The sequence below is a fragment of the Microcoleus sp. BROC3 genome, from assembly GCF_036702515.1.
Lineage (GTDB): Bacteria > Cyanobacteriota > Cyanobacteriia > Cyanobacteriales > Microcoleaceae > Microcoleus.
Genome location: NZ_JAUBTQ010000055.1, coordinates 1 through 45452 on the forward strand (window position 1 = coordinate 1; position 45452 = coordinate 45452).

Consider the following 45452-nt stretch of genomic DNA (forward strand, 5'->3'; position numbering starts at 1 on the left):
GTGAGCCAAAAAGTTTTGACTGTTGATAGAATTAGCGCAAAAGTTTTATGGCACTTTCTATAGCAGGACTTACGCCCAGCCTCTGAATAAGCCTGAAATAGCGGGCAATCCCCCCGTTTGTGGTGGTGGCGTTGCGTCCAGGACGGTCTGGGAAATAATAACCCGTGCATTTGTTATTAACCAGATGCACGGATTATTGTATAAGTAATCTAAGACTTAACTTGGACGCGGTAGCCGCAATTTTCAAGGCATAGTTTTACTCCCTGCCAAGTTAAACCTGTTTCTGGTTCAAGCGGTACAGTTAAAGCATTGGTTGTGTAGCCGCGCTCTCCCTCCTGCCTGATAACGCTATATTCAGCTTGGTGCAGCATGGCAATAGCGCATTTTGATAACTTACCAACGATATTTGCGGCTTGGTTACTAACAGTGAGAATTACATTCATTATGTTTTGAAATCAACTGTTCACTTGCACCTCAACAATCGTTGTTTAGGGGTGGGAGGTTGGGCGCGGAATTATGCGGTGACTGTTAGGGGAATGGGGAGTGGTCAGGAAGTGGAATTTTCACAGCAATGCCTGGGGTGCGGTTTCTCCCCTCCCCACTCCCAATCTTTCCCCGTTAATCTCTTACCCCCCCCAACTTTCCATCACCTTAATTTCTACCTCGCAAGGAATCGGAGAGAGAAATTTATTCCCGGCTCTCACCATACATTTTTTAAGCAAGGCTTTAACTGCCGTCACTTGTTCAAGAGGACACTCTATTAAAATTTCATCGTGAACGACACAAATCAGTTTAGCACCAGTGCGGCTCAGAGGCATAAAAAGTAAAGCAAGAGCGAGTTTAGTAATGTCAGCGCTCATTCCTTGAATTGGGTTATTTAGCATCTCATTAAGCAGCGGTTTAGTATCTTTTGACCATAATCTCCTTCTGCCTAAGACTGTGCGACTTTCTCGGATACCTCGGCTCCAGGCCTTCCGAACTTTGGCGTGAAATTGTTTGATACCTGTATAGGATTCAAAGAACTTCTTACGAAAGTGTGAAGCTTGTTGCAGCGTTAAAGTGACTCCATGCTCTGCTTGAGCCATATTCTTAAATTTTGTAACTCCCATGCCATAAATTAAACCGAAGTTAATAATTTTGCCGAGCTGTCTGTCTTCGAGAGTTATTTCAGATAAGGGTTTTGCTAGCACCAAAGAAGCTGTGAGAGAGTGCAAATCTTCCCCTTTGGAGTAAGCTTTCACCATCGTGCGATCGCCCGAAACCTTCGCCATGATCCGCAGTTCAATCTGGCTGTAATCGGCTTTGAGCAGGACGTAACCGGGTGCAGCTTTAAAACACTGTCGGGTTTCCTTATCTCTGGGGATATTCGTTAAATTTGGCTCTCGACAACTAAACCGTCCTGATCTAGCACCAATCTGAAACCAATTGGGATGAATGCGCCCTGTAATCGGGTGAATGCGTTCAGGTAAAACCAAAGCAAAAGTATCGATACGAGCTGATAAACTGCGGTATTCTAACAGTGCTTGAATAACGGGATACTCGCCTTGCAAAGGAATTAAATGTTGAGAGCTAGTGGAAGTAACAGGAATACCTTTTTCTTGCAAAGCGGCTAAGACTTGCTTGGGAGAGCGAGGATTAATTGTATCCATAAATTCGGGCAGCAGAGAGATTTGTTGGTGAGGGTTAGGTCGATGGAGTTGTGAATTAATTTGTTTTAAAAGAGAGTCGCGTTGATGACAGAGCTTGACTCCCAAAACTTTCCACTGTTCTCTATCTAAAAGCATTCCGTTGAGTTCCATAGAAGCCACCGCAGGCAGACAAGCAAACTCTAGTAAAGCAGTTTTCCAAAGCTTAGAAGCTTTCAGTTTTTGTTGCAGAGCAGCAGCCAGCGGGAGTAAGATTGCAGCATCGGTAGCAGCATATTGCAGTTGAGCGAGTGTTAAGTTTCCCGACCAATCGCTAACTTGCTGCGTTTTGTCTAGCTTTACTTTCAACAAATTCTCATTGACAGACTCTAGGGACAGGTGGCGTTTTAGTCCAGCCGTCAGCACTCGGTAAGCCAAATAGGTATCGAAAAAGGGTTTGGATGGTTCCAGTCCGGCAAAAGCGAGCATTTGCCATTCAAATTTGAGGTTGTGACCTACCTTCAGTGCAGGACTGGCTAGAAGCAAGCGTAATGGTTCGAGGGAACTCGGTTCAATTGCCCATAAATCTACAATGATTACTGGATGGTCAGGAATGGCAAGTTGTAACAATCTAATTTTGGCTTGGTAGGGGTCAAGCCCTGTTGTTTCGCAGTCTATACCGATGATTTTTGCTTGTTGGAATGGTTGAAGGGCTGTTTCAAGATTGAAAGCAGTATCGATCAGTTGGTAAGGAGTTTTAAGTGTAGCTTGCAACTGAGGTTTTTGATTTTTATCGGTAAAAATAGTTGAAATAGCTGTTAATATTTCAGGCTTAAGGGGCGGATTAGCTCTCATCATTACTTTCGTTTCCAAAGGAGAGTAAAAGGAGCCGGGGCTGTCAATACCTGTCCGGTGTTTTGAGTAACGCTTGAGGATGTCTTGTGGAGTTAGCGGTTTCATTGCACGATCGCCAAAAATTTTCAAAGCTGCGATCGCGATCGCGGTTTAAAAAATAAACTCGATCGAGTTGAAGCAGCGCAATCTTGACCAAATAATGAGTAACAGGAGTAATTGGGGTAAACCCGAGATCCGCGCCGTCAATCGAACTGACAATTATCGCAATCTTAACAATCCTGAAATCGGAACAGATGCGGCAGCAAACGACAGCAGCAAAAACTCTCCAACTGCACGTAAAAAAACCTTTTTTATGTTATATTCAAGATAAAATTTTTCAGAGAACCCCTATAAGCAATGGCACTTTACAAATCCCGCTAGCAAGCATAGAAACGATTACTTTGGAGAAAATTCAATGACTGTAATTAGCAATCATTTTGACCTACTCTATTTCACAAATTGTAATTTAGATCGACCTTTGATCCGCGATTCAAAAATTGTCATTCCCACCCGTCAACTCGGCTTGCTACCAAATCATCCACTTAATCCCCAAAATGAAATAACTTTTCTGCCAAAATCTTACCTAATTTTCGATGGAGTCAAAACATCGGTACGCCAATTAACCGGATATGTAGAAGAGCCTCCCGGCTCCCATGATTTCAAGCCTCTCGAAAAAACCTCTAGAACAGTTATAGATGATGATTTTCCAAATGTTGGTAAAACTGTCAGCTTATTTGGACTAGAAGGTGTTTGTGAAAACCCATTAGAATGGGTGGATGGGGAGATAGAAAGTGCATCATTTTATTGGATAGAATATTTAGCATATGACAGTAATTTACCGAGTTGTGGATAAATATAACTAAGTTTATTCTACAATGATACTTATCAAGCATCAATTTGATGTTCCTAAATCCAGGGGGAAATGTTGTATTGTTTGGCAAGCAATTGCTTTTGAGGCAAGCACAGTTAACGTAACTTAAAAAGTAGTTTATCGAAAGCGCAGACAAAGATGATTAATCTGATACAAGAGCGTGCTACCAAAGAGCAACTTGAAGAAATGTTGGAAATCCTGAGCAGTTATATTAAACTGGCAGTGGATATCGAACGGGGAATTTTAGCTGGTGGTGGAGAGCTTCACGCTGACTGCGAAGCTGTATTGCTGGAAAATGGGAGCAAGCAAGTAGATATTTGGGGAGCAGATTGGTATCCGCTGACACAAGAAGTAGGTTATGAATCTCTCATCAATATCCGCCCCCGCCAAAACAATCGTTCGATGGAAATTCAAGATCCGATGATTCGAGATCGAGTTGCTCAGATCGTTCAACGGCTATTAGGAGAGTTATGAGAGATTGGAATGCTTTAAAGTCACGCTATTTGCGAGACGAACTGCCGGTTCGTCTGGGAAATTTAGCATCAAATTTAGCGCGAATCAAATCCCGCTGTCAAAATACAGCTCATGGCGAAATAATTGAAGATTTACTGCAAGAAAGCAAGCTGTTTATTGAATGGACTGCTGCCGATACAGAGATAGAAATAGCTGCTGAGTTAGTTGAGTTGCAGGTTCAGTTAGCTTGCTGGCAGTATTCTTGGGCTGAGATTCGATCGAACGTTCAGCAACGAATAAAAGTTAGCGAACAGGTAAAAATCTGGTCAGAAAAAGTGCTGAATATGTCGGGTTTGTTGGCTGCGAATTAGACAAGTGCGCGATCGCTCTTGATGCGCGATGTGCTATTTTCTCCATAAGAGCGATCGCGTTACGTAGTTGCAAATTCCGTAAACTGACGCAAACGCGGTGGATGAAAGGCGAGGACAATATCTTCACAAGACACCCCCGCTTGCAGTAAATCGGTTGCGATGCCGTCCTCAGTCCAGTCTTCTTCAATCCAGATTTTTCCATCTTTCAGGCGAACGTGGATGACATTGCTTTTGATGCGATTATCTTGATACCAACCCATTTTCATTAGAAGATAATGCTCGCGAATTGGGTCTAGCAGCAAGAACGCCTTACCTTGTCTAGCTTCTAACGGGGTTGTCACCCCCCCAGCTTTCATAGAGCTGCCCCCTCCAAATGGAGGGGGTAATTTTTACTGAACGAAATCGCTCACAGGGATGAAGTTGCCAAAACTAGATGCGATTTAAGTTAAAACTATTCACCACATAAACTAAGAAAAACCATGCACAATTCATCGATCGAACCTAATTCCGGCTATAACAACTCCGGTTACGAATCGCAACCCGATTTGACTGTCAGTTACTCATCACCTAGGGAAGTTCGTCAAGGTAATTTTGACGACGCTTACCAAGAAAATGTTTATGATTTGTCCAACTTAGCAGATACTCCTTGGACAGATTCAGCAGTCCGGCCGAATCCACAGTTGGAACTGGAGCTTGATTAAAGAAAAAAGCGAAGATCGAGAAATGCAGTCCTGGACGCATCAACTCAGAAAAAATAGAGCAGCTTTCTTTTTCGCGATTTTAGTTAACATCAAGAGGATTTCCATGAACAGTCCCAAGCCGTTAAAAAAATCAAGCCAGATAGGCTCTGCCTTAATAGCTGCCAGTACACTCTGCCTAATTTGTGCTGCGATATGCATTACTTTCTTCAGCTTTCCATCAATTGCTAGCGCTAGTTCCTTACCTACTAAAATTTGGGAAAAAGAGCAATCTAGAGTTTTGCTGCCAGATTGGAGCCAAATTACCTTTAGTTCTCTGCCCGCCGTTGCTAGTTCTGGAAGTTCTGGCGGCCGAAGCTGGCAAGCTGGCACTTCTGTTGACAACATCTTGAAGCTGGGGGACATCAACGATGTAAAACCTGAAATTCTGTCTTTGCAAGCAATTGAACAATTGGCATTAGGGGATATCAATTTAGAGAAGATCAGCTTGTCAGCATTTCCCTTAGCTGGGAAGCAAACTGTCGGTCACTTGGCTGAAATTGTTCCGAATCTTAGCCAATTTCAATTGAGCGATGTTCCTCCAATTGCTTCTTTATCTTCTCAAATAGCCGGAGTGAACCCTAACATCAACCAATTACCAATTGGTCAAGCTGTAAAACAAGTACCGCAACTAGCGCAGGCAAAACTTAACCAAATTGACCTATCTGAGTTTGCGATCGCCCAAATCCCTAACCTTAATAGCGTAAATTTAGAACAGTTCTCTGGCTGGTCAGAGGAACTCATCAGCAATATTCCGCTGCTGAGTCAAGTCCCACTTTCTAGTTTTCCTGTTCCTATTGCGTCTATTGGCAGCACAATCATGCGAATTGACACGATCTACAGTAGGTATGAAAGCAAACGGTCTAATACAATTTCCGGTTCCGATGTAGAAGGATTTGCGGTAGCGTGCGAGAAAGATTGCGCTTATATCGAACTCGACGACATGGAAAACGCCGGTCGCCGCGCCACAGGACCGCTAGAAGGCAAGCAGTGGATTAGCGGCAAATACCAGGAAGTGCGAGGCGGTTCTGGCTGTTTGAGCGGTTGGGAACCGACGGGCCGGCATCCTTTTGGGGAAGTGTTTAAAGTAGTGGTAATGGAACCGTCAGAAACCAGCGATACTGTTGACACGGCTCTGTACTTCAGGTTTAGTTTGCCCTGCGGCAAATCGCCTTACATAATTGGCCCAGTTCCGTTTCTCAGTTACAGCGTTAATTCGCCTATGTTTGTCGGTCAATTGGAAGGCGGTTCTTCTAACAGTATTTCTCGCTCAAAAGGCGTCGCATCCGAAACAAAATCTTCAAAGCCGCTGAGTTCAAATCAAGCTAAAGAAAACACTTTACCAACTCAGCCTCTACCTGAATCAAAGCGAGAGTGCGCGCGCCCAGCGACTTACGTTAGCGGTGTGGATGTAGCTTCATTAGGGGAGGCGTTAGCGAAGCTTTCTGAAGGAATCGCCAAATTGGAAAGTGCAGCCAGTGCCGACTACGAAGCCATTGGGGAGATGGTTTGTACTGAAGGAGCTCGCAACTGCGGGCGGGCGATCGGTCGCTATCAGTTGATGAGTTACCGGGAAGACGTGCAGCGTGCTGTCAGCTCAATTCCAGGGGGGGCTAACTTTATCCTGAACGTCAACAGAGGGCAAAAACCTACAAGAGAGGAACTCTTCCAATATTTTCCTCCTGCTGTTCAGGATAAAGTCTTGCAAAATTCTCTAGCTGAGAACGTAGTCAGCAGCCAACAGGAAATTGACCCTAAAACTGGGCAGGTGTTCAAGGGCGATCGCTTAATTGAGCGAGTAGCGCAGAAACACTTTGGGGGTTCTGGCAGTAAAATTGATGCCAGCTATTCCAACATTTTAGGCGGCTACTCTCTCAAACAGTACGGGGAAAAAGTTCGAGAGCTTTATAACCACAATACCAGCGACAATTGCCAAGCTAATTCTGGTGACAGCAACGGCATCAGCAACTCGGTCGGCTCCGGCATTACTTTAAATGCTAGTTGGAATATTAAGGTTGCGCCGTTCCTCAGCTCTTGTTTGATGGGAATGTGGTTTTTTATTCGACTTTTTCACAAGCGAAAGCAGCAAACTTTTCTGATACTAATCGGTTTGGGGATAGCAGTTACTCTTGGCACGGCTGCGCTCTCCCATTGAACCAGGGGAAAGAGGAGGTGGAAAAGCAAGGTATCAACAACTCTAACAACCTTCTCCGCAACCAGGACGTTTTTAATTGCTGAAACCATTGATTTTTTTATAGCACTGATATCACTTCTGGTTGTATCGGAATGATTGGGAGCGCCTCATATTGGTAAAAACACTTCTTCTGACTCCTTCCTTCTGACTCTTTCCTCCTGACTCCTGACTCCTGGCTCCTAACTCCAATTTTGGGTTTGGCTGCTTTCATTAAGATGCTCCCGAATGATTAAACCACAGAGGGCACAGAGGACACAGAGAAAGAGAAGAGACAGATAATAATTCCGATGTCAACGGATTAGATATGACTTCTAAGCTGTGCAGGATATAAATTGTAGAGTCGTTTTGTATTCCCCGAAGTCAGTCATAAAATTTGACTGTAAAATTTAGACAGACAACAGCTTACTTCAACCAAAAAATCTCTCTCTTATTGTCTTTTTTTTCTGCTTATTGTCCTTTTTTTTCTTTTATCTTGTAGGATGGGAGTAACAAATGGTTAAACAAAATAGAGTTAAGCAACAAACAGCAGGCACCCAAAAGATTGTCAACCCCCCGGTTTGGTTAAATCAAATTGGTTACTGGTTTCGCATTGGTTTGACAGTTTTTACCGCCCTGTCGCTATTATTGGGGACAGTTGCTTGCACGAATTCTAGTTCAGCAACAACCGCACCAGCTTCTTGGCAACAAGCTTTGCGAGTCACTCCAAAAGAAACTTTAACCCTAATTGTAAAGGAACACAGCAGCCTTCCAGAACTCAAAGTAGCGGCTGGGCAAAGTGCTGCGGCGGAAGCGATTAAGAGAATGCGAGTGTGGCAAGTTAATGGCTCGGTAGGACGGCTGAACCTTTATGATTTCAATAATTCCACTCTGTGCGGCACAAAAGGCTGCCTTTATGTTGGCTACTTAATTCCTAATGATTCAAGTCAAATGCCAACAGAAGTATTTGCAGCTTATCTCGACCCCCATAAACCGCCGAAAACTCCTTTGTTTAAGGCTGACAGTTCCTCACACGAGGGTTTGCCTTGTCTAGAAGTGAATCAGCTTTCCAAACAAGGCCGCCGCCAGCTTCAATTTTGCTACGACGGCCTTACCTATCAACTTGCTGACAGCCAGCTTTTCAGTAGTTAGTGTTTAGTAGTCTGCGGGTTCATCGAAGTCAAAATCTTCTTCTGAATCAACCTCAACTTCAACCTCAACCTCAGCAGCCTCGGAAAATTCATCTAACTCCTCTAATTCTGAGTCTGTTCCTCCTTCAACTTGTGCAATTTTGCGAGGGGGCGACAATTTACCTCGATTTTTGCGGTTAGTTACACTTTCTGGCAACGCCTGGACTTCAGGTTCGGCACCAGCGGCTATAGCTGGCAACCCGGCATCGCTAGCGTCTATGAAACCAGCAATGCTATTGTGCAGTCCCCAAATCAATTTCTTTTGTGGTTTTTGACCGAGAAATAGCTTGTGAAAATTAGCATCAGTTGGCTGAGTAATGCTATGAGTTTTGCAGCAAAACGATTTATTTTTACCTTCCCCTTCTTTGAGAGCTCTAAACTCGACATTCAACACTCCCAAAGAGCGCCACTTGTCATTTTTACCGCTGTAATCTCTCCCAAAGCAATCAGCAAATGCCCGTTCCAAATTGCGGTAAAATTCTTCTCTAGCGCTCTTAAAGCTCCAGAGGGCTACATTCTTGAAGCGGACGACAATCGGTACCTGATGCAGGGGTTGGTTTTTGGGATTTAGAAAGATGAGAGCGTGTTCGGAACACACTTCCTGCGTCTTTTTATCGAGGGAATCGCGATATTCGTCGTAAAGCCCAATAAAACTACCTGCTAATTCTCCATTTTCTTCAATATCTTTGTAGCGGATGTACTCAGGCACAAAAGCTAATACCAACATTCTCGCTTTTGGGAGCAGTAAGCCTGTCACTTCTTCGCTTAGTTCGACCGTTGTCAATTCCTCAACATTAGGCATTACGTGCCATTCCGCTTTGACAAGCTGGTCGTTCGGGAGCAAAATACCTGCTGGGTTATCGTTAATCACGATTCCATAGGGCAAAGAGGGCTTGCGAGTTTGGTTGTAATCACTGTTGAATAGCTCCGGATCTATCTCGTAATAATCAGCACTCTTGTTCTTTTGCGTGTTGGACTTTCCACTAGAATTCTGTACTGTCTTACTGGGAGATTTCGCGTTATTGCTTCTTACCATTGTTTACCTATTTTTGTCATTTTTTCCCCCTTGAGGCGATAGCCGCTAGCTGAAACATTTAGTTTTTTTAAGAGCTAAAAAAAATGAACAATTTGCAATTTCTGCCTAAAATTAACAAAGCTACCTTGATACCAATGGCAGTTCAAGCTCCTAAACGTTCGTTAACTAGCATAGATTTTGGGGGGTTGTTGGGCCAGTTTATGAAGCCAGAGGGACTGGCAATGTTAGGGCTAATGGCAGGCTTACTTATTGTTTCCAAATTAGTTGGAAACGGAAAGGGTAAAATTACCTCCGGGCGGCTCTGCGGGACGGCTGAAAAATTGGCAGCCACAGGCTCTGCCCTCAAGCAAATGAAAGAAAAAAAACGGCAGCCCGTCACTTTGTGGAGCGGTACGCCGACTTATTGGTTTAAAGGTTGTCAGGGATTGAGCGCTAGATTGCAAACGCTATTAGGTGCATCTCCTACAGTTTGGTTTCCCCACGCAGAACGCGGCACTTTAGTCATTGGTGCTCCGGGTTCTGGCAAAACATTCAGCGTCATTGACCGGATGGTTGAAAGTGCATTCCAGCAAGGTTTTCCTGCCATTATTTACGACAAAAAAGGAGACCAAATGAAACTGCTTGCACCCCTTGCAGTGCGCTACGGCTACGACGTGCAAGTGTTTGCGCCAGGGGAAGCTTACAGCGGCACTATCAATCCTCTGGATTTTATGAGAGATGCACAAGATGCAGTAATGGCAGCAGAAATTGGACAAGTTATTGCTCGAAATGCTAGTCCGGGGGAGAGTAAAGGCAATGAGTTTTTTGAGAAAGCAGGCGAGTTGATGGCGAAGGGTTTAGTGCAGTTGGCAAAAAGCAGTCCTTACCCGGATTTAGCTTTTGTGTACGCAATTATTCAACTGCCAGATTTGGTCAAGCGCATCGACCACGCCGTTCATCGGCCCGACGGTCATCCCCTCAAAATGGACAGGTGGATTGCCTCTAGTTTTTCGCAGTTATTAAGTTCAAAAGATGCTGAAAAAACAGTGGCGGGCATTAAGGCAACCGCAGAGGCAACCTACTCCAGTTTCATTCAAAAAGATTTGCTGCGGGCATTTATTGGTCGCAGCACCATTCCGATTGCTTTAGAAGGCAAAAAGTGCATTATTTTCAAATTAGATGACCAAAGACGCACTGTAGTGGGGCCGCTGTTAGCTGCTGCTATTCATTTATGTGTGGTGTCTAATTTGAGTCGGGTACGTTCTGACCCATTTTTGTACTGCTTAGACGAGTTTCCGTCTCTCAAGTTTGACAGAATGGATCAGTGGGCTAACGAATATCGTTCTGCTGGCGGCGTACCGATTGTTGGCATTCAATCACTCAATCAACTCTATAATCTCTATGGGGATAAAAAAGGGGCTGCGATCGCCAGTGCTCTGTCAACTCATGTCCTCTTTAACCCCGGCGATTTTGAGACAGCCGAAAAATATTCTAAGCGGTACGGGGAAGTGGAAGTGCTGGTAAAAAATCGATCGACCGGCAGCTCGACGGGGCAGCAAACGAGCCGTTCTGTCAACTGGAGCGAACAGTTGCAAAAGAAACCGCTGATTAGTCCTGACGAAATTCTGAGGTTTCCTCAAGGCAAGTGCGTCATCACTTCACCGGCCTACGCAACGGGGACGGAAGCTTTATTTCCCTACCCTCTCAAGATTCCGGTGCGGCCCGGCGACATAAAGCGAGCTAAAGATTCTGAACAACTGTGGGACAGCAGCATCAGACCGCAGCTTGAAAGGCGGGCGAAAGCTTTGTCAGTAGAGCAGCAGACGGGTAAACTGCTCAATATAGATGAAGAGCTGGATCAGCGGATTCGATTCGCTTACCAATTGCTGCCACATCCGAACGATCCAGAAGAACCCGTGACTGTGGCTGATGTTAAGTCGCCTGTTAATGCTGCTGGTGCGAACAGCGCGGCTGGGAAAATAGCGGTTGGCAATATTCGCAAAAAACTCAAAACTCTGTCCTTTGGTGGCGATAGATGATGGAGCAAACTAAACAATTTTTGGCTGACATTTTGATTGTTGACGATATTCCCGCTAACATTCAACTACTCTCTCAACTGCTAATTGAAAACGGTTACAAAGTCAGGAAGCTGATTAGTGGAGAGCGAGCTTTAAAAGCAGTAGAATTGCAAGCACCCGACTTGATTTTGCTAGACATAAAAATGCCCGGTATGGATGGCTATGAAGTCTGCCGTCAACTTAAAGCATCTGAAGCTACTTGTGATATCCCTATAATTTTTATCAGCGCTTTAGATGACGTATTTGACAAAGTAAAAGGGTTTGAGGCGGGCGGTGCTGACTACATTATAAAACCTTTTGAGCCTGTTGAAGTGTTGGCGCGGGTATCTGCCCAACTTAAAATGCAGCGCTTGCAGCAGCAACTTCGCTGTGCTAACGTGCAATTGGCTGCACAAAATGTTCAGCTCAGCCAGGAAATTCAAGAAAGACAGCAAGCAGAAGCCAATTTAAGAATGCTGTTGCACGCTGTTTCGCACGATTTGCGCTCGCCTTTATCAGGAATGTCGCTACTGCTGCGGAGTCGCCTCAATGATGCTGCCAGTAACATTGTTATTGATAGGCGGACTGTGGAGGTTATGGTGCAAAGTTGTTCGCGCCAACTCCAGTTGATTGAGTCACTAACAGCAACACAACAGTTTGATGTGAAAAGTGCTTCTTTAGCCATGAAGCCGCTGTCGCTGCCCGCTTTAGTCCAAAATATTCTTATTGAAAGATTACCAATTCTCAACCAGCATCGAGTCAAGGTTAAGCAGCGTTTTGCAGCAGATTTGCCTTTAGTCAATGCTGATGCCCAGCAGCTATGGCGGGTGTTTGGCAATCTGATCGACAATGCTGTTAAATACAATCAGTCGGGGTTTATTTTGACTGTAGAAGCTAAACGGGAAGGTGAGATGGTTCGCTGTACGGTTGCAGACAATGGGGCAGGAATTTCTCCTCAGCAATGTGCAAGATTATTCGAGCCTTATACGAGGGGAGTTGGAGTTAGTTTAAGGCAAGGGTTGGGATTGGGACTTTACATTTGCAGGCAAATTGTTGAGGCTCACGGCGGAGAGATTGGCGTTGATAGCGAATTGGGAAAAGGAGCGAAGTTTTGGTTGACATTGCCAAAGTTTGAAGATTGACAAGCTGTTATAATTTGCTACGCGATAGCTACGCCTCAAAAACCACTTTTTTTAGAACAATTAGAAGCTGCATTCCAACGGCTAAACCAGCCCCAAACGCAGTGCTTTAACGGCAGCCTGGGTGCGATCGCTCGCTTCAAATTTAGCTATAATCATCTCTACATGACCTTTGGCGGTGTGGACGCTCATTCCTAGTTGAGCAGCGATTTGTTTATTGCTTTTACCCTCAACTAGCTGCTGCAAAACCTGCATTTCCCGTTCAGTCAGCTTAATGTCGTCCTTCGCATAGCTATCGGGCAGCGGCGTTTTGAGATTTTGCAGTACGCAGTCGGCAATTTTAGGGTCTAAGTAGCTGCCACCTTCTTGCACAGCCGTAATTGCTGCTAGAAGTTGTTCTGCGTTAGTGCCTTTAACGCAGTAACCGTGAGCGCCGCTGGACAAAGCCGCCATAACCTGAGTTGGATTGCTGTGGTGGGTGAGCATCAGGATACGAGTATGTAGCAGGGCGGCTCTGATTTGCTGCGCGGCTGCAATACCGTCGATTCCGGGTAAGTCAATGTCCATCAGCACGATGTCTGGTTGGTGTTGCAGTGCAGCACTGACGGCTTCGTTGCCGTTAACAGCTTGTGCGACAACTGTTAAATGGGGTTGGTTATTGAGGATATGCTGTAGACCGAGCTGCATCATCGGGTCATCTTCAACTATCAGGATGGTTTTTAGTTGGCTTGTTTTTGGTTGGGTGGCGGTAGTTGCAGTCACGGCTAAGATTCCTACTACATTTTATCCATAGTCTATTGTTTTTCCTCATATTAAAGAGTGTCATCCTCCTATGGAGAGAAGAAAAGTATTGATTTTTGGGCAATTTCGTCGGAAGGTGGATGTCTCTCGATAGGAGGATGGTAATAAAGTCGATTCTCCCGAGTTTTAGGTGATCAGAAAAATTCTAGTGATGCGGCCCGAAAAGCCCGCGCGAGAGGCTCACACTACCGTTCCCACCACAAATCCAGAAGAGCTATACACAGTCTGAACAGATTATATCGACACTTCGTTGACTTCATCCAAATTGATTTCATCCAAATTGATTTCATCCAAATTGACTTCATCCAAATTGATAGCTGTTGCTACTTCCTTCGGTTGAGGTGTTAGATGACCATTGAGCTTGATAACTGTTTGTTTTCTCTCTCGTTCAATGGTAGTCAAAAGCCAATTTTGAGTGTGTCGGTGTTGCTTGCTGTCCCAGGCAAACAGAACTTTTTCTGCAGGTTGACTCGGGTGCAGTGCCAAAATAATCAGTTGTAGCTTGTGAGGCTCGATCTCGAAGAATTCGGCAGCTACCCATAACTTAACTCGGTCTTGCCAAGTCAGTACAGGATGGCGAATCGCCCACTCAAATAGTCTGGGTGTTCCTTTGACTAAACCCACATTTGTACGGACTTGTATCACTTTAAATGGAGGAGAAGGGGAAGAATTTTCTTCTGTCACTCCCCTTTTTGTTCGGTCTAGTTTTGTTTGAAGTGGAATGTCAACAAACAGTTTTCGCTGCGGTAAAAACAGTGATGGCGATAGTTCTTTGAGCTGGAAAACCCACTGCTGGAACTGGGGGTGACTGTTGAGAATTGGCTCGACAGGTAATCCCATTAAAATTTGCTTGACAAGCAGTTGCAAGCGTTCTTGCAGATAGGAAGGAACAAGAGGCGGCTCTTGTACTGGGCTAGTATGAATAGTTTGATTGAGGTCTGATAGAGTAAGAAGGTACATTGCTCAGAGCATAAAAGACTGAGCAATAGCGGCGATCGCCAGAAGTCAGGGGGGGAGTGGGGAATGAGACAGTGATTTTTCCGGCTTCTCAACTGAAAACCGTAAGGGTGCAGGCTGCTTGTTACCAACTATACAAGTTTGGCTAAAAATGCTACTGAGGAAGAAATGATATCGGCAATATCATCTGGATCGAGGGAATAAATCTTTGCTAAAACTTCTTTTTTAATTTTTTCAGAGCCTATCCTCTTGCTGCCACTCACCTGACCGATCGCCACCTCATCCAAACCGCGTTGATAAACTGATAGGGATATTTCTCCATCCAAATAAAGTTGCAGAGTCTTGGTACTGCCACCGCTTAACTTTGCCAGTTGCCGAAAGTTCTTAGAATCGGATTCGGGTATCGTTTTCCCTTTTAACCACCGATATACGGTTGAAAAATCTACTCCGATAGCGGACGCTAAAGCGCTTTGAGTCCAGCCTTCTTTCAGCAGCAGCTCGATCAACTGAGTCAGCCGCTTTTGGCGATCGAGTATAAGAGAAGATACAGAGCTAACAGTCACAATTTCTTACCGAAAATTTAGGTTTAAAGTCCTGGGGCACACGGGAACTAACGCCCTTGCGAGACACCGACAAGAGTTTGGCTGAGGATACTCCTCCGAGTGTAAGCCGAGTAGTGGAAAGAGGAAGCCCAAAGAGTGGTCTTGGGAATCCCCGCGCGCGAACGCACCCGGAGGATGTCAACTAACGCTTTTACCGTACACTATTTTACTTTCTGCTGCGTTGAAGCCGATACTTTTTCGCTATTTTACGCCCTTTCTACAAAATTTGAGCCATCAAAGCCTTAATCGATTACGCAACTACCCTTGCATTATGCAATACTTAATGTTGCACCGCGCAAGACCGACGGAACATCAATGTCAACCTCCAAAACAGTTCGCGGTTCTGATGCACATAACTTCTCTGTTGTTCCCAGCGCTGAACTCCCTGCGAGAGTTGCACAGGACTGCCACCTAAACAAAGCCGACGCTAAAGATTTGTCTGCTCAGAGCAGTACGCTCACTGATGCTGAAGCATTAGAATTAAGCAGCTTGGAAGCTACAGTCGAACGGAGCTTGAAAGCTTTCTGGGAAATAGGGCAAGCTTTGCGCCAAATCCGGGATCGCCGCCTCTACCGACAAGACTTCTCGACGTTTGAAGACTATTGCACTAATCGGTGGGAAATGTCTCGTCGCTGGGCTTACCAATTGATCGAGGCGGCAACCGTCTATGAAAATGTGCGCCATGGCGCACAAATCCTTCCCGCCAATGAGCGCCAAGTTCGCCCTCTAACAGCACTACCCTCCCAAGAGCAGCCTAGGGCTTGGGCCCAAGCCGTTTCTACTGCTCCGAACGGCAAACTTACGGCTTTTCACGTTGCCCAAGTTGTTGAAGAACACCAGAAAAAAATTTCGAGGAATAAGTCTAACAACGAGAGCAGTTCCAAAAACCAACGAACTCAAACAGCCAATCATCCGTCAAACCGTGAAATTTCAGCATCCACTCAAAAGAATGCTGGGGAATTGGGAGCAACATCCAGTCAGAAAGAAACTCCATGCCGAAGCTGCTGGAATTGCTATCATTGCAGTTTTGAGCCTGTTCAAGACGACCCTCACAGTTTTTATTGTCAAAAGCTAGGCAAACTAAGCTTTATTGAGAAAGATGGTAACGAACGAGGATCTAAATGTAAATTGTGGCTCGATCGATGGATCGAGCCAGAGTTAGTCAAAAAGGCAAGACGAGCCCAACGAGATACTTTTACCTTAACTCTACAGCTCCCGACGCACCTGCAAGCCCAGATGCAAGATGCGGCTAAAACTCAAGGGCTGGCTGTAGCAGATTGGGCAGAACAAGTCCTCAAAGCAGCAGTTTCTACAATCAGTTTTGCTTCATTAGTCCAGCCTACTCATAACATTACGCCCGCCGCCACAAGTGAGAATTAGGTACGTATAGGGCTAGAATTCGTCTAAATTAAACAGCGTAAATTGGTGAGGAGATGTTGTCGTCTTTCTGGGTCGGCGTTTGCCCTTAACAACTTCTTGAACTACTGGATTTGAGTGAATTGATGTCTTCTCATTCAAGTCAATAACTTCTGAGCTTTGTCCTGAACTTATTTCATGTTCGACAGGACAATCAGTATGATTTTTAGCCTGGGACTCGACTGGCTCAAACCACTCATTATACCAGTAAGCAGCGTTTATTGATTGGGGTCGCTCGCTACTTAAAGTATTGCCAAGGAGCAAATCAGTTTGACCCAACCACCAAATCGGAACAGCCAGCCAAGGTGAAAACATATAAAACTGAAACAAAGCGCATTTTAACAGAGTAGGGTCTATATCTTGACCGATACCGCTCAGACAGTAATTCGACTGTGTTAACATTAAAGCACCCGTACCGCACGCAGGTTCATTGAAGCTGGAAATTCGCTCTGTCTTATCGCCACTGACTAACTTAGATATGAACTGACACAAAGCTAAGGGTGTCGGATAAAACCCTGAACTTTTTTGAGCAGTCTTTCCGCAAATTTGGGGTAGCAGCCGGCCCATGTAATCTTCAGGATACAGCATGAGAATTGACAGGTCAAACATCTGATAAAGACGCATTGATGCACCTTCACAGCCGGCAGGTTCTTGGGGTAAAATCTTGTAAGCTGGATGTCCGAATGCGAACAAAACCCAGTCCAAGAAAAACTCCAAATAGTCCCAAGCTGACCAAGTTTTCCATTCTCCATGTTGAGGAATGCAATTGAGGCTATTATCTAACATGGCTTCTGCGGCAGGAGAATGCTGCCATTCAATTTGGGGAATCGGTTCTGCTGGCAAAGTTTCCTCAATTACAAATTTGGGTAAGCTTTCGGGTTTTCTGTTTTCCAGAAGGGCTAGCATTGGCTCCATCTTCCACCGCATCCAGGCATGAGCGGGGACAGCTTGACACAAAGCCCAATAATCCCACCTTCCCCATAAACATCGGTCTATTTCTGCGAGAATTGTTAAAAGCCAGCCCTGCTTTAAATCTCGTGTGAGGTTGGGGATTAAAGCTTGCTTTTTCTTTTGTTTATAGGGTTGATTTCTGAAATGTAACAGCGTTGACTCTCTAATTTGGGAGTCAATGATTGGCAAGACAAGCTTGTTTTTCATGAGTACAAGTCTGAAAAATGCACCCCTAAAAACCGCAGTAGCGGTTCGCACAATTCTATGTTGATGCAAGCAGCGTCTTGTTTAATAAAAACAGTAAAAACAAATTGGGAATAGAGCGTAGCTTTTTTGTTTGAAAAAAGCTACACTCTATTCCCCACTCCCATTTTCCCTATTTCTCTCTCCCCATTCCCATTTCTCAGCCGTCTATTCCACCAATTATTTTGATATTTGAGGAGTAGAAAATGCTTCGCACAGCAGCAGCCCCACCTGCTTGAGTAAAGCTTTGTTACCATCAGGGCATCCCGACTGAATCAAACATTTAGGACAGCCAGAACTGCAAGAACAACTGCGGGCTAACTCAGCAGCCGCATGAGCTAATTGAGGGAGAGAACGAAAAATAGCTTCCGAGGTTCCCGAACCTCCTTCTGCTAAATCGTAAAAGAGTCCTGCATAGTCATTTGCACCTCTCTTCTCTACCAGAAAATTCACATCATTAGGTGAAGCCAAAATAGTCAGAGGTAAAGCTGCTAAAATTTGATGGCCGAAACTGTGAATAGCCAACAAATTCGCGGGGTACTCCCACAACTGCTGATATCCGGGTTCCATCTCCTGTTGACATTGAAGCAATTCCTGGCGAGTAGCTGTTACTACCTGTTGCAGATAACATTCAACCGGGGAATTAAAACTAATTTGCAGTACAGGAGTCGCAAATTTTATTTCGTAAGGTTGCTCAAAGTTTACCTCATTAAGAACCGATGTTAGCTCAGCAGAGCGAGTTCTCTTGCCACAAACAGGACAGGCAGTACATTTTGGTAAATGCTCTTTGTAATTGACACACTTTCTATTGAGACAAGTTAACTCGTAATTGCGAGTTAATAATTGATAACCAGTGACGAGTTGGCTAATTTCTCCCCAAACCAGTTCCAGAATAGCTTGAGCTGGAATTGCCTTACTATCCGTTGAATTGGTTTGAACATTTCCTTCAACTTCTGGAATGACCAACGGGATTTGTTGAGGCAAACTCAAATTCTGCTTGAGGCTGGTATGAGTGTGGCTAATCGCTACAGTAAACAGTCGAGTTTCAGGGGTGTTTTGCAAAATAGCTTTGCCATTCAAGAGCGAGCGCGAAGTATAAGTCACCAAACAGCCGTCTGAGTTTTGCGTGCGGTAAATAGCACCAGGAAATACCTCTCGATAAGCAATCTCCGCACTGAGGAGTTCAATCTCTTCTTGAGTCTCCGCATCCACCAGTTGTATCGTGCTAGAACCCGTTCCCCCTCGAAAGTTTACATCTTTATGGGGAAAGCCCTTAGCCCATAATTTATCCCGGCTTCTGTGAAGAACACCTTGCTCAATTAAAGCCGTTGCAATTATATGAGCGCTCTTGCCAAAGTAGTGCTTGAGCTTATTGGCAGGAATGCCTGTTTCGACAGCCGCGCACATTAAATGTTTGGCAATATCTATGGGATAATTGGCATTAAAGCTCACCAATTCAGATTCGGCCGACAGCAACAATTCAGGGCGCTCGGCAAAATAGTTATCCAAAGGTGATTGTGCAATAGGAATGAAGACAATTAAACCGGAGTTTGCGCGACCAGCCCTGCCAGCCCTCTGCCTAAAAGCTTGCAAGCTTCCCGGCCATCCCCTAATAATAGCAAAGTCAAGTTGAGGCAAATCAATTCCTGCTTCGAGAGCGCTAGTGCTGAGGATACACTTAACTGTTCCTGACTGCAAAGAGTTAATAATTTCCATGCGGCGCTCGCTTGTTAAACTGCCGTAGAAAATTGCTACTTGCGACTCAATTCCCGAGTTAGTTTGAGTTACAGCTTCTTGCTTAAAAGTTGCCCACAAGTTCTTAATTGCTTGTCTGCCGTTACCGAAGCAAATTCCGCTTTGCCCTTGCTGCAACAAAAACATAATGATGCGAGCAACATCGGAATTAGCATCATGAGTCGGTTTAGTAACAATTAATTGCCGTTCTGGGACAGCAGCTCCGCTAGAGTTAATCCAAACTAACCGCTCGGGTTTATTGATATTTCGCTTTCGACTTCTCCCAGATAGTAACTTCGCTAATTTAACGGGATTGCCAACGGTAGCACTCAATATCAGGAATTGCAGTTTTTGAGAAGAACCTCCGCGCTCGTCTACTGCCAATTTTAAGCGGCGAATTAAGCTAGCCATGTTAGCTCCGTAAACTCCGTTAAAAGTGTGAGCTTCATCTAGGACAATATAGCGGAGGCGACTTAAAAAATGCTGCCAAGGCTGACTCCAGTGAACGCCTTTCAGCGCATAGTGAATTAATTCTGGTGTTGCGCTGATTATGCTAGGGTTTGCAGCTAATAATTGTTCTCGGGTTTTGGGAGGAGTATCGCCAGTTAGAAGGGCAAGGCGCGGGCGGGCAGGCTCAGGAATCAGTTGGAGCAAATCGGCAAGTTTTTGACTTTGGTCGGCTGTTAAAGCTTTCAAGCCATAAATAGAGAGTGCAGTAAATTGATGTTGGAGAATGCCCTCTAAAATAGGCAAGTACGCACTTAAAGATTTGCCAGAAGCTGTTGCTGTGCTGAGGATGACATCTTTGCCCTGGCGCACGGCTTTGAGTGTTTTAATTTGGTGCGAATAAAGCTGTTGAATGCCTTGGCGGTGCAAAGCAGAAATTATTGAAGGCGGCAAGTCTTGAGGAATTTTGTAGAGCTTAGGAGTTGTAGCAGTCGCGATTGTCTGATAAATAACCTCTTCGCCTAAAAACTCACACAAATCGGCTGTTGCAGTTGGCTGCAAGTGGCTTGCTTCTGGGAAGTTATTTTGGTGAAAATCATGTCTGGCTATTAGTTGGGAAAGAAGGTTGATATAATTGGGAGGCATTGGTCACTCTAAGAATGAATCTTTTCTCTTTTACTACCGATAGGTAGGAAAAAGAACGAGAGAGGAAATTCCAAAAAAACCAACTGGGAGTCGGACTGAATTTGGTGGCAATTATGGGTTTGGGTTCAGGAACTAGGGAAACGGTAGGTCTCTGGCTCACTGCGCGATTACCCTGCCCCGTGAGACACTATAGTGAGTCTTGCAGGAGTCGTGAAACTCTCTTCTCTTTCCGACCTTCGCGTGCTTCGCGTCTTCGCGGTTCGTTTAAAACTTGTTTTTTTCACAACTTATTTAGACTGGCTATATAATTAGTACAGTACACTTTACCAATTACCAGACTTACCTCATTCAACCCCGAAGTGTTATAGTATCCGATTAAGAATAATAAACCTATGCCTTACAGTAAATTTACTCTCAGCAAAGCTGTAGATGATTTCCATCTCACAATCATTGAAGGCTCGCGTTTCTTACCAGAAATTTCCCCTGTCACTCCTAGCCCTTTACTACAGGATATTCTTAAAGAAACGATTCCCTGGGCGATTGCGGTGAGTAGCGAAAAAGCTCGTTCGGAGGGGATTATCAATCCTGTGTTACTAGAAGTAAAACGCCAACTTCAAGGACAGATTAGCGTTTTTTCAGGCGAAGAATTCAATGTAGAACCGGAGGCTGAACTCACAGGGTATGTTGACTTTCTTCTTAGTCGTTCCCCGGAGCAACTATTTATCAAAGCCCCTGCGGTTATATTGGTGTCAGCCAAAAAAGAAGACCTTAAACCGGCTCTTGGGCAATGCCTTGCAGAAATGGTTGCAGCTCAAGGCTTTAACCAACAAAAGCGACAGCCGATCTCGACGATTTACGGAACGGTAACTAGCGGTACTGTCTGGCGGTTTCTTAAACTAGAAGAGCAATGCGCGTCCATTGACCTTACAGATTACCCACTACCTCCTGTTGAGCAAATCTTGGGCTTTCTCGTTTGGATGATGCAGGAAAGATGAGCTGTTATTAAACAACAATAGCGACCTAGTGCGATAAATAAACTCAAAAACTTCTTTGATAAATTAATGAGAAAAACAACTTCTTTATCACTACAGTTAATTAAGACTTACGCATAAACTCTATCTGTAGGGTACGCCGCGCACCTTATTGCTACCAATAGTGTTGCCAAGCAGTTTTTGCCTCCAAGATTGTTAATGAAAGACTGCCGAATTAACTCGGCAGCGCTTTCCTGTTATTTAAGGTGAGTGAGTTGAGTGATGCTGAGCAAAGCAGGCAACATCGAGTCAGGCTTATCTCCTGTTTTGAGAGCAATTTCTAAATCAAACAAAATGGAGAGCGAGCGACTTAAGAAGTTCGCAGATACTTCCTTAACCTCCTGCTTAAGGAAATACAGCCGTTTGGGGTTACTAATTCCGCACATACTAGCAATTTCGCTATCAGAACGTTGTTGGTCGGAATTGATAGTAGCTTTTACCCACAGCCAAGTTTTAAACTGAGTTTGGAGAGTGGCAATAATTGCTAAAGGAAACTCTGCCCGAGATAGCAATTCATCAAGCACCTTAATTGCCGCCACTGCTTGACCTTTTAAAAGAGCTTCGGCAAGTTGAAAACAGTTGGCTGTGGTAGCTGGAACGAGGATTTTAGCAGCTTCTTTCGTAATGCGAGCGCCTGCTGCATAAATGGCTAATTTCTCTAGTTCACTGACTCTTCTAGCAGAATCGTTGCCAATTGCTACTGCTAGATAGCTGACAGCATCTCTGGCAATTGAGAGATTCTTTTGTTTAGCAGTAGTAGCGATCGCACTTTCAATCAAATCGGTACGCCAAGGAGGAATGAGAGTAAACTCCTTGAGGTTACCAAACTGCAACAAATGCTTAACTACCTTGAGCCGTTTGTCGATAACAGCAGCAGTGAAGACTAAGTGCGTTGTAACAGGTAATTGGGGCAAAATTTGCAGCAATTCTAGCCCCATTTCTCCAAATTGCTTGAAATCGCAATTTTCAACGACAATAAGTTTGTTTCCACCGCCGAAAGGAACTGAAGCAGCAGCAGAGAGGGCTGCATCCAGGGAAGAAGCATTTCTGCGGTGGATGTTGAAATCTCGCCAGAGAGGATGAGTTTGAGTCTTAAAATTTTCAACTTCTCGTTCAATTGCGTAGGTATCATTCCCAATTAGGATGCTAATCATGCTGCTAACTCTTCCTGTTGTTTGACAGTTACAGTAACAGAGCGGCCTAAAGCTTTAGTAACGATCCGCTGCACGGATTCAAGGTGACTCTGAAACTTGTTCGCGTATTTTCTTTCTACTGCTAACACACATGAATCAGCCGAAAGTTCGGCAATTTGAGCGCGGTTTAAGAGGCTACGATTGCCTGGTTTCGCTGCTGCTACTACTTGCGCCCAAGTTGTCTCAAAGTCAGGAGAATCTGCCTCTATTTTTTGAGGGGTTTTATCAAATTTGTCAGGCTGATTAGATGGGAAAGTTGCCGGCAATCGCGTTTCGGGGGCAGCGGGTTTGCTTGACAGCATCAAGTTCAGCAGACAGACTTCTAACCAAGTAGCAGCATTGGTGCTAGTTCTCAATTGAAATTCTGATTTTTGCAATTGTGTACAAGCCGCATCAATTGTTTCAAAATCGAGATGAAGAGCGAGCGAGCGCAGTTGTGAGTAGCCTACTGGCCCTGCAATTAAATTCTGGCAGTGGCGCGTTGATTTGACAATGAGCAAATCTCTCATTGCTGCTAGCAAGCTGCTGAGAATCAGTTTGGGGGTTTTGCCGCTGTCAATGAGCGTTCTCGAAGATTGCAGTACGCTTAAGGTATCGCCAGAATGAATGGCTTTGAGAAGGGCGATCGACTCTTGCTCGCTGATACTGCCAGATACTTCTGCAACTTGAGTTAGGGTAATCTCTGAGTTTAGCAGTGAAAGCTGAGAAAGTAATTGCAGGGCATCTCTTAACCCCCCGTCACAGGTGCGAGCGAGATCCCGCATGGCCTCACTTGCGATCGCAATAGATTCAGCGGAGCTAATTTTGTGCAATTGTCCGACAATAGCATCAACTGACAAGGCTCGGAAGTTAAAAGTTTGGCAGCGGGAGATAATTGTCGGCAGGACTTTATGTGCTTCAGTCGTACAGAGAATAAACACCACATGAGCCGGAGGTTCTTCAAGGCATTTGAGGAGAGCATTTTGAGCGCTGGTACTGAGTTGGTGGCACTCGTCTAAAATCCAGATGCGGTAAGGGCTCATCGCTGGCGCAAAGTTGCTGTGTTGTATTAATTCTCTGGCATCATCCACGCCATTATGTGAAGCAGCATCGATTTCAGTTACGTCTAAGCTTGAACAGGAGTCAATGGTTTTGCAGCTTGAACATTCTCCGCAAGGAGTGGCGGTTTGCTTTTTGCTATTCAAACAATTGAGGGATTTAGCAAGGATGCGAGCGGTTGAGGTTTTGCCTGTTCCTCTGGGGCCAGTAAACAGGTAAGCTTGAGCAATTTTGTCGGAGGTGATGGCATTGGTCAAGGTTGTTTTGATGGTGTCTTGACCCACTAATTCTTGGAGGTTTTTTGGTCGGTATTTGAGGTGCAGTGGTTGGTACATTTTGAGTCGTTAGAATACTTCTGGTAACTATTCCCCGATAGGGGAGGCATGCCTGAAGTTATGCCATTTCTCAAAAATCTTGCTACAGAATTGTTAGCTTTGTTTGTGGGCTCTGTTTGTCAGGTGCGGATCTGTGAGATTGTTTGTCTAAATTAGGAATTTTTAATGGCGACACACCCTACGGCTACTATTGCATGAGTCTTGATAATTAGTATTAATATAAGTTGTTGGTGCGAGAGTATTGAACACACTTGTAGATAATTTTTATGTTAAAATAGGAATTTAAATTATCCTAATTTATACAGTAATAGGCTCCGAATTGGGGCAGGAGAGGGCATCAAATTTAGATGCCGCTCCCCACCTTTTATTCTTGCGGAGCGATAATGTATTCGCACTCCTTAGCCTCTGTACCCGACGCTGGTATTCCAAACGGTGCAATCAGTATGGGAGCCGTAGGAGTTGCCATTAACATCCGCAAATCCGAACTAGAAACAGCTTTAACTGTATCAATTAAATAGCGGATGTCGCACTTGATCCGAAAGTCACAACCGAATAGTTTGGCATCAACTATCTCAGTACCAGAACTGAGAGTATTATTTAGTGAAATTCGCACTTGTTGACTATCTAAATCGAATTCAAAAATTGCTGTAACATGGGACTTATCGCTGTGAGAAGCTAACCGCTCTAAGGCTTTTAAAAAGCTGAGCTTCTCTACCACAATTTGATGGCTAAGTTCATGCCGATAAGGAGCAATAATCTGGTCGCAATTCGGGTATTTTCCTTCTAATAACTGCGCTGTCAGCCGCCAATTGTTCCACTCAAAAGCAACAAAGTTATTGCTATTGTCAGGCTCAGTCTCATAGTAAATAGCTACTCTGTCAGTGGGATTCAAAGTCCGCTCTAATACCCGGAGTACCTTAGTGGGTACTGTAAATTGCACGTTTCGAGTGTTCAAAATATCGGAATCACTGCTTTCACTGAATCCTACAACCATTGCTATCCGATGTCCGTCTGTTGTCCAAACTCTCAATTGAGAAAGTCCCCTTTCTGCGTCGTGGCTTAGTTGAAAGTTAGCTCCAGTTAAGATACGTTTGGTTTCTTCAGAACTTACAGCAAATAAGCTGGCTTTGAGGACAGCAATTAACACGCTAGCAGGAATGGTCACAAGTTTTTGTTCAAGGCTCTTGATAGCAGGGAATTCGTCCGCAGTTAGCCCACGAATGACGTGCTTGCTCCTTGATGCAGTCAGAGTGGCACTGACTGATGGAACGTCACTTCCTTTGATAATTTCCCAAGAACTCTTTAAGGTAACGCGACTTTTCGGAAATTTTCCGAGAATGTCTGCGAGTATGGTTGCAGGGAGAGTGAGCTTTCCAGATTGATTGATATTAGCTTCAAAACTCGCTTGTATCCCAAATTCCAGGTTATAAGCAGTTAAATGCAATTGTCTAGTTGCGGCATCTGCTTCTATGAGAATATTGGATAAAATGACATGGTTGTTATTGCTATAAATGCTGCTTTTGAGAGTTTGGATGTAATCATTTAATTCTCTGGCATCACAGGCAAATTCAACGATTGAAGGGGAAGGGGAAGGAGAAGGCTCCGGCAATGTCTCATCGTTTGATTTAGCTCCTAAATCAGAAGCATCTGTGGCTGAAACTGGTGTATATTCTGTGGATTTTTCAGAGGGTTCTACTTGTTCTGAAAGTGCTGTTTCCGGTTCAGAAGTTGAAGAACCTTTTGTGATTTTTGTAACAGATTTTTCAGCCTTAGCGGAATTAGTCGCTGTTTCAGGAGAGCGTTTTTTCTTGGTTGCTCTCTGTACTACTTTTTGCTGAGGGGGTGTTTCTGTAAGTCTAGATTTTGCCATAATTAGTTGTGTGTCAGAAGTTCGATTTGCCGCTGCGGTAGCAGCACTCGCGAGCGGTGGCTGAAAAAAGAGAGTCGAAGTGTGGAAAGAGTGGAACCAATATGGTTGAGAGCAGGTGGATTATTGTAATTATTCTTTAACAATTAAAGGTAATAATCAACCTTTATTTTAGGATGATAAATTTGAGCTTGTTGATTAATAAAATCGTAATCTAAGTAGCAGTTTTTGGGAGTGCATCTTGTCGAAAAAAAGAGAGCGAAGCATTCCGGCATATAAGTTATTGGTGAACGTCTTATATTTACGGAGGTCATGCTTCGCCCTACTGATATATTATTCTAAGTGAGATGTCGCCTTTTTCACAAACCGATTAATTGCTATTTTCTCCCTACTTTCTACTGCCTATCATCAAAAGTTACTTGAACCAGATTTAGTTAAGTATCCTAATGCAAGTTGAACTCTGGATGAAATTGGAGGAACAAATAGTATCCGTTGGCGGCAGCGACTCGTTCCGACATACAAGAGGCGGTGGTATTCTTTAAGTTTCTGTTTGCTGCTCATTTCTTTTCCCACCAATAGCCGAGTCAAAATGTCATTAATGTCCAAACCCACTTCATCAAAAGTGCTGCCTTGAGAATTGTGAATAGTCAGGGCAAAGCAATTGTCAATTTCGGCAAATATGTCGTCCTTAAACCAATAATACTTGCGCCATAAAAATCCGCTGCGCTTGGCACTCTTGAGTTTTTCCTTAAGTTCAGCCTGGTAGCGTTTATTTTCGGATTCATGCAGCACAAAGATTTGCCGAAATAAACCGTCATCGGTCACAATCTTTAAAAGCCATACTCGATAGCCGTAGTGTTGGCTCGTTTCAACTTCTTTAATGGTAAATTCAGTTGAAGTGGGCAAAATAACGGTCTTACCATCAGGGGCCATGACTGGTTTCTTAGTAATCAGCCTTTCTCCCGGTATGAATCTGGGGGCTGTTTGACCGTAAACTTGTTCTCGGAGGGCCTGATTGTAATAGTTGACTTGCTTGTTTGTCCAGCACAGAATCCGAAAGCAGTCAGGGTTGGAAGTGAATTCGCGCTTGATGGTTTTGAGGGCGTATTGCAGGAGTGTTTCTGGCTTAACTTTGAATGCACCGTTAGATTTGTTCCCTTGAGTGTAGGTAGAATGTGGCAAGAACATATCGGTTTTATTCTTGACACAAGAACGGCATTCGGTGATGAAGTCGAGGACGGGACTTTCTCCAGCTTGCCTGACAACTTCGGTTAGCATAGTTTTATTGGTAATGCTGAAGACAGGCGAGCGTTTTTCTCCGACGGGGTTAAGCTGAGCTGGGTCGCCCATGAGAATTAATTTGCGGTGGTTGAACAGGGTACGTTCAAATCTACGCTCAATCCAAGACCATAATTGAGTTCCAACCATCGAACATTCGTCAAGAAAAATGATATCGTAGAGGTGGAGGTAACAACAGCTTGTCTGTTCTAAGACTTTCTCTTGTTCTTTGCGAACTATGCCTAAGCCTAAAAGTTGGTGTATTGTCAGAAAGTCTACTCCGAAAATACCTTGAGAGGCTGCCATTTTTCTGAGAATACCAACGGCTTTGTTAGTAGGTGCAGTGAGGACAATGCGCTTGCTTTGAGCCAAGAGTTCTTTGATTAGAAGAAAAATAAGTGTGCTTTTTCCTGTGCCTGCATAACCGCAGAGCAAAAAGAATGACTCAGTGCTGCTTGCAAATGTTCTCAATTTGTCGAGTGTTTGCTGCTGTTGTGGTTTGAGAGTGAAGGGAATTTGTTTAAATTCCTGCGGTCGTTCTAGTAAGGTTTGAATCATTATTAGTGCTAGATAATAACTCTATCGCCTCCCTAATAAGCGTTAGCTTGAGTGCAAGACTGTTTCACGAAGTAGGTTAAATCAACAAAAAAAAGGCGATAGCGCTCTGGTACACTAGAGGGCGATCGCTGATTTATTTGTTGATTAATAATATGAACAGTGGTTGTTGGTTTTTAAACAATAACAACTTTGGTCTTCTTAACTCGCTTGATATTAGCTGCTGTTCCTTTGCTTTGTCCGTCCCAGATGGCTAGTCCGTAATCACAATGCGAACACATTTGGATGTCGCGAGCGCTATAGTTTCCGGGAATGCCAATGGTGGGATAACCAAAAGTATTCCTAGGTTTGCCATTGCCGCTAAATAAGGCATAGTAAACCAAGACTTTCTGGTAATTCTTAGACTGCAAATACTGCTGAACTAAGCTATCAATACCAGAAGCATCACCGACTATAACTTCAAATCCTAGTTCAATGATGCGATTGAGAGATGGGATTGCTCCTAAAGGCAATTCATTAATGGAACGACTACCGGAAATCATTACTGTTTTGTTCATGCGATCCTGGAATTGTAGGGTCAAGGGTGAATTGAATAGCACTCAAACTCAAAGATTGTTCCTTGAGTTGATATTTACGACTAGAAAAAATCAACATTTTCTGCCATTAGGCCATTTATATTTTGGATTAGTAACAGAGTTGTTTATCGCATTTACACTGTCATAAACTAGCCAATTATATTTGATTTGCCATTTATTCCATCATCTTGGCATCTTTTCTAAATCAAATTCAGCAACTTTTCGGAGAGTTTCTAAGCGCTTACTTAAAGTTTTATGCCGGGGACATTCTACAGCGTATTCGTATTTAGAGCCTGTATGTTGAATATCTGGAACTTGGCAATCAATTAAGTTGCTAAGGTAGCCGACTAGCTTTTTGACAGGTATTAGCCAAGCCTTAGCTAACGCTTTAGTACGGAACCCAATCCAAGCTCTAAAGTAGGAGCCGTCTTCGCTAATCTGATAAGCCACATTGGGGGATAATTTAACAATAGATTCGATACGAGCTATACCCAAACCTTTGAGTTCGGTCAAACTGTAATTTTGGATTTCTCCGCTGTTCCACTCGATTTGGAATGGACGTAGATTTTCAACGTTCAAGCGTTGGACTGTCCCCCTTTGTTGAACTCCTTCTCGGCATTTTAAAATGTAATCTCCCTCTTTAAATCCGTATAATCCTTGTTTCTTGGCTAGGTTTTCTAGGTGCTGCTTCCAGGTTTCTTCCCAAGCTATGTTAAATTCTAGAAGTTCGTAATTTTCTTCGCTCAATTGTCGAGCCAGTTTTTCTTTGAATTGCTGTTTTTGAATTGGCATAGCGAATTCTAAGAAGTTGTCGGGTATTTCGAGAGCTAAATACGTCTTAGCTCGGATTTTGAGGTCAGCAACAGACAAACTGCGAGCGACTTTTAACTGCTGAGGTGCAGGAATATCTATGGTACAACTTGTCGGGAAGCCTGGAAACAAGTTAATGGGAAAGAGATAAGATTGGTCGAGAGTCGAGATGAAAATGTGGTGTTCAGTCAGCGATTCTACTTGGAAAATAGTTGTGTTACTGAATTGTACCTGTTGCGAATTAGCAAGTACGATGGTTGTGCAAGCTGGAAGTTCTCCAGTAGTTTTTTGAGGAATAAACTGAGGCACAAGGGAGATTTTGAGGACACGAATTTCATCAAGTGTATAATTCCAAGAAAAGCTGTCTTCGCTGTTACTAGCATCCCAGGTAATTCTTACAGATCGATCGGTTTGATTTAGAGAAGTGACAGTACCGTAATGCTTACCAGTTTTGATGATATCGCCTACTTTAAAGGGAAGTTGATCGGAAGGATGCGGAGTGAGAAAAGGGAAAATTACCGCTACCACTTCTTTAACTTCACTGGGGGGAGTGTTGTCAGATTTAGAGCAAATATTTGAGAGACCGATTAAAGCGGTGTTAGAGTCCATAACCTTTGAGAAGTTAATTTTTTTTCAACTTCTCCCGTTAGGGGGTATCTTCTCGAACAGAAGCCTAAAACTTTCTAGTTTTCGCTAGCATCTTTGGTGCATATAAAGCAAATTTAGGCTTTATTTAGGCTTTAAATTTGTTTAAGTCCCGCTAGATATATCGCCATGCTGTCAAGATCACGATATGGAAAACTAAGCGAGCAAAGATGCCCACTTCTGAAAAAATTGCTGCCGCCATAGAGACGATAGACCACTTGGTAGCTTGGCTACAAGATACCGGACTGAGTGCGTCCGCGATCGCCCAGTTTAAATTCAACTCGCTGGCCTCTATGTACCCAGAACTCAAAGGGGTAGCAGAGACGGCAAAACAACTGATTGGTGCAGCTTCCCCTTTGACAGAAGTTGGGATGACAGTAACGGAACTAGCAGCAATACTCACAGATAACTTAGAGTGCAAAATCAAGCCAGATTTAGTCAACAAAGCTCTAGTTTCATTGGGGTATCAAGAGCGTAATGAAGCCAAGCGAATTTGGATACTGACACAAGCCGGCTCAGCTCATGGTATTTCCTTGCTGGCTACTTCAACAACAAACAAATGGAGTGGTTCTCAAATAAAGTGGTATCGCTCTCTAATTCCCATCTTAGAAGAATACTTAACAAATACAGGAATTTTAGAGAATGGCAGCAGTAGCGATCTCACTGCAATACAAGATACAGAACACTCTGAAATTTCCGAAAAAAGCCTTGCATCAATTACTCAAAATGGTAACTCTCCTAGTATTGACTACTCTCAGGGCTGAAGCACCTGAGTTTCCCGCGTATCGTGAGGCTCTATGAAAAGAAAGCAACTTGGACAGTGCCTGAGCGAGTCAAGGTCTGGGAAATTACAGTCAATCCTAGTCAGATTGAGCTGATTCAATCCTTTGCCGACGATGCCTACACGAAACGCTACAACTCAACACAGTATTAAACCAAAAAAAAATCTTAATAAAGTTAGCAAAATAAAGGGAAGGGGAAGGGGAGGGTAAAGGTGTATTGTTCAACCTTTACCCTCCCCTCTACTCTCTCAGATTTTTCAGATGGGTATGAGGGCTATGTCCTTGATTTTATCAAGCTTTTGACGGGGTTGTTATCCCGTTAGGTGTAGCTAACCAGGATTTGTATCAAGTAAACTAAACTTTATGAGAGATGAACAACTGATAAATTCTGAGCGCATAGAACCAGATTTAAGGTTAAGGAAAGTGGCAAAATTACGCAAGTCCTTTGTCAAACTGAGGCGGAATAGATAGTCAGTAACGACTGAGGCAATTGTTTGATTAATTGTGAGACTCTGAGCGTTAAGATTAGCCAACTCAGCACAAGATAAATGGGTATTTCTCAATTCTTCAGGTCGCAATTCTATCAAATTGGGGCATTGTAAAACAGGAGAGGGAAGCGCTCCCATAATGCCTGTTTTCTTGAACTTATCCAGGTGCGGAGTTAGCTCTTCAAGGCTATTATGGCTGCCCAGTAGAATTTGACCGCTATCAAAGTTATTGCCAGCATCAAGATACCAGATTCTCGGAATCTCAGCGTGGCGGTTATTCTCTAGCGTTTTGCCCAAGGAACGGCGAGCAGCACTATTGTCAACGCAGCCAATGATAATTACCAAATCATTCCAGTATGATTTTACCAATTTGGGGTCAAAATAGTCAGGAATTGCACTAATTTCTAGCCCCCAGGTAAGATTGTAACGCAAGGCAAGAGTAGTGGCTTTATTCAGTCCAAGTTCAGATTGACAAAATCTCTGCCTCCCCAAATTTTTCCCTTCCACAATATCGGGATCTACAAAGGTAATATTGACATTTTTCCCAACTTGTTTGAAAACGTAAGCTAATCGTGCTAAACTTTCAGCTACATAAGAGCCAGTGCCGCCACAGCCAACGAGCCATAAGTGAAGGTGAGAGTAATCTTTGAGAAGGAGAGGTGTGGAATTTGCGTACTCAAAGTCGAGGTTTAAGGGAGTTTTGGTAAGCATCAGTGATAAAATGTGGCTCTTCAAATACAGAATTAGCTTTAATTAAGCTATAGTGTCCGAAAATTCCGATTCTCACTAAAATCTCAGGAGTCAAGGTATTAACTTTACCCAAGACTGCATAGAGGCGAAAACCCCGCTCGTCAGCATCATCTGTGCTGCTAAAGAAAGCAGGCAATTCTGCGTGAGAGTGGCACTCAATTAAAGCAGTTGAGTAGGATGAATTGTCAAAAGGCTGGCAGCTCGTTCGTGTAGTCAATTGGACTGGAATTGTCAGTTGCCATTGATTACTACTGTCAAGGGATAGGTGAAATAAAATCTCTGTGAGATTGCCACTGCTATCTTTGGTGAATACAGCTTTTGTCAATATAGAAAGTAGCAGTTCTGATGGTACTAAACGAGTCTCAAGGTGCAAGTATGGTTCTATAGGTGGCAACCCTTTGATAGTATTGGGCGTTGAATTTGCAACAGGAATCATGGCCTCTAGTCCGGGGCGAACTGAACGCACAAACACGCCGTTAGAGGCTGTAACGTATTCGCAGAATACCCCAGTAGCAATGGGAGGCAAGGGGATAGAGGCATGAATGTGGTTAAAAAGTTTTAGCATTAACTTAAACTTTGTGTTGAACAATAAATATTGAGTGCAGTCCCTACATAGAAGTTTTGATTTAGGTAGGGTTAGCAATCAATAGGAGGTGTTGCACTAAAGAGTCAATTGAAGGACTGTACCTCATTTCAACTAAATCTTTAACAGGATAGGTACGCCTTTTTCTCAAGGCTAAACTTTTCAGATGTTCTCTGACATCTTGGGGAAACTTTCGGCTTTTTTGGCTGGATAAGTCAGCATTGAAAGGAGTGGTTATGAAGCTCTGCCAAGCAATATCAATGGTTTGAGTTGAAGCAACAGGTGGAGTATTTTTACCCCAGCAAATTAAACCGTTTGGATGGATGTTTGGTAAAGGAGTGTGGTAAGCTTTCGACTCTGGGTTGAAAGTAGCAAAATCAGTTGCAAATACCCAATATTGAGTGTTTTGTCCTACAAATACCAAGGCAGTTAGTGGAATAGTAATGGGTTTACTCTCATCAAATTGGAGGTTATATTGGGCAGGAGATATGAATTTTACTACCCAATTTCCTTGAGAGTTAGTTCCCCACCTTATGACTCCTGGGGGCATCCAATCCGTATCAATCGGCTCGTGAGAAAATGCAGTTCTCAAACTGACAGAGGAGAGTAGTTTGTAGTGTTCCTTTGTTCCTTCTCGATAATGGAACAGATATTGTTCTTTGATGAACAGTAATTCAGCATCAATTTCTGCTAGCTGTCGGGGAGCTGTTTGCAGAATTTCACGAAAGACTTCTCCTGACAAATGTTGCATAATAACTTGAAATCGATAGAGGTTATGGAGCTAACCCGATAGGTAAGGTTAGCTCATGCTTGAAAATTAATATTCGTTCGACTGCATTAGGGTAGCAACTCTCCAAGTTTTGTCGGGGTCTTCTGGACATTGTGAACTAACTTCCTGATTTTCCCGCCATGCTTTCCTGTCAAAATAATCAATTTTGAAAAAATAGCTTTTACTGTCAAGTTGAATGCTAAGAAAATCTCGTTCTCCGTAGGGGTTGTTGCCAGCTTCAAAGGTGTTAAAATCTCTTAGTAATTGCAGTAACTTTTGTTGCTGTTCGGGAAGAAGAGCTTTTACAGCTTGAGTAATCCGAATTTCACCAATTTTGGTATCTCCTTGACGTAATTGGTCATTAAGACGTGCAATTCTTTCGGCTGTTGTTAGAGTTTCAGTCATAATTAAGGCCTCAATTTCCAACAACTACAACCGCACTAGCGGTTGCTGGTTCACTCGTAATTATTCGGATTCAGGGGTAATTCAAATTGACAAGGTGCTTTTGTTCCAGAGTTCAAGAATTTGCTGAAAATGTCGATGGCGGTCAGTAGCAAGCCAGTCAATGACCTGTTGAGCCTGGGTTATTAATTCTTTAGCACTTTGCCATTGTTCTGATAAAACTATCAAGTTTTCGACTGTCCATTCTCCAAATTGATACTCGTGTTGAGCGCAGCCGTCAAGCCAAATATTACCCGTTGAGTAATTGAGGAAACTCAGTACAATTGGCATCCCTTTTACGGGAAATTCAGCCAGAGAGCAAAACTGTTGGAATTGCTGATGATTGATCCTATCTGGTGGTAGAATCTGAGAAAATGAAACTTCAAATTCTTGTTCATACCAATCTTTCATCTCATTTTCAGTTAGCCAATTTAGTCCTTCAGAACTTAGAGACAGCAGGATTTGCCATTCAGGAGCTAAGGAATCAATATCTTCATAGCTCAACCAATCCAACCCCCAAGACTCAATCAGGAGTTGGTCGAGGCGTTCTTCTTGTGCTATTTCTAATTGCCAGGGGCTGATCGGGATAAGTTCTGTTTCGTCAAGAAGACGGAAGAATTCTAATTCGCGGGGGCTATGATTATCAGGAGTATCCGAGTAAATAGAACTGGTACTGGTAGCAAATTCAGTTGAAAAAAAGTGCTGGTAAAGATTGAGAAGTTGAGCGCTATTGAGCGTTTGTCTGAGAAATTCAATCGCTTCAAGTGGCTTAGTTACTGGGTAGGAGTGTCGCAAAGCGGCAATGGCTTGCGACACAGACAAAATAGTTGCAGGCATTAAAAATTAAGAGGAATTTGGAGACAAGCAATAGCTGGCGCAAGTTGGAGTTTTTTGAGAGTGTCTCTAAATCGCTGTAGTTCTTGCTCACCCAGAGCGATCGCGTCAGAGAGTTCTTGAGCCCGACTTGCCAAGGTTAGCGGAGTAACACAACCGCTGATAGAGTCGCATTGCAGAGCCCAAGTGAGTTGGACAGCTTGATTCGGTTCTTCCGGTGCGGAGACAAGTGAGGGGAGTGGGGAATGGGGAGTGAGCAGTACGCATAGTTCTTTTTTCCAATCTTCTTCTACACCCTTTGTCTTGGCTTGTTTGATGATTTTAATGGGTTGACCTGTTTTTCGTTCAATTGTAGCGGAGCTTAATTCAGGGAAGTAAGGAAGTAGGACTTCTAGCAATTTTTCATCATTTGCAGTAATTTCGTTGGGCAGTTCGATTTGCCTGCCTTCATATTCTATTAGACTCATTGTTACCTCTTTAAAACAGGGGAATTTGTACTCCAGCTTCACCTTTGTTGACGGGGTGGTTAGCAGGATTTTGAAGATTTGGTTTGGCTTTTTTCCGGGGTTGACCAACAGAAGAACGAATTTGAGCGCTCACTTTTCGGTTAGGTAGGTTAGAGGCTAACCGCTGGAGCAATTCTTGTAAATGGTTTGGCCAAGCTCCAATCGAGTTTTCTCTAACTTGTACTAATAGTGGTAAGTCGTCATGGCTCGTTGCTGTAATTTCTACGATTCGCCCTTCTGGATGCCCATCGTCTGGTCGCATAACAATGTGGATTTTGATTGTACAAAAATTGAATTCATAAGGTTCTGATTCTCCTTCATCAAGTAAGTCAGGACTCTGTGAAGTGTTCTCAGTTTTGTTGATGGTTTCACCCACTTTTTGAGTAGCTGAAAGTGGAATATCCTCTCCAGTTGGTTCGGAATTTGGTTCTATTTGGGTCATGGCTGGATTCGCAGTACAAGCAAGTGCAGCTTATTCTCAAAAATTGCCGCGATCGCGGCCTTGCTTTTAACGATCTATTTTTTGTAAAGTTTTAACGGTAAGCGTGTTTCCCAAGAAATTTCTTAATTAATTCCCATTAATTATCTGTCCGACAAGATGCGGTCGCACTTGTCTCTATTGATTCTTTGATTGTAATTGCTCAACCCCCTTGACAAGAAGACGAGATAGACATTAGATAAAGGAATGGAAAAACTACCCGGCTTAAAGCAACTATTGAACGAGGCAAAAGAAGCCTTGATAGTAGAGCTATGGCAAGAAATCCAAAAACTCAGCGCAACATTAGCCACCTACGAACCTTGCGCCAGAGCCATCTCCCAAAAAAACTCTTCAAAATTCCGAAGTATTGATAGAGAAGGAATATCTATTGCGCTCGCAAGCTATATTACTATTAGCCACATCTACGATTGCACAGCTATCAATCAGAGCATATTTACTTATGCAATTGTAACTATCCGTACAAATGCGATCGCTCTAGAGCGTCAATCAATACTATGATAAAAAGTTGTAGTTAGTAGAGAATCAGTAAAATATATAAAAAATTCTCCCAGCTATCAGTAGGTTCTGTCGCTGGGAGAAATCGCTGGAAAGTCGGTTTATTCAACTAACGCAGGTATCTCGATTAATTCGATTTCAAACCTTCGCTGCATTCGCCGTTATTCTTTAGGCACAGTAGGCTTTGGTTGCATGTCAAAAATAATCACAAATGTGCGCGTTTTCACTAATCGCTGCAAAACCCGTAGATGATCATCTGCATCGTTTCTCTTACGAAATCGTGCCACAATAACACGCTGACAATTAGGAAGCAGGCTAATGATACACCACGGGTGCAATTTTTCAGAGTAGGTCATTTTAGTACCTCAGCAGTAAAAGTAACAGATTGTGCTCTTGTTTCATTGCTTGCCAAGACAGTAATTGAATAATCTTGTCAAAGACAGGTCACGGTGACATTGATATTTGACGAGGTTTGTGCTAAGACAAGCTCAAATTATCTTTTGATGCTGAAAAAGCTTGGTGTATGTATAGCAGCCACCAAAACTGTTGGAACAAGTCAGCAGTATATGATTGCGACAACGTATACAGTCGTTGCCCTAAACAGTCTTTCCGTTAACAGTATTTCCGTTATACGCGCCACTATTAATCCAGGCTATTCTCTTCGCAAGGCGGACACAGGAAAGCCACCAATGTCTCTGGAATTTCCTCAAAATGCTCCAGCAAAAAATCCATTAAAGCCAAATGACGCAAATCGACAGCAGTAGGAAATCTGCGATTTTTACCCGTTTTAAACCAACGCCGCACTGTAGAATCTGAACGAGAACAAATAAAAGCGATTTCCTCATAACTCACTCCCCACTTTGCATAAAACTGCCTCGGTGTCATTCGCAATTGGCATTGACTGTAAATTGCAATCAAATTGCGTTCTCTATCGGTCAGATTCTGCTGCTTTTTTATCATCCTCAAACTTCTCCAAATCTTCCTCCCAGGCAGTATCAAACTGACACCACGTTGCACTTTTGGAATCAGGAGTAAGGCAAATGATGTAACACCACATCCAACAGCATTGACATTGTTCGTAGTTGTAAAATTTGCCGATAACCATTCCTCTGTCAGCTTCTTCGCTAACACCCGTCCAGCGCACCATTTCGCCACAGTTAAAGCGCGGGGGATGAATTTTGGCAAAGTTGGCAGGCAATTCAATTGCAGGCGGCATATCCTTCAAATGTTTTAGTGGCAAAATTGAAATCAAATCTCGCTTTCCTTTGGGGATTGACATGAGTTTTTAACTGTGCATCTATTGCACCTGATTTGTTTTGATAAATTTTCAGGCCAATTTCTCGATAGAGAAATTGCAGAGCGACATTTCTTTAAATCAATCAATGAAAATCTCTAATATTAGAGCCTGCATTAATTGCAAGCGGATGCAAGCACAATCGTCTGATATTCACGCACTTCAAAGATATGATGGGAGGCTAGGTAGCATCGATTGCTGAGCGCGCGACAACTGACAGATATGCCAACAGAGATGAAGCGTTTGGAAAGACGATATCCTCTATCAAACAAATCTCTAATTTAACTTGTGAGGGATTGGAATCTTTCAAGTTTTTACCGGATACCTGTCGGAGTTATTATTTATTGGCTTGAGATATGTTTATTGGCGATCGCTCACAGCATTACTTACTTTGAACAGCGCGAACTGCGCCCTCCACAGAACTCCTGCGACAGGGGTATAGCTGTCTTTCAAGGCAATATTGTCTAAGACCGCACACAATTGGGCGATCGTTCAATCCGTGAGCTCCCGTCAAGCTGACGTTTGAAGAGTATTTTTTCGGCGAGCGGGCGCCGCGAGCGTCCAATACTGTACTGAGACGCGACCGGACTTCAGATGAGTCTTTTACATGAGGGTAAGGATTGTAAATACCTTAGCAGAGTAGGCTCTGTAGAACAGATGACCCTTTTCAGGTCGCGCTGGACTAAAAACGAATCACACTTTTTGGCAGCGTTCTCATGTCGCTCCTCCATCCGCCAGCTCCAAGCGGCGATCGCAAGTGTGGACGATCGCACCCGAAAGCAACGATTGCACCATCACTCGAGCGCCTGAGACAGCTTTAACCACATATTTTTGAACCTCACCAACAAACCGCACTAGCGCGCCCACCTTCAATGAGTGTCCTGCGTTCGCAGCTTCATCAATTGGTGGCACACCCCCGGATATCTTCATATCTTTATCCGACCCTGTGCCGCCTGGAATCCCTTCCAAACAGGGAGCCGCGGCTTCTGCCAAAGAGATAGCCTTCTCATCCCGCTGCTGCCAAGCTGCAAAAATCGCCGACCTGCCGTCGTTGGGGAAATGGAACTGGTAAACTCGAATGCGCTTGGACTTGCCCAAAGCATCTCGTTCCTCCGACCTTTCTTGGCGAACCAGTCGCAGGGTAAAGCCCAGCTTCCCCTTCAAAACGTACTGAACCACCTCCATTGGCTGGGCATTAGGGTGGACGTTGATACCCAGAAAATCTTTCACGTCCGCAGAATACTGCTTAACCCTTTGAGCAAAGGCTATCACCTCCGGGTCAGTCCCTCGATACTCCCTGTCTGAGTCAAAGAATTCCATCAGCCCCAACTTTTTGAGAGCTTCCACAGAAGCTTTCAGGAAGCGCAAATCTTGCGGGCAAACCTTCCCTTGACCCCTTTCTTGATGGCCTGCCAAGTGATTTTTATCTCGTTTCCTGACAAACTCTGGGTCATGGGTCAAATAGTAATGCAGGCGAATTTGAGGCAGCCAGCCGTCGTCGTCCTTCAATTTCAGCTCGGGCGTCACCGACACACCATAAGTCTCTTGCAGTTGGTACTTGCGCTCTTGATTGAGTTCGCCGTTTGTCTTGGAGCGCTTGTCCTTCAACTTCAGATACTCAGACAGAGTAATATCAGGAGCACCAGCAACAGCATCCGCTTCTACCCTGCGGTTCTCTTGCTGAATTGACTCAGCCTCTTCCTTAACCAGAGCAGCTCCGACATTTCGGAGAGTTAATTCATTTAACCGAGCATCAACCTCCCGGACAAGCTGCTGCAAGAGCTTCCAGTTTTTGACCGCGCTGGCTGCTATTTGCTGCGCTAATCCCTCTAAAAGGAGTTGTTCTAGCTGATTTTCTCGGCACAGTTTTACCTGAAACCCTTCAGCTTTTAGGCTGTACCTAATCGCCTCCCTGTAATGCCACATTCCGGCATTAATTCTAGCAGCCATTTTTGCCCAAGTTCTCAGGTGAACCGGGTCGTGGGCCGCGTCGATGTCGAAGTCAACTCCTTGCAGCAAGCGAATATTGGTTTTGATAACCTTCTGCTGGGAAGCGAGGAGAGCTCGGTAAGAAGCGCTGCCGTTGCCAATTTTGCCAATGCCAAAGGGCGCTGTCCAAACAAAGACTGGAACATTTTCATCCCTGACGCGAGCGAGACCTTGCAAGGCATCGTTGACGGCAATTGCTCCTTTGAAAATGCCGAATACGGCTGTAAAATAACCGCGAATGTCGATGCTAACTCCTGTGCCAATGGTGGGGCTAGCGATGATGATGTCGTAGTTTTGAATGGTGGCATTAAGTTTCTCAACGCAGCCACAAGCAGGGTGGTTGGGGTCGGCTACTGACTCGCTATCAATCCTGAGAATGCGCTTGTTGGGAAATCGTTTTTGCAGTTGTGTTTCTAGGTTGCGACACGACCATTTTCCTTTGACTTTTTGGGAGTCTTCAACAACCATAATGTGGGGCCTGTTTCGATCGAGCGGGCAGCAGAGGGCGCGACTTTCAAGGTCGCAGCCGGTGACTTCTCGCGACAGAATTTGCTCCATTTGAGCGAATAGTGGTGCGGGACTTTGAGTGGCGTAGAAGATCGCGTCCCGCTCTTTTTTAGGTTTCCATTCGTTGACGGCAATCCAAGGTTCGAGAGGGATGCCAGCAAGCGCCTTCAAGTAGTCGATCGCGCAATCAGATAAATCAGCATCCTGGGCAACGATTAAGCCGCCGGTGGTTAAGACGGTGCGAATGAGTTCTTGCAGGGTTTGCAAGATGGCGACGCGGTTTTCGCGGCAGGTGCTGGAGTTCAAGGCGTGCCAGATGACTTGTTCGCACTCATCAATGAGGACGATCGCCCCAGACCAGTTTTCGGGGTTGAAACGGGCCATTGAGTGGGGGTGGAGGCTGTCTACACACAAGCCGTACCCGAATAATTTGCCTTCCGGCGAGTTCTTGGTTTCGTCGATGTAGTTGATTCCCAACCCGGCGCAGATGGCGCGGCCGAGCTGAATCCTGTGGGTGATGACTAGCACGCGGCGTTCGCCCGTGTTGAGGGCGTGGGAAACCAGGTGGGCGAGGGAGCGGGTTTTGCCGGTGCCTTTGGGGGATTTGATGCAGGCTAAGCCGGCCTCTGGATAGGGGAGTTCTCCCAGATAGCGAGAATTTAGCGTTAAAGACGCGGGATAGGTTAAAAGCCATGATTCCCTATCCTGCCAAAATTGGAAGCCTCGTGCTGCGTTTTTGAGGGCAATGAGCGCATCCTCGCCTCTGGCTACCACGAAATCGTCGATGCCTTTCTCCGGTCCTGGCAGAGTGATGACGCTGACGGAGCATTTGGCGGTGGTGAACAGGCGGCCGAGTTTGTCAATCTCGCGGTTGACGTTGAGGACGGTAGAGTGCTTGCTGTCGCGATCAAAGCCGATGTAGATTTCCCGCCCTGGGGTGGCGAAGTGTTGGAGTTCGGGGATGAGATAGGGGTTGCACTTCTCCCCTAGCGCGTTCTTGGTTCTGACACCCATTGTGACGCCGGGGAGGGCAATGGCCGCGTAGCCCATTGTGAGCAGGCAGGCGGCTTTTTTTACGCCTTCGACGATGGTGACGGGGATGTTGTTGAGCCAAACCCATTCCCAGAATTGAGGCGGGTTCGTGACGCCGGGGAGGGGCACAGGGGCAGAGGGGAGATTTTCGTCTCCCGTCTCCCCCGTTCCTGTACTCCCCATCTCTAAGTCCTCTGGGTTTTCAGGGTCGATGGGGACGCCGTAGCGTTCTGCGACTTTTGCCCAGATGTGGTCTGGGACTTGCAGGAAGAAGGCTCTGGTGGGGGTTTTGGGGGGGTGTTCGTATTTTACGGGCTTGGTTTTACCGTTTGGGTCGAAGCTGTTGCGGGGCTGATAGGGTTTGAAGCAGCCCCAATACATGGGCTGCCAGTTGTTGAGGGGGTCAAGGCCCGAACACCACCAACCACCGTGCTCGATGTGGCTGTAGTGTTTTCTGGCCCACCGCCATTGTGCGTCGGGGTGGACTCTGCCGGAGGCGGCGTTAATTTCGTAGAGGAGGTAGGCGTAGGGGGCGTCGCCACTAAGAGTTTGCACGTTGAGGGCGAAGATGGCGGAGTCTACGCCGCTTTCTTGCCATTCAGTGAGGGCGGACTTAGACAAGACCATAACGCACCCCCATGTTGGCTGTGTTGACCTTCTGGTCTAGTAGCAATGCGAAATGCGCTCCAAGTTGCACCCGAATCTGGCTACCGCCAGAGCGCCTCATGAACGGGTCAGATGGGGTTAAGTGGACTATGAGTCTCTGTGAGGACTGATTTTGAAGGTCAATGCCTGTGCTATCTCGATAAATCTTCACCGGGCTATTCCTTGAGTGGGGAACATCCCTTTGTCTCATGTTCTGAAAATCGCTGCTTGCACGCCGATCAAAGATAATTAATTAATAGTTAATCCGTGCGTAGTAAAGTGCTGAAATACTTACTGTGAAAGGGTTTCAAATTTGAAAGGTAGCTAGATCCGGGTGTTTTGGTAGCTAGATCCGGGTGTTTTGGTAGCTAGATCCGGGTGTGTCCGTAGTAAAGTTCTAAGCCTTGTCTGGTAAGAGTTTGAAGGTGATTTTGAGGTCATTTTTGCCTTACTACGCAAAACTCCAGCCTTACTAAGCTTGGGGCTGGAGTTCGAGTTAAGGGGATGGGAAGCTAGATTGACAGTTCCGGTAGCACTTGAGGCAAGATTTTTCTGAGGTGGGCGGCGGTTTTGGGGCTAATTGGCTTGCCGCGTTGAAGCTGTGAGACTAGCTGCTGAGATATACCCAGCTTTTCGGCGATGACTGTTTGCTTCGTCCAACCCTTTGCTTCACAAGCCTTCTGTATCGGTTCCCACTCTAACGGGGCAGCAGATGCTGATTTTCGTTTCCGGGGCAAAGATGCTGATTTTTTAGCAGCTATCAAGGCAGGAATTTTACCGGGAGGCTTGATGGTGACGCCAGCTTCTAGCAGTAAATCAATAATTCTTTTTTTGCAATCTTTGGGTTTACCTGTTGTACTTCCGGGACGCAACCATTCTGGGTAGGTTTCAGAGTCATATATAATCTGCCAATCTAACTCAGCTAGCTGCATTAAGGCTTTATCCCAACGTTGCTTTAAATCTTGAGCTTTGTACTTAACAGACCGCGTTAATTCAATCTCATTTTTCGGCATCGCCATCTCTAGCACGGTCTTAACCGTGTATTTCCCATTAGTATGAATGGCGCTTTCTGTTGTTATATTGATGGCGATTAAGAATGCTAGCTCATCATGATACGGGTTCATTTTAAGCGTCGCTTCTGAAATCCAACCAAACTCATATAAGGCAACTGGAGGCGTAGCATTCTTGCCAGGTTTATTAAAGAAAAACTCAGCCCATCTACCCGCCCGAATGAAGGCTACTATTTCTGTTGGTTCATCAATTTCATCTGTGAAAATGTTACGCTGCCCGTAGCGCTCCACAGCAACGTCCCAAATGAGGGAATTCATATCGCATCCTAGCTTCCCGATATTCCATTTAATGGTAGCGTCCAGCCTTCTCAGAACCTTCAGGCATTGCTCTATCCTGAGTAACTTCTGGGAAGTGGTCATATCTTTACGCTCACCCCAACCCATTAAGTCTATGAGGTTAGTGCCGCCATTTTTCCCAGTTCCAGCTAGCTTAATTTCAGTTCTCCAAGGCACAGCCTCTTGAAAAACATAGGCAGATAGTAAACAGTGGAGTTTGGCGGTATCTTTCCCCAAACTGCCAAATTCCTCAATAATTCCCCAGGCGGCCTTGCCTGTAAAGTAAAAATATTCTTTAGTAACTGGGTCTTTATCCTTTAAGGCTAACTTGACAAAACCCGTGCTGTAATTATCTCGAAAAAACACATTTTTCTGGGCATCTTCTTGCCAATCCCAAATTCGTAATAAGGACTTGCAAGCCGTTCTAGGAGGGGCTGAGGTGAGTATTTGAGTGATTGTGGTGCTGATAAATAGCTGGGGTTCGGTTGCGGGAACTGTTTTTGAAGCCAGCCCCAGCATAGCGGTTAACTCATCTAGTGTCCGATTGGATAAATCGAGTGGCTCTAGAAAAATTAAAGCTGAATCAAGTGCCACGTTTTTCCATAAATTTTCCTCGGTTCTACCTGCCTGAAGCCAGAGGGTCAGATGATTTAATATTTCCTCTGCTTTTGTCAAGTAGAAAGCATCATCAACTATCTGCTCTTTGAGAAATTTTTCGAGTTCATCAACACACTTAGGACTAAAGCCTTCTAATGTTTCATCCCTTTTAGTAATTTCGGCATGAATCCCCATTGCTACATTCAAGGCCAAAGTTTCTAAAAAATTACTCTGGCGTAGCTTCTTGGCGTACTCTTGAATGCGGTCGCCATCTATCGTGGTGGTGGTGGTAGTAGATAACTCCATAGCCTAGCCTCTTCATGCTAATAATACCATTTTTATTCGGGTAGCTTTCAACCATTTGCTACAATGAACCAACTAGCCATCCTCTTCTAAAATTGTCACACACAATGCCCGGTTTTATTTCATAAATTAACTCTTAATTTAACATAGTTTTACAAATATTTATTGTAACACAACAAAAAAAAATTTGAAAAATACCACTTTAACTTCGTTGTCGTTTTCTAAAGAACTTTTTGCCATCACTAACAGTTAGCGAGATACCACGATTCGTAAAATAAGTGGTTAAAATAATGGTTAAACACTGGCTAAAACATTCAAATAATACCATGTCTCTAAAGGTTTTCTACAAAACCAATCGAGCATCACAATAGATTGTATTCAATCGGCACAGTTTTTTGTTGCATTACTTTGGAGAAACAGGAAAAAATAGTTACGATTGCGAGAAAAATAGACCGTCGCTCCATCAAACTTTATACCTTAAGCAAACGTCCGCAGAAATCTAATCGCTTCAGCCTTCTGCTGAAAAATAGCGTGGATTGTATCACCATTGTTGTACCGAATGTCAATCTCGTATTTCTGGACAGGTGTGGGGGAAGGTTGAGGATCGGAGTAATTATGAAGGTATTCAATTGCCTGTTCTATCGTAGCAATTTGCTGAGAAAAACCATGTAAAACAGTAACATTCACCCCCTGCACCCGCGAAAATGACTGATTCAATGCATTGATAAAGGTGTCTATTTTGACTCGCTCACTACTAAGTAATTGATTTTTAATCTCTGCAACATCAAGAGCCGATAATCTATCCCACCATGCTATTAGTTTAATATTTTCGACTAATAGTTGTTGATTTGCTTGCTGTTAATTTCTGCCCGACACTTTGAGCTGGTCAAATCTCGATCATCCCCTAACCCACAAACACCCTTCGCACAGAGGAACGTTATGCTTCCGGTTTTTCCACTTGACATTACGCTCGCGAGTCTTCTCAAACTTGAAAGATTGAAATCCGGCTGCCAATTCTAAGCTTCCCATCCATTCAATCACCGGAACATAAATGCCGTAGGAGCCGAATCGCCAATTACAAAACAAGCTGACATCGGCGACAATACAGATTTCTTGGTTTGGTTTGTTTGGTAAGATGTACTGCCAAGGGGCAGTTCCAACGCAGGAAACATGGCAGAGAATGGCTATAATTGTCAGCCATACCAACTCGGATTGAGGAGAATCGTCAGCTAATTGTTTCCAAGCCTGCCACAATCGATTTAAGCCTTCAAGGGAGCGATCGCTTAAACAAGAACGAATCAGAGCCGGATAATTATCTACACAGCCAGGCAAATTTTCGGCACGTATTTTGACCTTTCTTATATGATCTAAATAAAGAGCGGGGTCAGTTCGATATAACAACTTGGCTGAAGCAATCCTAGCAACGAAGGGATGAGCTTCTACTCCCAAACATTCAACCCCCATTTTCTCAGCAGCAAGCAGCGTCGTCCCCGCACCGGCAAATGGATCGAAGACAGTCGCACTCCGGGAGAACCAGCTAGCTCCGGGTTCGATTGGCATTTCACCCGCACCGGCAAATGGATCGAAGACAGTCGCACTCCCCCGTTCCAAGGCTTTAGCAATAACGGTTTCGACCCAAGAGGCCGAGAAACCCGCACGCTCATCTCGCACCAGCGGTGAACGGGCAACTTCATGTTGTCTGTAAAGGTTGAAAAGGTGCTGTTGCCCTCTTGAGAGAGAGGAGGCAACTCTGGCTGCAGAACTTCCCCAAGAGGCAGCTTTAATTGTTTGACCATCAAAATTTATACTCGTTCGATCGAGTGCAGCGAGCGCCGCTGCACCTGCAAGGGTTTTGGTTAAGCCGCTCATTACTGGTGTTTAGACTAAGCAGCATAAATTGACTCAGCTATGGCTGAGTTACTAAAAGAAAATATGGAAGAGGAAAAA

41 protein-coding genes are annotated in these 45452 nt (G+C 44.4%); 13 read left to right on the top strand and 28 right to left on the bottom strand.

The annotated features are described in order from the left end of the window. Positions 1-209: 209 nt before the first annotated feature. Both QUB30_RS26760 and QUB30_RS26765 read right to left on the bottom strand, forming a co-directional pair. The gene (locus tag QUB30_RS26760; RefSeq protein WP_106331788.1) at positions 210-443 is read right to left on the bottom strand and encodes a hypothetical protein; all 234 of its coding nucleotides are present in this window, start codon (positions 441-443) and stop codon (positions 210-212) included. A 183-nt stretch (positions 444-626) separates the two neighbouring features. Continuing rightward, complete coding sequence (locus tag QUB30_RS26765; RefSeq protein ID WP_333339880.1) at positions 627-2585, bottom strand: bifunctional 3'-5' exonuclease/DNA polymerase; 1959 nt, start codon at positions 2583-2585, stop codon at positions 627-629. A gap of 349 nt (positions 2586-2934) precedes the next feature. Between QUB30_RS26765 and QUB30_RS26770 the strand changes: the two genes are divergently transcribed. The 3 genes from QUB30_RS26770 to QUB30_RS26780 all read left to right on the top strand — a co-directional run bounded on the left by QUB30_RS26770 (position 2935) and on the right by QUB30_RS26780 (position 4214). After that, positions 2935-3372 (top strand): hypothetical protein, encoded by a 438-nt coding sequence (locus QUB30_RS26770; protein ID WP_333339883.1) that lies wholly within the window; start codon positions 2935-2937, stop codon positions 3370-3372. A 156-nt stretch (positions 3373-3528) separates the two neighbouring features. Continuing rightward, entirely contained in the window at positions 3529-3864 is a 336-nt protein-coding gene (locus QUB30_RS26775; protein ID WP_333132781.1) for a DUF5674 family protein, read from the top strand. Then, positions 3861-4214, top strand: a complete 354-nt coding sequence (locus QUB30_RS26780) for a hypothetical protein (protein ID WP_106331790.1) — start codon at positions 3861-3863, stop codon at positions 4212-4214. The genes QUB30_RS26775 and QUB30_RS26780 overlap by 4 nt, the downstream gene beginning before the upstream one ends. Before the next feature lie 59 nt (positions 4215-4273). On the opposite strand, the gene QUB30_RS26785 is transcribed toward QUB30_RS26780, so the two are convergent. Beyond that, positions 4274-4570 carry a XisI protein gene (locus QUB30_RS26785; protein ID WP_333339885.1) on the bottom strand — a complete coding sequence of 99 codons (297 nt, stop codon included), beginning with the start codon at positions 4568-4570 and terminating at the stop codon, positions 4274-4276. A 123-nt stretch (positions 4571-4693) separates the two neighbouring features. Between QUB30_RS26785 and QUB30_RS26790 the strand changes: the two genes are divergently transcribed. The 3 genes from QUB30_RS26790 (at position 4694) to QUB30_RS26800 (ending at position 8273) form a co-directional block, all read left to right on the top strand. Next, positions 4694-4915, top strand: a complete 222-nt coding sequence (locus QUB30_RS26790) for a hypothetical protein (protein ID WP_333339888.1) — start codon at positions 4694-4696, stop codon at positions 4913-4915. Positions 4916-5018: 103 nt separating this feature from the next. Further along, complete coding sequence (locus QUB30_RS26795) at positions 5019-7106, top strand: hypothetical protein (RefSeq protein ID WP_333339889.1); 2088 nt, start codon at positions 5019-5021, stop codon at positions 7104-7106. A gap of 531 nt (positions 7107-7637) precedes the next feature. Continuing rightward, the gene (locus QUB30_RS26800; protein WP_333339892.1) at positions 7638-8273 is read left to right on the top strand and encodes a hypothetical protein; all 636 of its coding nucleotides are present in this window, start codon (positions 7638-7640) and stop codon (positions 8271-8273) included. Between the two features lie 3 nt (positions 8274-8276). Here the strand turns inward: QUB30_RS26800 and QUB30_RS26805 are convergent, their stop codons facing one another. Next, the gene (locus tag QUB30_RS26805; protein ID WP_333339894.1) at positions 8277-9347 is read right to left on the bottom strand and encodes a DUF5895 domain-containing protein; all 1071 of its coding nucleotides are present in this window, start codon (positions 9345-9347) and stop codon (positions 8277-8279) included. An 83-nt stretch (positions 9348-9430) separates the two neighbouring features. Here QUB30_RS26805 and QUB30_RS26810 point away from each other — a divergent pair, with 83 nt between their 5' ends. Both QUB30_RS26810 and QUB30_RS26815 read left to right on the top strand, forming a co-directional pair. After that, positions 9431-11365, top strand: coding sequence for a type IV secretion system DNA-binding domain-containing protein (locus tag QUB30_RS26810; protein WP_333339897.1), 1935 nt, complete (start codon positions 9431-9433; stop codon positions 11363-11365). After that, entirely contained in the window at positions 11362-12525 is a 1164-nt protein-coding gene (locus QUB30_RS26815) for a hybrid sensor histidine kinase/response regulator (protein ID WP_333339900.1), read from the top strand. Before QUB30_RS26810 ends, QUB30_RS26815 begins: the two co-directional genes overlap by 4 nt. A gap of 81 nt (positions 12526-12606) precedes the next feature. Here the strand turns inward: QUB30_RS26815 and QUB30_RS26820 are convergent, their stop codons facing one another. From QUB30_RS26820 to QUB30_RS26830, 3 genes are all read right to left on the bottom strand, one after another. Continuing rightward, complete coding sequence (locus QUB30_RS26820) at positions 12607-13284, bottom strand: response regulator transcription factor (RefSeq protein WP_333252494.1); 678 nt, start codon at positions 13282-13284, stop codon at positions 12607-12609. Between the two features lie 273 nt (positions 13285-13557). Next, entirely contained in the window at positions 13558-14283 is a 726-nt protein-coding gene (locus QUB30_RS26825) for a hypothetical protein (protein WP_333339904.1), read from the bottom strand. Between the two features lie 128 nt (positions 14284-14411). Continuing rightward, on the bottom strand, positions 14412-14843 hold the full coding sequence (locus tag QUB30_RS26830) for a helix-turn-helix domain-containing protein (protein ID WP_193975537.1): 432 nt from the start codon (positions 14841-14843) through the stop codon (positions 14412-14414). Positions 14844-15197: 354 nt separating this feature from the next. Between QUB30_RS26830 and QUB30_RS26835 the strand changes: the two genes are divergently transcribed. Continuing rightward, positions 15198-16262, top strand: coding sequence for a hypothetical protein (locus tag QUB30_RS26835; protein WP_333339907.1), 1065 nt, complete (start codon positions 15198-15200; stop codon positions 16260-16262). 12 nt (positions 16263-16274) lie between these two features. Here the strand turns inward: QUB30_RS26835 and QUB30_RS26840 are convergent, their stop codons facing one another. Together QUB30_RS26840 and QUB30_RS26845 are read right to left on the bottom strand one after the other, a co-directional pair. Further along, positions 16275-17456, bottom strand: coding sequence for a hypothetical protein (locus tag QUB30_RS26840; protein WP_333339910.1), 1182 nt, complete (start codon positions 17454-17456; stop codon positions 16275-16277). Between the two features lie 216 nt (positions 17457-17672). Continuing rightward, on the bottom strand, positions 17673-20318 hold the full coding sequence (locus QUB30_RS26845) for a DEAD/DEAH box helicase (protein WP_333339912.1): 2646 nt from the start codon (positions 20316-20318) through the stop codon (positions 17673-17675). A gap of 392 nt (positions 20319-20710) precedes the next feature. On the opposite strand from QUB30_RS26845, the gene QUB30_RS26850 reads away from it, so the two are divergent. After that, positions 20711-21313: a hypothetical protein gene (locus tag QUB30_RS26850; RefSeq protein ID WP_333339914.1), complete on the top strand. Its 603-nt coding sequence runs from the start codon at positions 20711-20713 to the stop codon at positions 21311-21313. Positions 21314-21546: 233 nt separating this feature from the next. Here the strand turns inward: QUB30_RS26850 and holA are convergent, their stop codons facing one another. The 6 genes from holA to QUB30_RS26880 all read right to left on the bottom strand — a co-directional run bounded on the left by holA (position 21547) and on the right by QUB30_RS26880 (position 29609). Further along, positions 21547-22503 carry a DNA polymerase III subunit delta gene (gene holA, locus QUB30_RS26855; RefSeq protein WP_333339917.1) on the bottom strand — a complete coding sequence of 319 codons (957 nt, stop codon included), beginning with the start codon at positions 22501-22503 and terminating at the stop codon, positions 21547-21549. After that, the gene (dnaX, locus tag QUB30_RS26860) at positions 22500-23915 is read right to left on the bottom strand and encodes a DNA polymerase III subunit gamma/tau (protein ID WP_333339919.1); all 1416 of its coding nucleotides are present in this window, start codon (positions 23913-23915) and stop codon (positions 22500-22502) included. Before dnaX ends, holA begins: the two co-directional genes overlap by 4 nt. A gap of 364 nt (positions 23916-24279) precedes the next feature. Next, positions 24280-25785 carry a DNA polymerase III subunit beta gene (gene dnaN, locus QUB30_RS26865; protein WP_333339921.1) on the bottom strand — a complete coding sequence of 502 codons (1506 nt, stop codon included), beginning with the start codon at positions 25783-25785 and terminating at the stop codon, positions 24280-24282. Positions 25786-26190: 405 nt separating this feature from the next. Continuing rightward, on the bottom strand, positions 26191-27618 hold the full coding sequence (locus tag QUB30_RS26870) for an ATP-dependent DNA helicase (protein ID WP_333121253.1): 1428 nt from the start codon (positions 27616-27618) through the stop codon (positions 26191-26193). A 173-nt stretch (positions 27619-27791) separates the two neighbouring features. Next, positions 27792-28172 carry a hypothetical protein gene (locus QUB30_RS26875; RefSeq protein ID WP_333339924.1) on the bottom strand — a complete coding sequence of 127 codons (381 nt, stop codon included), beginning with the start codon at positions 28170-28172 and terminating at the stop codon, positions 27792-27794. A 201-nt stretch (positions 28173-28373) separates the two neighbouring features. Then, a complete protein-coding gene (locus tag QUB30_RS26880) occupies positions 28374-29609 on the bottom strand; it encodes a hypothetical protein (RefSeq protein WP_333339927.1) in 1236 nt (411 codons plus the stop codon). Positions 29610-29815: 206 nt separating this feature from the next. Here QUB30_RS26880 and QUB30_RS26885 point away from each other — a divergent pair, with 206 nt between their 5' ends. Together QUB30_RS26885 and QUB30_RS26890 are read left to right on the top strand one after the other, a co-directional pair. Next, complete coding sequence (locus QUB30_RS26885) at positions 29816-30409, top strand: hypothetical protein (RefSeq protein ID WP_333121257.1); 594 nt, start codon at positions 29816-29818, stop codon at positions 30407-30409. A gap of 23 nt (positions 30410-30432) precedes the next feature. After that, positions 30433-30579 (top strand): hypothetical protein, encoded by a 147-nt coding sequence (locus QUB30_RS26890; protein WP_333339930.1) that lies wholly within the window; start codon positions 30433-30435, stop codon positions 30577-30579. 177 nt (positions 30580-30756) lie between these two features. Here QUB30_RS26890 and QUB30_RS26895 read toward each other — a convergent pair whose 3' ends face one another. The 7 genes from QUB30_RS26895 to QUB30_RS26925 form a co-directional block, all read right to left on the bottom strand. Further along, a complete protein-coding gene (locus tag QUB30_RS26895) occupies positions 30757-31626 on the bottom strand; it encodes a PRTRC system ThiF family protein (protein WP_333339932.1) in 870 nt (289 codons plus the stop codon). Beyond that, complete coding sequence (locus tag QUB30_RS26900) at positions 31592-32230, bottom strand: hypothetical protein (RefSeq protein ID WP_172186655.1); 639 nt, start codon at positions 32228-32230, stop codon at positions 31592-31594. The genes QUB30_RS26895 and QUB30_RS26900 overlap by 35 nt, the downstream gene beginning before the upstream one ends. A 61-nt stretch (positions 32231-32291) precedes the next feature. Then, positions 32292-32999: a hypothetical protein gene (locus tag QUB30_RS26905; RefSeq protein WP_333339934.1), complete on the bottom strand. Its 708-nt coding sequence runs from the start codon at positions 32997-32999 to the stop codon at positions 32292-32294. A 66-nt stretch (positions 33000-33065) separates the two neighbouring features. Then, entirely contained in the window at positions 33066-33422 is a 357-nt protein-coding gene (locus QUB30_RS26910) for a DUF3768 domain-containing protein (protein WP_333339937.1), read from the bottom strand. A gap of 81 nt (positions 33423-33503) precedes the next feature. After that, a complete protein-coding gene (locus QUB30_RS26915; RefSeq protein ID WP_333339940.1) occupies positions 33504-34295 on the bottom strand; it encodes a hypothetical protein in 792 nt (263 codons plus the stop codon). Next, positions 34295-34759, bottom strand: coding sequence for a hypothetical protein (locus QUB30_RS26920; RefSeq protein WP_172186658.1), 465 nt, complete (start codon positions 34757-34759; stop codon positions 34295-34297). Before QUB30_RS26920 ends, QUB30_RS26915 begins: the two co-directional genes overlap by 1 nt. 10 nt (positions 34760-34769) lie before the next feature. Next, positions 34770-35240, bottom strand: a complete 471-nt coding sequence (locus QUB30_RS26925) for a hypothetical protein (RefSeq protein ID WP_172186659.1) — start codon at positions 35238-35240, stop codon at positions 34770-34772. 243 nt (positions 35241-35483) lie between these two features. Here QUB30_RS26925 and QUB30_RS26930 point away from each other — a divergent pair, with 243 nt between their 5' ends. Next, positions 35484-35795: a hypothetical protein gene (locus tag QUB30_RS26930; protein WP_332946638.1), complete on the top strand. Its 312-nt coding sequence runs from the start codon at positions 35484-35486 to the stop codon at positions 35793-35795. A 639-nt stretch (positions 35796-36434) separates the two neighbouring features. Here the strand turns inward: QUB30_RS26930 and QUB30_RS26935 are convergent. From QUB30_RS26935 to QUB30_RS26960, 6 genes are all read right to left on the bottom strand, one after another. Beyond that, positions 36435-36752, bottom strand: a complete 318-nt coding sequence (locus QUB30_RS26935) for a helix-turn-helix domain-containing protein (RefSeq protein ID WP_333205528.1) — start codon at positions 36750-36752, stop codon at positions 36435-36437. Next, on the bottom strand, positions 36721-37071 hold the full coding sequence (locus QUB30_RS26940) for a hypothetical protein (RefSeq protein ID WP_333147495.1): 351 nt from the start codon (positions 37069-37071) through the stop codon (positions 36721-36723). Before QUB30_RS26940 ends, QUB30_RS26935 begins: the two co-directional genes overlap by 32 nt. 729 nt (positions 37072-37800) lie before the next feature. Next, positions 37801-41241 carry a plasmid replication protein, CyRepA1 family gene (locus QUB30_RS26945; RefSeq protein WP_333339943.1) on the bottom strand — a complete coding sequence of 1147 codons (3441 nt, stop codon included), beginning with the start codon at positions 41239-41241 and terminating at the stop codon, positions 37801-37803. A gap of 530 nt (positions 41242-41771) precedes the next feature. Further along, positions 41772-43508: a helix-turn-helix transcriptional regulator gene (locus tag QUB30_RS26950; protein ID WP_333339946.1), complete on the bottom strand. Its 1737-nt coding sequence runs from the start codon at positions 43506-43508 to the stop codon at positions 41772-41774. A 474-nt stretch (positions 43509-43982) separates the two neighbouring features. Then, a complete protein-coding gene (locus QUB30_RS26955; protein WP_333339948.1) occupies positions 43983-44192 on the bottom strand; it encodes a hypothetical protein in 210 nt (69 codons plus the stop codon). Positions 44193-44402: 210 nt separating this feature from the next. Continuing rightward, positions 44403-45374, bottom strand: a complete 972-nt coding sequence (locus tag QUB30_RS26960; RefSeq protein ID WP_333339951.1) for a DNA methyltransferase — start codon at positions 45372-45374, stop codon at positions 44403-44405. Positions 45375-45452: the final 78 nt, after the last annotated feature.

Bases quoted from the DNA above. Each gene is read 5' to 3' on its own strand.
- dnaX (WP_333339919.1), bottom strand. From the start codon at position 23,915: ATGTACCAACCACTGCACCTCAAATACCGACCAAAAAACCTCCAAGAA.
- QUB30_RS26930 (WP_332946638.1), top strand. From the start codon at position 35,484: ATGGAAAAACTACCCGGCTTAAAGCAACTATTGAACGAGGCAAAAGAA.
- holA (WP_333339917.1), bottom strand. From the start codon at position 22,503: ATGATTAGCATCCTAATTGGGAATGATACCTACGCAATTGAACGAGAA.
- QUB30_RS26945 (WP_333339943.1), bottom strand. From the start codon at position 41,241: ATGGTCTTGTCTAAGTCCGCCCTCACTGAATGGCAAGAAAGCGGCGTA.
- QUB30_RS26870 (WP_333121253.1), bottom strand. From the start codon at position 27,618: ATGATTCAAACCTTACTAGAACGACCGCAGGAATTTAAACAAATTCCC.
- QUB30_RS26880 (WP_333339927.1), bottom strand. From the start codon at position 29,609: ATGGACTCTAACACCGCTTTAATCGGTCTCTCAAATATTTGCTCTAAA.
- QUB30_RS26850 (WP_333339914.1), top strand. From the start codon at position 20,711: ATGCCTTACAGTAAATTTACTCTCAGCAAAGCTGTAGATGATTTCCAT.
- QUB30_RS26800 (WP_333339892.1), top strand. From the start codon at position 7,638: ATGGTTAAACAAAATAGAGTTAAGCAACAAACAGCAGGCACCCAAAAG.
- QUB30_RS26935 (WP_333205528.1), bottom strand. From the start codon at position 36,752: ATGATAAAAAAGCAGCAGAATCTGACCGATAGAGAACGCAATTTGATT.
- QUB30_RS26895 (WP_333339932.1), bottom strand. From the start codon at position 31,626: ATGCTTACCAAAACTCCCTTAAACCTCGACTTTGAGTACGCAAATTCC.
- QUB30_RS26810 (WP_333339897.1), top strand. From the start codon at position 9,431: ATGAACAATTTGCAATTTCTGCCTAAAATTAACAAAGCTACCTTGATA.
- QUB30_RS26900 (WP_172186655.1), bottom strand. From the start codon at position 32,230: ATGCTAAAACTTTTTAACCACATTCATGCCTCTATCCCCTTGCCTCCC.
- QUB30_RS26805 (WP_333339894.1), bottom strand. From the start codon at position 9,347: ATGGTAAGAAGCAATAACGCGAAATCTCCCAGTAAGACAGTACAGAAT.
- QUB30_RS26760 (WP_106331788.1), bottom strand. From the start codon at position 443: ATGAATGTAATTCTCACTGTTAGTAACCAAGCCGCAAATATCGTTGGT.
- QUB30_RS26825 (WP_333339904.1), bottom strand. From the start codon at position 14,283: ATGTACCTTCTTACTCTATCAGACCTCAATCAAACTATTCATACTAGC.
- QUB30_RS26950 (WP_333339946.1), bottom strand. From the start codon at position 43,508: ATGGAGTTATCTACTACCACCACCACCACGATAGATGGCGACCGCATT.
- dnaN (WP_333339921.1), bottom strand. From the start codon at position 25,785: ATGGCAAAATCTAGACTTACAGAAACACCCCCTCAGCAAAAAGTAGTA.
- QUB30_RS26775 (WP_333132781.1), top strand. From the start codon at position 3,529: ATGATTAATCTGATACAAGAGCGTGCTACCAAAGAGCAACTTGAAGAA.
- QUB30_RS26925 (WP_172186659.1), bottom strand. From the start codon at position 35,240: ATGACCCAAATAGAACCAAATTCCGAACCAACTGGAGAGGATATTCCA.
- QUB30_RS26790 (WP_333339888.1), top strand. From the start codon at position 4,694: ATGCACAATTCATCGATCGAACCTAATTCCGGCTATAACAACTCCGGT.
- QUB30_RS26835 (WP_333339907.1), top strand. From the start codon at position 15,198: ATGTCAACCTCCAAAACAGTTCGCGGTTCTGATGCACATAACTTCTCT.
- QUB30_RS26785 (WP_333339885.1), bottom strand. From the start codon at position 4,570: ATGAAAGCTGGGGGGGTGACAACCCCGTTAGAAGCTAGACAAGGTAAG.
- QUB30_RS26940 (WP_333147495.1), bottom strand. From the start codon at position 37,071: ATGTCAATCCCCAAAGGAAAGCGAGATTTGATTTCAATTTTGCCACTA.
- QUB30_RS26765 (WP_333339880.1), bottom strand. From the start codon at position 2,585: ATGAAACCGCTAACTCCACAAGACATCCTCAAGCGTTACTCAAAACAC.
- QUB30_RS26795 (WP_333339889.1), top strand. From the start codon at position 5,019: ATGAACAGTCCCAAGCCGTTAAAAAAATCAAGCCAGATAGGCTCTGCC.
- QUB30_RS26960 (WP_333339951.1), bottom strand. From the start codon at position 45,374: ATGAGCGGCTTAACCAAAACCCTTGCAGGTGCAGCGGCGCTCGCTGCA.
- QUB30_RS26845 (WP_333339912.1), bottom strand. From the start codon at position 20,318: ATGCCTCCCAATTATATCAACCTTCTTTCCCAACTAATAGCCAGACAT.
- QUB30_RS26905 (WP_333339934.1), bottom strand. From the start codon at position 32,999: ATGCAACATTTGTCAGGAGAAGTCTTTCGTGAAATTCTGCAAACAGCT.
- QUB30_RS26780 (WP_106331790.1), top strand. From the start codon at position 3,861: ATGAGAGATTGGAATGCTTTAAAGTCACGCTATTTGCGAGACGAACTG.
- QUB30_RS26885 (WP_333121257.1), top strand. From the start codon at position 29,816: ATGCCCACTTCTGAAAAAATTGCTGCCGCCATAGAGACGATAGACCAC.
- QUB30_RS26815 (WP_333339900.1), top strand. From the start codon at position 11,362: ATGATGGAGCAAACTAAACAATTTTTGGCTGACATTTTGATTGTTGAC.
- QUB30_RS26875 (WP_333339924.1), bottom strand. From the start codon at position 28,172: ATGAACAAAACAGTAATGATTTCCGGTAGTCGTTCCATTAATGAATTG.
- QUB30_RS26915 (WP_333339940.1), bottom strand. From the start codon at position 34,295: ATGCCTGCAACTATTTTGTCTGTGTCGCAAGCCATTGCCGCTTTGCGA.
- QUB30_RS26840 (WP_333339910.1), bottom strand. From the start codon at position 17,456: ATGAAAAACAAGCTTGTCTTGCCAATCATTGACTCCCAAATTAGAGAG.
- QUB30_RS26910 (WP_333339937.1), bottom strand. From the start codon at position 33,422: ATGACTGAAACTCTAACAACAGCCGAAAGAATTGCACGTCTTAATGAC.
- QUB30_RS26770 (WP_333339883.1), top strand. From the start codon at position 2,935: ATGACTGTAATTAGCAATCATTTTGACCTACTCTATTTCACAAATTGT.
- QUB30_RS26920 (WP_172186658.1), bottom strand. From the start codon at position 34,759: ATGAGTCTAATAGAATATGAAGGCAGGCAAATCGAACTGCCCAACGAA.